A 57,671-nucleotide genomic window follows, 5' to 3' on the forward strand; every position below is an offset into this window, starting at 1 on the left:
AATATTGAAGAGCAGTTAACATTAGCTCAGATGGGGAGTCCATCACCAATAGTATTATCCGGTCGACGTTTATTATCCGGCGTGACATTTCGTATGGCAAATGATCTGTTTATCGATAGTGCGACACTCACCATGAAAGTGAAAGCTTCATCGGGATTAGTGCAAGCCGATCAAACGTTACATTTGATGCTAAATGGTCAACCTATGGGATTTTTGCCTTTAGAAGAAGGTGAGCAAGAACATGAGTATATGTTAGAAATCCCTGAAATGATGTTGACCAATGTAAACAACTTGAGTTTTCGCCTTGCCAGTCGCGATGCTTTAGATGAAAAGCAGTGTATTCCTCCTTTAGCTGATGAGTTAAGTTTGGTGATTTCGCCCGATTCATCATTAAATTATCGAGGTCGTTGGATTAATGGCGGGTATAGCTTGGAACGACTGCCCCTACCGTTCTTTGATCCTGACAGAATGACAGCGACCTCATTACCTATTGTTTTAGCCGATAAACCAGATAATGGGCAGGTAACAGCTGCCGCTATTGCTGCTTCTTGGTTTGGTAGTTTTAGTCATGATATTAAACAAATAGATTTACCTGTATTAATGAATCAACTACCTGATAGCGATGGTGTTTTAATTGGTTATGCCGGACAGACTATTGCAGGTATTACCTTACCATCAGGAAAAAATGGGCAGCTCACAATAGTCGATAACCCTGTTGATCCCGTATTTAAATTATTACTGATTAGCGGTGATGATGAAAAAACATTACGTCAAGCTGCATGGGCATTAAATAGTGGCAAATTACCACCAAATGACCAATTAACGGTTGCTGCTCAACATATTCCGGTACGTCAGGATTATGATGCCCCACGTTGGTTAAATACCAATCATCCCGTAACATTGGGTGAGATAGCTCATGGTCGTGATGATTTTACTCGCCAAGGAATAAATCATGCTCCTAATCAATTTTCGTTTCGTGTCTCACCCGATCTCTTTTGGTGGGATGGAGATGCGCTACCTTTAGATCTGCAATATGTTTTTCCTCATTCAGATAAAATAAATAGCCGTCGCTCTTCGCTAATTGCATCTTTAAACCATCAATTTATTGGTGCGTTATATCCTTCTCGTTCAGAGCCATTAGGAATATTAAGGCAGTGGTTAGGGATGGAGAGTGCACAGCAAAGTAGTACGCTTTATTTAGATCCACGACAAATCTACAGTCAAAATCAATTAGAGTTCTATTTTGATTTACATGAGTATGATGATGCACCCTGTATTTTAACGGATGGCCAAGGATTGATTAGTCGTATTGATCCGCAATCAACCTTACAATTTAAAAATACGTGGCACTATTCCAGAATGCCTAATTTAGCCTATTTTTCAGGTGCATCGTTCCCATTTAGTCGCCGGGCAGATTTTTCTCAAACCACATTATTATTGCCAGAAAACCCCACAACTGAAGAGCTATATACTTTAGTTAATTTAATGGCGAGATCGGGCTATTCAACCGGTACACCTGTTTCTTATATTTCTGTTTTTCTTGGTGCGCAAGCCTTAGAAAAAAATCAGTTAGCACAAAAAGATATCTTGGCGATTGGAGAGTTAGGTAGTAACGGCTTTTTGCCAAGTGCTTTTTCACAAAAAACCTTCTCTTTTATAAATAACCAGCTTGAGATCCAATCTCCCTCATTGATAGATAAAGCTAAAAGTTGGTTAGCCGGTGATCCATTATCACCAAGTAGTGATGCGGCAAATTATCTTGCTCCGTTAAATGATTGGCGGGGAATGATGAGTTTTATCTCTCCTTGGGCTAAAGATCGTGTGGTTGTTTTAGTGACTGCAAAAGGTAATGACTCAATTAAAAACATCATTGGTGATTTGAACCATGCAAATGTCAATGCCGCTATTAAAGGGGATCTGACTTTAATTAGTGGTCAAGATACGGTGATGAGCTTCCATTTAGGAGAACATTTTTCACAGGGAGACCTGCCTCTATTACAGCAATTTCTTTGGTATTGCACCAGACATGTCTATTTGCTTGGCATGTTGGCAGTCGGTTTTTGTGCGCTAACAGGGAGCGTGGTTTATTGCTGGTTACAACGCCGCTCAACGCGTCGCCTGAGTGAAATATCAAAGCGTCATGTTGATAAATAGGGGGAATAAAATGAAAAAACAGACACTTAATATGATTGTTAAAGTGATTTATGCCAGTTGCTTATTAGGCGTTACCCATTCCACGCTTGCTAATGCAACAGATGCGAATATTGTCAGCTCGTTAATAGAGCAAGCAAATTACTGGCATGGAAAAGCGCATGATGAACGTGCTATTGAAGCGCTACAAAAAGTGCTGATCATGGAAAATAATAATCAAGATGCGCTGTATTTAATGGCTTTTTTTACTGCGCAACAAGGAAATGAAAAACAAGCCAGCTATTGGCGTGAAAAACTGGCACGGATTGCACCTCAAGATCCGCGTATTGCGGGATTAAAAAATATTCGCTCATCTCAATTTAGTGAACAACAATTGGGTTACGCGAGAGAATTAGCCCAAAAAGGGCAACATGAAGAGGCAATAAAAGCCTATCAGCGCTTATTTGTCACACATGAACCACCTGATTCGCTATCACTTGAATATTATCAAACTATGGCTGGAATACCGGCAATGTTGCCACAAGCGATTGCTGGGTTAAAACAACGTGCTCAGCGGGTGCCAGATAATAAAGAAACACAAAAAGCATTAGGATTAACATTAACTTATAACGAAGAAACTCGTCGTGAAGGGATTGCTATTTTAAGTAAGATTTCTGGTGATGAAACGGCGAAAAATGGATTAAGACAAGCCTTACTATGGCTTAATGTACGTCCTGATGATGAAGGGCTGTATCAATCTTATCTACAAACTAATCCTAACGATAAAGCCATTGCACAGCACTACCAAGGAGCAATACAAGGTAATGCCCGACAAGCGGGGTATGAAGCGTTAAACACAGGTAACCTAAAGCAAGCAACAACTTACTTTAAACAAGCATTAACGGTCGATAGTCAAGATGCCCAAGCGTTAGCAGGATTAGGTTATGTCGCTCTACGTTCAGGTGATTTGGCAACCGGACAAAAGTTATTAAACCAAGCCTCTCAGTCAGGGGGGGAACAAGGGCAAAAATGGAAACAACAAGCAGAGGATGCGGGTTTTTATTCTCAATTACGAGAAGTGCAACGACAAGCTAAGCAAGGTAATACTCAGCAAGCACTGGATAAATTATCACCTTTAACTTACTCATCGGGTGAAAAAGGATTATCAGCACATTTATTACAAGCGGATTTATTGCGCAAACAAGGTAATTTACCTGCTGCTTATCAGCTATTATCTGAACTATATCAACAGCATAGTCAAAATGAAAAAGTTATTTCCGCATATTACTACTTGCTTATTCAACAAGGAAAAAACAGCCAAGCTGAGCAGTTAGTAGCAAAACAACCCGCATCTTTACGACAAAAATTAACGGCAAATACTGATCCATCAGAAAGATTACGTCGTGATGCGCAAAAGGCGTTAGAAAATGGTCATCGCACTCAGGCAAGACAATTATTAACTCAGGCACAACGTAAAAACCCGCAAAATAATTGGGTATACCTTGATTTAGCCCGTTTAATGATAGCCGAAGGTGATAAAACGCAAGCGGATCAGCTCATTTTACAACTTGAACGTCGTCAAACACGTGATGCCAATTATATTGCAGCGCTCTTTTATGTTGAACAAAAACAGTGGGATAAAGTTTTTACCCTACTGAACAATCAACCTCAACAAACTGAGGCGGAAAAAGCGTTATTAGAGAGAGCGCGTTTTTATCGTCAACTGACACAAGCTGAGCGTTACTATAAAACGGGCAATCTCGTTGCGATGCGCAATACGCTGCGCCCTTTAATCAACCAAGTGGCTGATTATCCAAATGATGTAGGGGAATTAGCTGAAAAACTGGTAAATAGTGGTGCACAAGATGAAGCACTGCACTTGATTGAAAATGATCTGGCTAAAGGGACTAAAGGCTCTGTGGGAAATTATGCAGGGCATATCAATGTGTTTAATGCGTTAGGACGTTATGCACAAGCCTCGAGCTTGATTAATGATCCCGCATTACAGCAACAAACGCCAGCAGCCGAGAAACAACGTTTAGCTATACTGACAAATGTTGCGCAAGCGGATAGTTTACGGGAAAAAGGTGAAATCAAAGCCGCTTATCAAACTCTCGTCACCTCATTAAAGGTAAGTCCTGATGATCCAGACTTATTAATGGCATTAAGTCGTGTGTATTTAGCGCAATCTATGCCAGAGCAGTCAAATAAAATTCTCTCTTACCTTGAAAAACAGCAAGGGAGAGATAGCAAATTACTTCAAGCACAAATTGAAGTTGCTTTGGCGCAAAAAGACGGTCGTAAAGCCAAAACACTGTTACAACAAATACCGACATCTTCACAACCTGCTTATCTATTACAAGCAGCACAAGTAGCGCAATTAAACGGTGAAAATCGTCAGGCATTGGCGTTATTGCGTAGCGCACAATGGCAAACGACAAATAACACAACAGGTACGGTGAATACCGCAGCAGGGCAGTTAATGGCACTAGAGAGTGAAAATAGTGTGATGACTGGCTCTATAAATGAAGATAAACAGATGGTTGCTGTTCAACGCTCCATTCGTCAATTAGAGCAGCAGATATCTCCTTGGGTACAAGGTGGTATTGCTATTCGTCATCGTAATGGTGATAAGGGATTATCAAATTTGACTGAAATATCGGCACCGATTGCTATCTCAAGTGTTCCTGGTGAAGATTGGCGCTGGCAATTTAATATTAATCCCGTTTCAATCACCAGCGGTACGGCTTCTGGAGAGCGCGCTAATCGCTTTGGCTCGGGGCAATTGCAGCATGCTGAACGTTTTGCGAAAAACAGTGATAATCATGATGAAAAAAACAAAATAAACGCAGATGATGCGGGAAGCCAGCGGGCTTCAGGTGTTGAATTAGGATTGATTTTATCTGATCACAATACACGTTTTGATGTTGGAACAACACCTTTGAATAAAGATAGTTCCACTATTGTTGGTGGACTGACTTACTCACCAAAAATTGGCCAAAATGGACAGTTAACATTAACCGCAGAGCGTAGAGCGATTAAAGATAGCTTACTTTCCTATATGGGACGTACCGATCCTATAACGGGAGAAACCTGGGGACAGGTCACGCGTAATGGTGCTAAAGCGCAATATGCATGGGATGATGGCAAAGTCGGTGCTTATATTGGTGGGGGATACTATAACTACCAAGGGAAAAGTGTTGAAAGTAATGAAGAGGTAAAAGTTTGGCTTGGCTCTTATGCAAACTTCTACAAAGATGAGCAACAAGAAGTCAAAGCAGGTGTTCATGTGGACTATATGAACTTTAAAAACAACCAAAATTACTTCTCATTAGGGCATGGGGGGTACTTCAGCCCACAAGATTATGTCGCTGTCTCTTTGCCTGTTGCTTATACCCGTCGTTTTGAAAAAGGAGAGGTATCGCTAAATGGTGCGATAGGGGTACAGAGTTACAAGCAAAAGGGGAGTGATTATTTTCCAACCCATGCTTATATGCAAAATGCGTTAAACAAACGTCATACGAGTGACTCACGTATTAAATCTCGTTATGAAGAGCAAGATGAAACCAATATTACCTATCGTTTAGGGCTCGATGCTAAATATTATTTAAATAAAGAGTCAGAATTAGGGCTCAGCTTATCTCATGATACATCGGGTGATTATGCTGAAGATAATATGTGGTTATATCTAAAATACACCCCAGACTTTTTATCTAAATAATTAAGGAGATAAGTAATGAACCAACATGATAGCGATATATTACAGTTACCTTTTGAAAGCGGTTGGCAAGATCTGACACAACTATTATTTTTTCAAATAGTTAGTGATAACGATATTACGCAGGCCGAAAATAAATTAAGAGATATCGGGAAAGATATCGCTCAACGTTACCCATTACCTGATAGCGAAAATATCCAGTCATTAGAATCACATATCAATCAAGTTTTAACACTGTTTAAGTGGGGCTTTGTGACTATCTCTCCAGCAATGAGTGAGTTGCTATTAGTGCACTGTGCATGGCCACATTTTTCAGCAAATGAAGAGGAAGCTAATTGGCGTGCAGCGAGTGCCAGTGTATTAGAAGGGCTATATGAAGGCTGGCTTACTCATCAAGGGGGAAATGATAAAATGCATGTGCACCGTCAAGCTACAGATGCAAAAGATGCCTTTATTTTTCGTTATGCGAATAGTTCATCAGATAAATAATAAAAACTATGCTTTATTGATAAGCATAGGAGGAAAAAATGAGTGAATTAGTAATTAATAATAATATTGTTAATGACTTATTAATAAAGCAATTTACTAATTATGTATTTATGATGATAGTAACAGATATAAAAGGTAATATTATCTACGCTAATAAAAAATACTGCCAATTTAATCATATTAATTTTGAAAGTATAAAAAATAAAAGATATAACTTGTTTTATTTAGTTGATGAAAATCAAGATGTGTTTTCTAACATTAGTGATAATAAAGAGGTAATAAGATTAGAGGCAAAAAACCCAAATAAAAATAAACAAGAAGTATGGGAAGATATTAATATCGTTCCAATTTTTGATAAAAATAATCTAATTTCTCATTATGCATTTTTAAGTTTAGATATCACGGATAAAGTAAAGTTAAGAAATGATTTATTAAATAAAAGCTATATTGACTCTTTAACTGGAATGGCTAACCGTCTAAGTATTATTGAGAAAATTGAACAGGAGCGATTAAATATTGCGACACCTTCATCTTTTTGTCTTGGGATTATTGATTGTGATAAATTCAAAACGATTAATGATCAATATGGCCATGCTATTGGTGATCATGTTTTATGTGAGATAGCGCAGCGTTTATTAGCCTTAGAACGCCAGCAGGTTTACTGTGGACGACTTGGTGGCGATGAATTTGCGGTACTTTTCCCTGCTGGATTACGTTCTTGCTCTTTATTGTTATTGGAGATCATCGAATCGCTATGGCGAGGAATGGAAAAACCGATAAAAATCAATAAAGAAAAAACAATTGTTCCTTCTATTAGCTTAGGTATTGCTGAATACCCTAAGGATGGCAAGACATTATCTGAACTATTAAAGTCAGCAGATAAACAGCTTTATGCAATAAAAGAGAAAGGAGGAAATAAATACGGTTTTTATTCAGAGTATTAAATAACACTATATTTCAAATAAAAGTCATTATTAATAAATAAAAATCTCCTTATCTGGAGAGGGATACTTATATTTTAAATAGAGAGTTTTTTAGAAAAGAAAATAAAAGAAATTATTTTCAATTAATAACAATGTATTGTTTTTATATAAATAATTATTTGAGGAGTATATTATGATGAAAGCTGTTATTCCTGTCGCTGGATTAGGCACACGTATGTTACCTGCAACTAAATCCATTCCAAAAGAAATGTTACCGATAGTTGATCGTCCTTTAATTCAATATATTGTTGAAGAGTGTGCACAAGCGGGTGTTGAAGAAATTATTTTAGTGACACATTCATCTAAAAATTCAATTGCTGATCATTTTGATACCAGCTTTGAATTAGAGAATATGTTAGAGCAACGAATAAAAAATAAATTATTAAAAGAAGTTCGCTCTATTTGTCCTGAAAATGTAAAAATTATTCAAATTCGCCAAGGGCAAGCATTAGGATTAGGGCATGCCATTTGTTGTGCTCACCCTGTCATTGGTGATAATCCTTTTATTGTGTTACTCCCCGATGTGCTATTAAATTCTCACTACTGTGATCCTTGCCATGATAACTTATCTGCCATGATCAAACGCTTCCAAAAAACAGAGCGTAGCCAAATTATGGTTGAACCTGTCGCACTCACTCAAGTACATCAATATGGGATTGTTGATTGCCAAGGTGTTTTTTGTCCACAAGGTAACTGGGCGCCTATTCGTCGTATTGTGGAAAAACCTAATCCAGAACAAGCACCTTCTAATCTTTCTGTGGTGGGGCGCTATGTTTTCTCTGCAGAAATCTGGCCGTTACTCGATGGGTTGCCTGCGGGGGTTGGCGGCGAAATCCAATTAACGGATGCTATTGATCTCTTATTGAAAAAAGAGGTTGCCGAAGCTTACACCTTAGTTGGTAAATCTCATGATTGTGGTAATAAACTCGGTTATATGAAAGCCTTTGTTGAGTATGGTTTACATAATAGCGAACTGAAAGAAGAGTTCGCTCATTGGATACAAGAGTTGTATGCAAAAGATGTATTATCCCAAACTATGGCCAATAATCGCCCAACACTAAAAGAAGTCGATAACAGTGTGATGACAATTTTTTGAGGCTATTTTGCAATAATCAGTAGTATGCCGACCGAGTTTATTTAGCGGTCGGCAAAAGAAGGAGAAAGAGACAATGTCCATAAGACAGTTATCTCGATTGACTCATCGACTTGGTATTTTGCTAACACTAAGTGTGATGTTAATGATATCCCCAATGACACAAGCGACAGAAACCCAAGCAGGATGGCAACAATTTAAAGCGCGTTACATTACTCCCGAGGGGCGTGTCATTGACAGTGCTAATCAAAATATTTCACACTCAGAAGGTCAAGGATATGGCATGTTAATGGCGGTTATGAGTGACGATCGCCAAACCTTTGCACAATTATGGCACTGGACGGCAATGTCGCTGTATCGTGGTGATCTTGGCTTATTTAAATGGCGTTATGAACCCGAAAATAACCAACATACACCCGATCCTAATAATGCAACAGATGGTGATATTTTAATTGCTTGGGCATTATTAAAGGCTGGGGAAAAATGGCATGATGAAAGCTATCTTTCAGCGTCAGATTCTATTCAGCATGCGATCCTTGAACACACTTTAGTGAAGACAGAAAACTACAGTGTACTCTTACCGGGAATTAATGGCTTTAAAACTCCCGAAGAAATTATTATTAACCCCTCCTATTTTATCTTTCCGGCATGGAAAGATTTCTATCGAGTTAGTCATGATAGCCGCTGGAAAAATTTAATTAACGATAGCCAATCCTTATTAAGAAAAATGCGTTTTGGTAAATATAAATTACCAAGTGATTGGGTAAGTTTATACCCTGATGGTCATCTTGCCCCGAGTGAAAAATGGCCAGCACGATTTAGTTTTGATGCTATTCGCATTCCTCTTTATTTAGCATGGGCACAAGATAAACTCGCATTACAACCTTTTGTGAATTATTGGCAACAATTTGATCGTGATAAGACGCCTGCGTGGATCAGTATTGATGGTAAAGAGCGCGCTGATTATAACTTAACGCCAGGTATGATGGCGGTAAGAGATCTGACAATGAAAACAGTAATTGAAAATGTTGATTTAACTAAGGATACGGATTATTACTCTTCAGCCTTACATTTATTAGCCGCCTTTGCGCAGAATAATCACAATGACTATTAATTAGCCCCGGTGGATATAACCATTAAAATAAAAAGAGGCTAGTTATCAGCCTCTTTTTTGTTCGATATCAGGACGAGTCAATAATCGTGTTGTTACAGATTACTAATCCCGATCACCTTTTATCAGTAAATTTGAAAATTAATTATCTTTGCCACCGGCAACGTTTAATTTGTCATAAATATAGTTCTTATAACTATTAACTAATTTTTCATCCTCACAATCATTTAATTTGCCTTGGCATAAATGACGCATTTGAATATTGGCTTTATAGTAAGGTGATAAAGGTAAACGAGCGCGCTCTAACAACATTCCCCCTAAAAAATTAATATCCGTTAATTCTCCAGTAGAAAGGGTTGCACCTTGCGTTAAATTATCCCTTAAGGTGAATTGGGTAATATGTGCTGGATCACTAAAAGGTGATTGATAATTTTTTAGGTCAATATTAGGTTGATGATCACCAAAATAAAGAAACAGAGTGGGGCGCTCTCTATTTGCGACAAAGTGAGAAAAATCTTCAATAGCCGGATCACTGGCAATAATTTTTTCCATATAGTGGCTAAATTTACCCGGTGCATCAGGGCTTTCTGTCTGACCAGCTAATTGATAATCATCACTATGTGAGCCTTTATAAGGGCCATGCTCATACATAGTTAAAGAAAAGATAAATAATGGCTTATCTGTATGTGTTTTTAAGATTTCTTTTAGATAATTAATCATATCTTGGGTAGGGATAGTCCATAAATTCTCTTCTAAACTCCCCGGATAACCCAATTCTTGTGGCTGGATAATCTCATCTACCCCTAATTTTTCATAAGCATATCCCGCGTGATAGGCGTTACGATTAAAAGGGGTGAGCAGTACGGTGTAATACCCTTGAGATTTGAGTTGGCGGAATAAACTTTCATTGAGTTTATCAACCACAAAATAGAACACAGAGTTTTTACGCGCACCAAAATCATCGGTATTTAGACCGGTTAATACTGAGAATTCAGAAAGCCAAGTTCCTCCACCAAAGGTTTGTACTCGTAATGGGCTTTGGGCACTGACACCTTCATCTTTTTTAAACATAAAAAGATCGGGCAAATCCACGTTTTTATCAAATTGGTAAATGCTTGGGTTTACGGTAGATTCTTGTAGTAATACAACAATATCGGGTTTTACCTCGGTTTGTGTTTCCGGTAAGACCACACGGTTGGCTTGCTCGATAAAGTAGTCTGCACTTTGTGCATAGTAAGGGGGATGATAAGCCGTTTGATAACCCGACATAATTAAATTAGTCACAGTTCCTCGACCACCGGGAAGCGTACCTTCCCACTCCGATTGCCATTTATTGACTGTAAAATGAATAGTTGTAAGGCCAATAATAATGAGTAATAAGCTACTTAGGCGTGTAGCAATAGGTGATTTACGGGAGAAACGCCACGCGGTAACCATATTAATGATTAGCCAAATAGCCATGGCAATAATCGCGACACCGGCTTCCCAATACTGCGTTAAGGTGCCTAAATTTGAGCTATCAAAAGCAAGGTTAAAATCTGAAAATAGCAGTGACTCTTTATAATAGTGGACTTTAAGCTGATTGATAAACTTGATAATGATAAAGAGTGTCCCTGTTGTGATTGCCGAGAATAGCGCGCGGGACGATAAAACAAAACACAGCGTAAAAATAATAAAATAAACACTGACAGACAGTAGTGCGGTATAAATTAGAGAAGCTTTCTCAAAGACAATAAATAATGAAGCAATAAGAACAAGCGCAAGATATATACGCCCTGATAATTTTTTCATATCTCTTCCGAGCATAGTGATTAAAAGTTTATTGATAAAGACAAGCGAAGAATACCTTAATTGGCTGAATGCTCATATCCAGCCAATCATAAAGAGTAACCAGTTAAGTTAGAATAACCCTTTATCTCGTAAGATATGAAGATCTTTTTTACGTCGAGTGAACCCTGTTCGGTCAAAATACTCAAGAATTTGTACGGCAAGTTTGCGACCTACGGCCAGTTCATCACGAAAATCGGCTGCGGTTACACTGCCGTTAGTTTCGTTATATTTTACGATGATAGCGGCAAATTTTTCTATCGAATCATGAGTATAATAGCGATCGGCAATAATGGGGATAATAAGACCTAGTTGAGCAGCTTTGCGTAATAAGCCTCGTATGACTTTTTCATCATTTTTCATTTCATGGGCGAGATCACGAACCCACCAAGGCTCTGATTGTTGAAAATAGTTTTTGGCAATCTGCCATAGTGCCTCTTGCTCTGCTGTGAAGGCTAACCCATGTGTTGGTAGATGTAGCCAGCCTCGAGTTTGCTTAATAGCACCTTCTTGGCGTAACTGATCAATTAAGTGATAAACCAGCTCATCGTGATAAGTGGGAAGAGCCATACGTTTTAAACGGGAACGGCCCACACCCATTTGATCGTTATGTTGCTGGTGATATTCTTCTAGTGTGCGTAATAGTTTTGCTTTAGCCTGTTCGGCATTGGCTTTCGAAATGACGACGCCGGAAATAGAAATAACATCAAAGGTGGTTAATAGCGTATCAAGTGCGGTTTCCGTCAGTTGCTGTGCCCAAGCAAATTGAGTCAATAATAATTCACCTTTGGGTAAATAGAGTGCGAGGTTATCACTCACCGTGTTGGCTTTATCAAGTGCACTTAGCCAAGATAAAAACTCAGCTTGTCGTTTACCCCGACGAGGAGAGTGTAAGCAGAGCACTTTGGCCGCCGCTAAAGTTCGTTGTGCACTAATATCGCGTAAAATTAGTCTATCGTTATCCACCAGCCACAAGGGTTCATCAAGAATAAGCTCTGCTAATAGCGGTGTTTCATCGGTATTATTTAATAGTGCAATACGTCCTGTAATATGGCGTGTACCATGATGAATATGAACCGGTTGCCAATGTTTAATAGATTCATCAGCTGTTAGACTGACTAATATTTTGTGTGAAGGATAAAGTGGTGCTTGTGATAGTAACCAATCACCACGAGAAACCGTTTCTTTACTGACATCACCACTAATATTTATCGCAATGCGCATACCTGCACCAGCTTGTTCTACTGGCTGATTTTGCGCATGTAATGCCCTAATTCTTACCGGTTTGTCTGCACCGGTTAGCCAAAAAGTATCACCTAGCGCAATTTGCCCGGCAAGTGCAGTACCTGTGACCACCAAACCCGCACCTTTAATACTAAATACACGATCAATTGCTAAGCGAAAACGCTTATGCCATTGAGGGTGTTGTTGCTCTTGCTGATGTAGGGTAACTAAATAGTCTCGTAATGGCGCGATACCTACGCCAGTTGAGGCTGAAGTGACAAAGATTTGTGGTGCTGACCAACCTAGATTAAGTAAGTGTGTGGTTATCTGCTGTTTAACTTCATCAATACGTGGTGGCTCTACACGATCTGCTTTGGTGAGGATCACGGTGATGTTAGGACAACCGGCAAGACGTAAGATAGCTGTATGTTCAATAGTTTGTGCCATCACACCGTCATCACAAGCGACAATTAATAAGGCGTGAGAAATTCCCCCAATACCGGCCAACATATTAGAAAGAAACTTTTCATGACCGGGGACATCGACAAAACCAATGACTGATCCATCGGTTTGTGGCCAATAGGCATAACCTAAATCGATGGTCATACCGCGTTTTTTTTCTTCAGGTAAGTGAGTTGTATCTACACCGGTGATCGCTTGTATTAATGTTGTTTTTCCGTGGTCTACGTGACCGGCTGTCGCAAAAATCATAGTGATAGAGCCTGTATTAATGCATTTTCATCCTCAAGACAACGTAGGTCGAGCCATAAGCGACCATCCGTAATACGGCCGATAATAGGTTTTTCTAGGTTACGCCAATGTGCCGCAAGGGCATCTAATTGACTTCCTTTCCCATCTTTGGCAGCAAAGGTAAGGGCTGCACTGGGTAAGCTTTCAATCGGTAACGAGCCACTTCCTATTTGCGAAGCACATGAGGATATTGTGATATGGTAGTTATCGCCATAATATGCCTGAAAATGAGGAAGTAACCGTTGCGCCATATCATGAATTTCGGTTTGTGTACGAGTGAGTAAACGTAATGTCGGGATATCCTTGATCATTTTTTCAGGTTGTTGATAAAGTCTTAAGGTGGCATCTAATGCTGCCAATGTCATTTTATCGACACGTAACGCTCGTTTTAGAGGGTGATGTTGGATGGCTTCTATCCACGCTTTTTTACCTAGAATAATTCCTGCTTGTGGGCCACCTAATAGTTTATCTCCTGAAAAAGTGACTAAATCTATACCCTGTTGCAAATAGTCCTGTGGCATCGGCTCGCTAGGTAAACCCAGTGCAGCCAAATTGGTCATAGAGCCACTGCCTAAGTCTATGGCGGTGGGTAAATTCATCTCTTTACCCAGCGCAGCAAGTTGTGTACCTTCAACTTCAGCGGTAAAGCCTTGAATGCTGTAGTTGCTGGTATGAACTTTCATTAGCAACCCAGTATTTTCGTTAATCGCATTACGGTAATCTTTTAGATGGGTACGGTTAGTGGTTCCCACCTCTTTTAAACGACATCCCGCTTGGCACATCACATCAGGAATACGAAAAGCACCGCCGATTTCAACTAATTCGCCACGAGAAACAACCACTTCTTTATCTGGTGCGACGGTGGCCAGCATTAATAAAACGGCAGCTGCATTATTATTAACAATACAAGCATCTTCGGCGCCAGTTAATTCACATAACAGATCGGCAATAGCTCGATCACGATGTCCTCGAGAAGCACCATCAAGGGAGTATTCTAATGTTGCCGGAGAGCGCATGACTTGGCTTACCGCTTCAATCGCTGACTCTGCCATTAACGCACGACCTAAATTGGTGTGTAATACCGTCCCTGTTAAATTAAAAACCGGTTTTATGGCGGCTTTTCGTTGTAATGCAATACGATTTTTTAATTCTTCCGCCCAATTATCATGCCATTGCGGTAACTGATTATTTTGTCGAATAATGATACGCGCTTCTTCTTGTAGTTTGCGTAAATGTTCAACGATAAAGGTCTGCCCATAACCATCAACTAAAGTTTGAATGTCAGCCTGATGGAGCAAACTGTCTATCGATGACAGTTGACTGTAAAGTGAACGCGTATCATGTGTCATGTTAATACCTAATTATTATTCATTGGGGAATAGAAGGGGGTTAATACTACTGCGTGCAAAACCTTCTTCTTCCATTTTTGCATCAAGAATAAGGGAGGCTAAATCGTCAGCTACAGCATCGACGTTAGCATCTTTTTCTTGGTATAAAATTTTTAAATAACTACCACAATCGCCACAGCTTTCTGCTTTGACTGGCGCATTTTCACTATCAAGAGACCAGTAATTTAATTTGCCCGTTAGTTCACAATTAGTACATTTTATACGTACCACGTGCCATTCGGTTTCACATAAATTACAGTGTAAATAACGCAGTCCTTGAGTGGTGCCAATTTGTACCATACTCGATACAGGCATACTGTTACAAACGGGGCAAAATTGGCGATTTTCGCCATATTCTGTTTTCGCTTTACCGGGAATGTTTGCCGCCAGTTGCGCCCAGTAAAGTGATAATGCCGCCCAAATAAACACTGATTTATCAGCGGAAACTTTTGAGTATTCATCGTTTAATAGTGCTGTTGCCATCTCTTCTAATTCGGTTTCAGAGGCTTTAGAGAGATTTTCTAAGGCAATTTTAGCACTTTCAGGTACAACGGATTGTAATTCCGCAATGATTGAGGCGAGTAATGCATGCCAATGCTTACTACGCTTAAAGGTCTTTTTATCTAACGGCGCTATACCCGTTTGTTGAGAAAGTAACGGGGTTAAATCTAATTCAAGCGGGTTATCATGTAATGCTTTTTCTTGTGCTAAGGCAATTTCGGCAGCAAATTCAAGATAATCAGCGAAAGGATTGTCTTTGGCTAATGCTTGAAAACGTTCAGCACGACGTTGGTAGAGGTTTTTTAAATTAGGGAATAACACCGGTGGAATAAAGCTGATGCTTTTTTCTGATGGCTCTTTACCTAATTGCTCTTTAGGAACGATGCGAATACTCATAACGTTCTATCTTCCTTCATAGTGTATTACCTACAAATATTGGCATCAGAATAATGCAAATTTTTACTTGAAGCCATGACAGCAGGTAAGGATATAGTCAATTTCTTGTTTATTTACGCTTGAAGATGATCGGGTAAATAAAATAAAAACGGAGGCAACAGTCAGCCTCCGTTTGTTCAGCAAATTAGCGTTAGTGCATTATTTCTGTGACTGCTTTTCGGCTTCTTTTTTCTCTTCTTCCAGTACTTCACGATACCAGCGAGGATGGTGTTTTTTCGCCCAACCGCGAGTCACCCAACCTTCAACCATGCTACGAATTGAGCCTTTCACCCAAAACGCTGCATAAGCGTGAACGATAACGGTAATAATTAGTAAGATTGCGGCAAATGAGTGCACCAGCAATGCAATACGAATCACCGGAATGGAGAAATATTCAGCAAAATAAGGACGCCAGATGATGATGCCACTGACCGTCAGCAGGATCAAACTGATAGATAATGCCCAGTAAATGCCTTTCTGACCTAAGTTATAGTGACCAATATCACCCGCTTCTTCATTTTTTAGCACTTTATGAATATTTTTAGCCCAAACTAAGTCATCTTTATCAATAAAGTTGTACTTCAGGTATCTGAAGAACATAAAGATAAACAAAATCGCCATCGCACTCCCCACAAATGGGTGAAGTAAACGTGACAGTTGAGGCGTACCTAAAATGTTCATAAACCAGTTCAGAGATGGGAAGAAGAAACCCAAACCACTGATGGCTGTGAATAGAAATACAATCACAACAACCCAGTGATTAATTCGCTCTGATGCGGTATGGCGAAGAATTTTATCACCTTTCTTCTTCATCATTTTTGCTCCTCCTTATTCACAGAGGTCTGTGTTTTAGAAGATGCTTCCATCTCTTTTTGTGCCGCTTCTTCATCTTCTTCGGTGGTGCGGTTAGGGCCAACACCTAAGTAGTGGAAGATAGCACCTGCAAATGTAGCAGCAAAACCAACCGCCGCTAATGGTTTCCAAATACCTTTCCAGAATTTAACCGTTGAGCTAATTTCTGGGTTTTCTGGTAAACCATGGTACAGGTTGGGTTTATCCGCGTGATGAAGCACGTACATAACGTGTGTGCCACCAACGCCTTGTGGATCGTAGAGTCCAGCGTTGTCATAACCACGAGTTTGTAACTCTGTAACACGTTCATTGGCAAGATTAATCATCGACTCTTTTGAGCCAAAATGGATAGCACCAGTCGGACAGGTTTTAACACAAGCCGGCTCTTGACCCACTTCAACACGGTCTACACACAAGGTGCATTTATAAGCACGGTTATCTTCTTCATTAATACGCGGTACGTTAAAAGGACAACCAGCAATACAGTAACCACATCCGATACAGTGCTCAGATTGGAAGTCCACAATACCGTTAGCATATTGAATGATAGCGCCTTCTGCAGGACATGCTTTTAAACAGCCCGGATCAGCACAATGCATACAACCATCTTTACGGATCAACCATTCCAATTTGCCATTCTCTTCAACTTCAGAGAAACGCATCACTGTCCATGATTTAGCCGTTAAGTCCGTTGGGTTGTCATAAACACCGACGTTAGTACCAATTTTATCGCGGATATCGTTCCATTCAGAACAAGCAACCTGACAGGCTTTACAACCAATACAGGTGGTAACGTCGATAAGTTTTGCCACTTCTTCCTTGTAATCCCGCACTTGTGGTGCGGGAGTAAGGGAATTGGTGGCAGAGCGACGAATAATGTCTTGTGATTGCAGTGACATAATTTATCTCCTTACACCTTTTCCACATTAACAAGGAACGCTTTAAATTCTGGCGTTTGTGTATTTGCATCACCGACGAATGGCGTTAGGGTATTAGCAATAAAGCCTTTAACCGCAACCCCTTCAAAACCCCAGTGGATCGGAATACCAATGGTATCCACTTTGCGACCATCAACATCAAGTGTTCTAATACGTTTGGTCACTACAGCTTTTGCTTTAATGTAACCACGTTTGGAACTGACTTTAACGGTGTCACCTTGAGAAATACCTTTTTCTGCCGCTAACCGTTCACCGATTTCGATAAATTGTTGAGGCTGAATAATGGCATTTAACAGCGCATGTTTTGTCCAGAAGTGGAAATGCTCAGTCAGACGGTAAGTCGTACCTACATATGGGAACTCTTCTGCTTTACCCATCTCTTCCCAGTCATCTTTAAACACACGTGCTGCTGGGTTTGAAACAACATTTGGATGCAGTGGGTTGGTACCTAATGGGGTTTCAATTGGCTCATAGTGTTCAGGGAATGGACCTTCTGCCATCTTGTCGATAGCGAATAAACGCCCCATACCTTCAGGTTGCATAATAAATGGACCAACATCAGAGCCTGGTGCGGCATTGCTATAGTCAGGTACATCAATACCTGTCCATTTGCTACCATCCCATTCGATTAACTTGCGTTTTGGATCCCATGGTTGACCTTGTGGATCTGCTGATGCACGGTTGTAAATAATGCGACGGTTTAAAGGCCATGCCCACGCCCAACCTAATGTGTTACCCAAACCTGATGGGTCTGAGTTATCACGGTTAGCCATTTGGTTGCCGTTTTCTGTCCAGCTACCCGCGAAGATCCAACAGCCACTTGCCGTTGTACCATCATCACGTAACTGAGCAAATGAGCTTAGTTGCTGACCTTTCTTCAAAATGATATTGCCATCAGCGTCTTTTAAGTCGACAAGGGCTTTACCATTGCTCTCTTGAGCCACTTCTTCAGATGTTGGATTATTAGGATCAAAGTAATCCCAAGTCATATTCAACACCTGCTCAGGCATTGCGCCACCTTCTTCTTTATAAAGTTGGCGTAAACGATGGAAAATACCTGAGAGAATTTCACCATCAGGCAGTGCAATTCCTGGGGCATCAGCACCTTTCCAGTGCCATTGTAACCAGCGTCCTGAGTTAACAATAGAGCCGTTCTCTTCAGCAAAACAAGTCGTAGGTAGACGGAAAACTTCAGTTTGGATATCTGCTGTTTTCACATCATTCTCTTCACCGTGGTTTTGCCAGAAACAAGATGTTTCTGTATTTAACGGATCCATGGTGATAAGGAATTTCAGTTTTGATAATGAACGGATCACTTTGTTCTTATTCGGGAATGAAGCTACAGGGTTAAAGCCTTGGCAGATATAGCCATTGACTTCACCTTTATCCATCATTTCGAAATATTGCAGAACGTCGTATGGTTTATCCCATTTAGGTAATAGTGAGAATCCCCAATCGTTATCACGTTGAGCATGATCACCATAAAATGTCTTCATCATACTGACGAAGAATTTAGGATAGTTACCCCAGTAGTTAACCTGCCCTTGGACGGTCGGTTTTGGCGTATTGGCTGCTAAATAGGTTTCTAACGATGTTTGCTTTTCAGAAGGCAAGGTTAGGTAACCCGGTAAGCTTTGTGATAACAGACCAAGATCTGTTAAGCCTTGAATATTAGAGTGACCACGTAGAGCATTAACACCGCCACCTGCCATACCCATATTACCTAACAGTAATTGGATCATCGCCATAGTACGAATGTTTTGTGCACCAACAGTGTGTTGAGTCCAGCCTAATGCATACAGGAAAGAGGCTGTTTTATCTTTCGCTGCTGTTTCAGCAATATATTCACAGACTTTTAAGAAATCTTCTTTTGGTGTACCGCAAATCTGAGTGACCACATCAGGTGTGTAGCGACTAACGTGTTCTTTTAATAGATTCCAGACACAACGAGGATGTTGAAGCGTGGTGTCGCGTTTAGCGAAACCATTTTCATCCATCTCGTAATTCCAAGTGGTTTTATCATATTGACGTTTTTCAGGATCGTAACCACTAAAGAGACCATCATCAAAATGGTAATCTTCGCGCACAATCAAGCTGGCATTGGTATAAGCCTCAACGTACTCTTTTTGATATTTTTTATTTTCGAGCAGATATAAGATAACCCCCGATAAGAAGGTGATATCTGTACCTGAACGAATAGGCGTATAGAAATCCGCAACAGACGCAGTACGTGTGAAGCGAGGATCAATCACAATTAACTTGGCTTTATTATGGATTTTAGCTTCCATTGCCCAGCGGAAACCGACAGGGTGTGCTTCAGCCGCATTACCGCCCATAACGACGATAAGGTTGGCATTTTTCATATCAACCCAGTGGTTGGTCATCGCACCGCGACCAAATGTTGGAGCAAGACTTGCTACCGTTGGTCCGTGTCAGACACGCGCTTGGTTGTCGACAGCCAGCATCCCAAGTGCTCTTGAGAATTTCTGGGTCAAAAAGCCTGTTTCGTTACTTGCTGCGGAGGCACAAAGCATCCCCGTTGATAACCAACGGTTTACTTCAACACCTTCTTTATTGAATTTTTCGAAGTTGGCATCGCGATCTTTTTTCATTAAGCGTGCGATACGATCAAAGGTCTCTTCCCATGAAAGTTTTACCCATTTATCTGAGCCGGGAGCACGATATTCAGGATATTGTAAACGGCCTTTACTATGGATAAAATCAACGAGACCAGCACCTTTAGGACAAAGTGCACCACGGTTTACTGGGTGGTCAGGATCACCTTCAATATGGAATATGGTTTCTTTTGCGTTTTTCGCGCCATCGCCCAGACTATACATTAATAGTCCACAACCGACAGAACAGTACGTACAGGTATTGCGAGTTTCACGGGCACGCAGTAATTTATACTGACGTGAGCCTGCTAACGCAACAGCGGGTGCAAAACCTAAGGCAGCCGCTGTAGTACCTGCCATACCGCCAGCACAGATCTTAAAGAACTGTCTTCTGCTGACCTGCATGGGGTCTCTCCTCATCATACATTGCTTTTACTGACTCTGATTTTCTTCACGAAAACAGGAGCTGATTGTTTTTTTATTCCTATTATCCTTAATAGGATCAGGTTCATTGCCTGATAGGTAGTGTAAAATCGTTTTACCCGTATTGTTATTATGTATTAATAAAATTAGGAATTCATCTTATGGATGAAACAAAATCGACAAACTTGTTAACTAAACGTGTAATTGTTGGCATAGATCAAACAACTGTGCAACACAAAGGCTCCCTTAACCAAGCAGAGCAGGATTATATTGCACTCGAAGTTCCAGTTGCATTAGTGTACAACGGAATATCTCACGTTGTTATGATGGCAAGCCCTAAAAATTTAGAGTTATTTGCTGTCGGATTTTCCTTATCTGAAGGCATTATAGGATCTTCTAACGAAATTCGCAGTATTGAAATCGTTGAAAGTTGCCATGGTGGCACAGAAGTACAAATAGAATTATCAAGTCGGCGCTTTATGCAATTAAAAGAGCGACGTCGTAGTATGGCGGGGCGCACCGGATGCGGTATTTGTGGTACAGAACAATTAGCAGAAATTTTTCGCCCTATAGCGCCATTACCTTTTACACAAACATTTTCACTCTCTTTGCTTGATAACGCACTCGAGCAACTAAAAACCGTACAGGAAATTGGCGAGCTAACAGGATGTACTCATGCCGCAGCTTGGCTATCTCCTGAGGGGCAATTACAAGGCGGTTGCGAAGATGTCGGGCGCCATGTAGCTCTTGATAAGTTGATTGGCTTAAAAACACAACAAAAGTGGACAGAGGGTGCAATATTAGTATCAAGTCGTGCAAGTTATGAAATGGTGCAAAAATCAGCAATGTGTGGTGCCGAAATTTTATTTGCGGTTTCCGCTGCTACCTCACTCGCCGTTGAAGTGGCGAATCAATATAATTTGACGCTGGTGGGTTTTTGTCGCCGTGGAAGAGCAACTGTTTTTACTCATCCACAACGACTCACTGATTAACGTATGTGGTGAAACATCCAAAGGTTGGGTTCCAGATAGACACCATATTGACGTTGAATATCGATATTTAACGGTGCCAGCCCCATAGGAATGGTGTAGTCACCACTGACAGGAAATCGTAATGAAGTCCATTGTTGCCATTTTTCTGTCGGTGCTTCAATTTTCATAGACTGTGGGGCAATTTTGATCGTGGTGGCACCTAAGCGCCAATGTGTACGTATCCAAGGATCAAAGGGCTCATCATTATCGTTTTTCCATTGGCAATATTCAGCAAAAGAGTGCAATGGATAACAATGTTTTAATGTAGGGCGTACAGGTACAGCAACACCGAGGTAACCTTGTTTTTTTGCATGCTCCTTTAAGGTATTAATTAAGCGTTGAGCAATACCTTTCCCCCGATAATGATGATCGATAGTAACCGACAAAGCAGAAATAAGATGGCAAGGTAATTGTTGTTCTTCAGCCTCCATGCCTAGCTGAAAAACACGATCCCAACCTTCATCTGGTAAATCGTTGAGAGAGTTGGTTTGCCAAGGTAACGCAATGGAGTTAATTACACCAATAACCTTTTCTTCTGTTTGCGTTTTTAATACCGCCATAAATTGGTAATGGGAAAAAGGCACATCATATAAGCGTTCCCAATAGCTATCATCAACAGAAGTTCCCATCATAAAAGCAGGCCAATGGTTGGCTATCATGGCTTCTGCTTTATCTAACAAATCGTTGCGATGGTAAAAATCGGTGATAAATATATTCATGATATACATATACCTTTTGTTAAGAAGCAATAGGTGTCCATAGTTCACCTAATTTATAGTCCCACTCTTTTGGTTTAATGGGAATGCGCCCCGCATTGGGGGTAAAGGTCATTTCACTAAACAGTAGTGTGGTTTCTGACATTAAAAAATCGACCCGACAATAGGCAAAACCGTTAGCTAATTTGTTGGCTAATGTGAGCATATTGTCAAATTGTAGCGGTTTTTCAATATATTCTGGGGTATTGGGATCTTCTAAAGTAAAAGGCTGTAATTGCCATTGTGTATCATAAACATTGATATACTCGCATCCCTTTGTATCCGAAATATCAATTTCCGCATAATGAGGCTGACCATGAAAACAGTGGATACGGCATGTGGTTGGGATCATCGGACATTGAGTATCAAAAAGGTCGATATACTCTTCACAGATAATTTGCGCACTAATATTTTTATAATGCCATTCACGAGTAACGTGGTAGAGATTTCTCTTTAAATGAAAATTAAGTTTCTTTTTTGCCATCTCCAAATCAAATTGAGATTTATCAAGGCAAATAATAGTACTGCCACTGTCATGATTACATTTTAATACGAAACGGTTAGGTAGTGTATTAAGTTCGATTTCATTTGGATGGCGATAAGTATTAAGGATTTTGACCAGATATTTTTCGCCTATCTTTTCTTTTACATACTCCCTGACACTGATTTTATCTGCTAAGCGTGTATAGATAGGATCTCTATCAAATAACATACGTGCATTGATTTTTTCATTCAATGACATGGGGTGGCGAAAATTAGGTTGATAACCTAAGTTACGAATAAATTTATTTTTTAGATAAACACGATCTGGCTGTGCGAGCGTGCGTAATTGTTTGAAATAATATTCTAAAATTTTCATATGCAACTGTTTATTTTAAATATTTAAGTAAGATAAATATAAATTTTTATTTATATAATTTTGCCTTAGGAGAAATTAATTTTTTATTAATTTAGCCTTAATGTTTTTATGTATTTATAGAAAACAAAAATACAAAAGAATACAGATATATTCTTTGTTGTATTATCATTTTTTTATATAGAATCAATGGCTTTCTAGATAAGCTTTATAGAATAAAAAAACTATTATAGAAGAGAAAGCAATATTGACATTAAGAGAGAATTAATAAAAAGATGAGAAATTAAATATATATTAATATGTAGACCAATTTGTTATATTTATAGGTCTATCCCAGCGGTTAAAACGCAATCCTTTGCCTGTCCTATTTCCATGTGTATCTAAAATCTCATAATACTCTTCAACTATTTGGCTACGACCGCGTTGCCATTCATTGGTGGTAGCAGCAGGATCGATTAAATAAATATCACCTACAACGGTATATAACTCACCTAAATAACGAACTTTACGTGTGGTGGTGGTGGAATAGTGAGAGAACATCACTTGGTAGGTTTTATAGTGTTCAGGTTGCCCATAAGGGCCATATTTCATCGCAATATAGCGAATTCCTTTAGTACCAACAGGACTCGTACCACCTGGCGTTGGCATATCGGGTGTAATATTAAAAAGAGTATAACGTGAGCCAACCGTTGGTTGCCTTAGCGCTTGGCGATAACTATAGCTATCCATTCCTGAAGCTGTCCATGTTCTATCCACCAGACCATTTCCTGCCCAACAATAGCAAGATAAGGCGAGTAAAGGGAATGAAAGAGGGATAAACAAGGCTCTAGCCAACATAAATACTCCTTTTTATTACTATTATGATGCCAGAAAACTAGGGTGTTATTCCGTAAAATAACGCTATAACAGCGTGCCATTTCTGATGCTTATCCCTTTCCATTCCAAAAGGTTATTAAAAACAGAAAATAATTGATTATATTTTGGACAAAAAAAACGTTTAGATAATAAAGGTGAAAAGGTGATAAATAAGACAGTGTAGAGGTAACCGTTTATGAACCCATTAACGACATTACGTGTTGCAAGCGTACAACTACAACATAAGGCTAATGATAAAGATTATAATTTAGCCAAAATACATCAGTTTATTGAGATGGCTGCCAGTGAAAAAGTGAATCTTCTAGTATTTCCTGAAATGTGTATCACGGGATACTGGCATGTCCCTAAATTACCGGCGCAACAGGTTTATGCATTAAGTGAAAAACTGGCTGATAGCGCATCATTAAAATCCATTAAACAAAAAGCACAACAGTATGCAATGGCTATTGGTGTTGGATTAATTGAACGGGATAACAATAATAATTTGTATAATACTTGGGTTGTTTGTATGCCTGATGGTTCATTACAAAAACATCGTAAATTGCATGCATTTGAACATCCGGTTATTTGTAGCGGAGATCAATACACCGTATTTGATACCCCATGGGGGATTAAAATGGGTATTTTAATTTGCTGGGATAATAATTTAGTTGAGAACGCACGGGCGACGGCGTTATTAGGGGCAGATATTTTATTGGCTCCTCATCAAACTGGCGGAACCCACTCTCGTAGTCCACACAGCATGAAACCTATTCCAATGGCGTTGTGGGAAAATCGTCAGCAAGATCCACAAGCGTTACAAGCTGCTTTTCAAGGTGAACATGGCAAAGGATGGCTAATGCGCTGGTTACCTGCTAGAGCTCACGATAATGGTATGTTTATCATCTTCAGTAATGGGGTTGGGCGTGATGAAGAAGAGGTGAGAACGGGTAATGCGATGGTTATCGATCCTTATGGACGTATTGTAAAAGAAAGCTGTGCGATAGAAGACGATATGGTCGTCACGGATATTGATTTAACGCTTTTGCCTGAATCAACAGGGAGACGCTGGTTAACGGGCAGAAGACCAGAGCTATATCAGATCCTCACCACTCGACAAGGTAATGAACAAGATCCGATTTCCGTTCGTTTTGGTAACAAAGACTAATAGAGATAATTATAAAAAGAGCATAATTATTTATCAGGCAAAAGATTAACACCTAATATTAATTTTACTAATTTATTTTATGTTAGAATAATAAAAGAAACTAATATAGGTTTGATGATAAATAATGGATACACGTTTATTAAATGCTTTTGTGGTGTTAGCTGATACAGGGCACTTTGGTGAAGCTTCCAAACAGCTTTGTATTAGCCAACCCGCATTAACTAAACAGATTAAAACGTTGGAATCACAACTGGATATCGTGTTGTTTGAGCGTGGTCGCCATGGTGCAAAGCTCACGCAAGAAGGACAATATTTACTCAATCAAGCTCAAGTAGTATTACGGGAATCCCATATTTTAGAAAAACAAGCTCGTCAATTAGTTGAGCCACAAAAAGTCTCACTTTATGCGGGATTCGGTCTGTCATCATTAAGTTTTATTACTTCACTATTGGCGAAATTTAATCAAATTGAGCCAAATATTAGTGTCAATATTGATGATATGTCTTCTCATAAAATGGAAGAAAAATTATTAATGGGTGAACTTGATGTGGCTTTTTCTCGTTTACCCGTTATGCCCCCTTTACAAGGGATAGCGTTGACACAAGAGCAACTGATGTTAGCTATTGCAACACAACATATTACGGTGTTGGAGGCAGATTATAACCCATTACATTATTTCGACTCATTAGGGCTTATTCTACTTGCTCCAGAAAAAGGGAAAAAACTGTATCAGCAGATACATGCTTTTTTACAACAGCATAAACTAGCACCGCGTTTATTACAGCAATCTCAAGATATTCAGACCCAATTAGCGCTAGTTGCAGCTGGGTTAGGGATAGCATTAGTGCCTAAAAGCGCGCAATTAATTTGTGATAAACAAAGAGTCACATTGTTACCTCTATCTGGGTTATACACACAATGGAAAATTGGTGTAATTTGGAATAGTAATATTAAAAATAAAGAACGTGATCTTTTTATTAAAATAATTACTGAAAAAATTGATATTAAATAAACAATTAGCTTTCTTTATTTCTTTTAATATAAATATTCTATTTCAATTTTTAGTCTCTATTAAATATTAATTAGTTTTAAAATAAATAGGAATAATCAACTGAGATCACTCTCACAAAAAATAAACATAAGTTTATAAAGGTTTTATTTAAGCTTTATGATAAAAAATAATTTAAAACATTAAGTTAAATGATTTTTGTTTTGTTAAATGTATTTAATGGGAATTAGCGTGCTTTAAAAGATCTATTTACAATAAAATAAGAATGTTTAATATCAAAGGGCAGTCAACTCAAGAAAGGTACTTGCCTTGTTTTAATATTGAGTAAGAAAGAGAGAATTAAAATATCTCTCTCATGGATAATTTATTAGTGATAATAAATTATGATCTTATGTAATAAATAATAAGGAAGTTATTATGAAAAAAATAAACATTTTTACGGGTACTCTATTTGTTTTATCTAGCATAAGTATGGCACAAGCAGAAATCCATTCTAATCAAAGTGGCCCTTTAACCACCATGAGTGTGGGGGCGAGTGATCCCGTGACTCATGGCCCTCATCAATCAGCAGGTGGGGAGCCGGGTGTTGGTATTTCTAATCTATATGGGGGTAAAAAAATTGGTTTTGCGTCATTAACACCAAATAATATGAGTGGTGGGGCGGATAGCCATGGTGTTTATACTGTCCAATCTAATCATCATCATAATAATCTTGGCGTTTTTCATTTTTCACAGGTGACTGATGCCAATGTCTATTTTGGTACTTGGGCAAAAACAGCCTCTGTTACAGATATCACTCATCAGTCTTATTATGTAGGTAAAGAGGTTACTAGTACGCTACCGACAGACAGTGCAACTTATACCGTAACAGGTATCAGTCAATATAGTGGTGATAATTTACTGTCTGGTACTTTTGATGTTGATTTTTCACAAAAGACAATTGGTGGTTCACTGGCTAATAGCCTACGTACTGTCGAGTTAGAACGTGGCAATATTTATACCGCAAATAACCAAGTAACTTTCTCTGCAGATGCAAAAGAAGATACCACATCCGGTATTGTTGAAGGGGCGTTCTTTGGTGAAAATGCTGAAACATTGGCTGGTATTGTCGTCTTCCACACCGATCATACTAAAGATATTGGTTTTGGAGGAAGCAAAAATAGTGCTGAAGTAGATACTGCAACAGATAGCGTAACAGATAGTGCAGAAGCCTCTTAACGTTAGGTTTTAAGTTCGGAGCTTAAAAACAATTTAGTCCTTTTACATACGTGGTATTAGTGGTCATTAAGCTAGTTTTTAGCAACAGATAATCAAATATACGGTTATCTGTTTTTTTTTGCCTTAAAAAACGGATTGTAAGGAATAGATCTATTGTTATTATAAGGATAAACCATGCGTTATTATCAAAGGCTAATAAAGTCATTATTTATTATTAATATCTTATTTCATTCGTCACAGGGGGCGGCAACACAACCTAATCAAGAGCAGCTTAATAAAGAGAAGGTCGCTCAATTAGGTCAACAACTGTATCACCATTTACAGCAACAGCAGTGGTATCAAGCGGAAAAACTATTAGTTAATTATCAGCAATTACCATTACACGAAACTTTATTAGTCTATTATGCTCAAGCACTATTAGCACAGAAGAATGGTAATTTCTTACAAGCTGAATTTTATTATCAGCAGCAACTTAAGCAGCAAGCAGATTTTATTCCGGCACAAACAGGTCTAATTCAGCTCTACTTTTCTCAAGGAGAATATAAAAAAGCACAATACCAGCTAAATCAATTAAGTCGTTTATCGGGATTATCACCTGCCATTAATCAAGCAATTATCTATTATCAGAAACAGCTTAACGATTATTTTAAAGCTAGGCGTTTTTATCAAATCAGTTTTTTTTATGATGATAATATTAATCATGCACCTTATCTTGATGAGCAAATTGTTTCGCAATCAACGCAAGTCATCATGACCAGAAAAGGCGCTCAACCTATAGCATCGATGGGGGTTAGTCATCTTTTTTCTTTCTATCAGCCCACTTTTATTTACGCTAATAATACCCTATCAGGCTATTTTTCAGCACGCTACCGTGATTATTTTGCATATAAACAAGCTAATTTTACACATTTATATACTCAATTAAGTTATCAGTACCAAAAAAAGGATTATCGGTGGACCTTATCTCCTTATTATGAAATAAAATCACCTAAAAAGGCGTTTGAGTATCAATCTATTGGGGTATATACCGGGCTATTTTTCTCTATTAATAAATATCATTCTATTAATTTATCTATAAATTATTATATAAAGAAATATAATAAAGAATTAATAAACTTAAATAATCATAAGCAGCTATATGCTATTAGCTATTACTATACATTAGCAGAGAATGTTCAATTAGTTAATCAATTAAACTATTATAGTAGTCGTAAAAAAAATACTTTATTAAATTATCAGCAATATGATATAAAAACGGGTGTTTATTACTTATTACCAAAAAATTGGCAAGTTTCTCTTTCTTTACAATATCAATTTAAAAGTTTTAATAATTATAATCCATTATTAAATAAGAAAAGAGAAGATAATGGCTTTGTTTTTACAACAACTATTAAAAATAAAGCACCTATTATCTGGGGTTTTTATCCAGCAATAGAATTAAGTTATACCCGTAGATTAAGCAATGTGGATTGGTTATATCAATATCAGCAGCATGAAGTCTTATTTAAATTAGAAAAACAATTTTAATTAATTTAATGCATGACTTCTTTATTAATTAAGTAGGTAACACAATGCATGTAGTGCTTTTTCACAAACGTACGTTAGTCTCCATGATGGTTTCACTCTCCTTATTTTCTCTCAATAGTTATTCCAAGACGAAGGATAATACAACCGATCTTGGACAAATTCAGGTTGCAGATAATTTAGAAAAAGATCAACAAGGTTATGCTCAAGTCTATGAAAAGGATGTGGCTAATATTTATTTAGGTAAAGCCCTTATTGAACGTTATCAAGGGGTATCGCCTGCAGATTTATTTAAAAGCGCGATAGGTGTTTATAGTGGTGAAGCCCGTAATGGAGGAGCATTGGATCCGAATATTCGTGGTATTCAAGGCCAAGGGCGTATCCCCGTTACTGTGGATGGTACTGAGCAGGCGATTACGGTTTATCGTGGTTATAGCGGTGCATCTAATCGTAACTATATTGATTCAAATTTGATAAGCAGTATCTATATAGAAAAAGGTCCTTCACTTAATCCTAATATAAAAACAGGGATTGGCGGAGGGGTTGCCATTAAAACATTAGATATACGTGATATTGTGCCCATTGGTGAGTCTTTTGGTATTAATTTTAAAGGGGATATTAGTAATAATGCCACAGGCTATAAAGATATTTATATCAATATGATTGAAGATTATCGTAATTATCCAAAATTCTATCATAAATATTCTTTTTTAACTGATCCCGCATTAGAAATAACACCTGAAAAAAATAAAGATTTAAAGTTTAATGACTATGCGTTTCGTATTGGAATAGGATTTGAGAATGAAAAATTTAATTTACTCTTTGCATATGCATTACGTGAAAAGGGAAATTATTTAGCAGGTAAAAGAAATAAAGACGATTATCTTAAAACAGATTACATGCATGAGATACATGCTACAGATCATAAATTCAGGTTAACACCTTATGTGCCTTTTATTGCTCATATTTATCGACCTGGTAATGAAGTGCCAAATACATCTAATCGTAACCGCTCTTTTTTAGTAAAAGGAACTCTATTTCCACAACAAGCGCATCGTTTCTCCATTAATTATCGATACACCGATTTATTATTTGGCGATATTATGCCATTACGTTTAAGTTGGGCTCGTTATGAAGAAAATTTAGTTAATCAATGGCCTTTGGCAAATATTACACAACAAGCAGGCATATTAACTTATCAATATAAACCAGAAGATAAAAAAACAGATTTATTACTGCGTTTATGGGGCAATTTAACGACAGGAAATACTAATACTCGAGGAGGAGCACCTCGACAACCTAAGAATAGAGATATAACTAATGATTTTGATCGATATTTATTTATGAAATCAAAATCTGAAAGTGGTATGAGTTATGACACTGATACTCGTTTTTTAGATACAGCTTCTCTATATCAAGATAATAATCGTTATGGTGTTGATTTTTCATCGTTATTTAAATTATCACCTCAGTTTTCTATTTCTTTTTCCGGTCAATATCAATTGGAAAAATTAGATAGTCATGAGCTTGAACTTCCCATGGGTTTTGATTTCGTGACCGAGGGGCGAGCAGGGCAACGTCATGAAGTCAATTTAGCGTTAGCCACAGATTGGAAACCATTACCCTGGTTTGCGATGAATATTGGCGGTAAATATCATTACTATCATCTGACGGATACCTTTTTAAATAATAAACGGAAGAATAGGGTTAAAAATTACGAGAAAACAGCCCCTATCCGCGGTTATCTGATCTCTTATCGACGAGTATTAACGCCAGAAGAGTATTTACTCTATCGCGCGGTTAATAAAATTGATGTCGATACTTTACCTGACGAGTTAAAAAATTACCGAAATTCTGCTGAGCTGAGTAAAAAAATTAGAGACTTTCAACAAGCGGATTTAGTTTACCCTGAAGGTGGCGCTTTGCTAGAGGAAATCAAGGAGCAGATAGTTAGGCCATATCTTCAGAGAATACAGCATGATATGGAGCATGAAGATTTTCTTCGTAATAACCATGGAAAGATGCAAATAAAAAACGCTAAAGCTATCCCGATGAAAAGAGAGTTTAGCCTTTGGTTATTTGATGAAAATGGCGTGCTATCTAAGAGTAAGAATATTTTACTTAATGGTTTTCTTGATATGGAGGAAAAAGTCCCTCATCCAGTGACGGGGGAGTTAGTCTATCGCTTTGAAAAAGATGTTATTAATCCTCAGGCATTTTCTCTATCAGAAGATATTCAAGATCCCTACGCACTGGAGCCTAGCTATCAGCATGGCGCATTTTCCCCTTTAATCTCTGCCACCCTTTATGCCAACGATATGGTGCGTTTTTATGGCCGTTATACTGAGCAATTGCGTTTACCTAACTTATTTGAAGATACCAGTGGTTTTTCAGGCTCTAAAGCTCGCTATTATGGTTTTAAGTTAAAGCCAGAGCGTGCCAAAAGCAGTGAGTTTGGTGTGGTTGTTGATTTTACGCATTGGTTGAATATAGAGCGCCATGCTGATATTAAAATTAATTACTTTAAAACGAACATTGAAAATGTATTTGATAGAGATGCTAATTGGCAAATTAGACAGTTAGAAAAACAAATATTAGAAGGTGTAGAGTTACAAGCCCGGTTTGATAATGGATTTATTTTCTTTGATACCGCATTAGTGTATAGCCATAAAAATAAAGTCTGTGATGAAAATGCTTTTTATGAGCTTGATGCATCAGGATTATCGGGTATTAAAAACTGTATGACAGGGGGATACCCTGGCGGATTTTTGCGCACCTCAATGCAGCCTAAATACTCAGTTAACCTACATTTAGGCACGCGCTGGCTAAATGATAAATTAGAATTAGGTAGTCGCTGGCTCTATTCATCAGAAGTTGAAAATAAAGATGAGAAATGGCTTAAAGAAAATTTACCTAATAGCTATTTTGGCATAAATAATAATCCGATGCGTTGGGCAAAAGTATTTACTATTGATGCTTATGCAACTTATCAATATAGCCCCAATTTATCTTTTGAAATAACAGGAAGTAATTTATTAAATGAATATTACATTGATCCGCTGACCCGTTCTGGTATGCCGGCACCAGGAAGAAGTTTGCGATTAGGTGTAACAGCCCAATTTTAATACAAGGATAAAATAGGAGTTTTATTTATGTTGGCACTTTCTGTCAGACAGCCACTTAATATTTATTATTGGCTCATTGCGATATCATTAGTTTATATCAGTTTATTGAGTTGGGTGCTTAATTCATGGTCTATGACAGAAAGTGCGCACCATATTGATCAGCAACAGCAAAATACATTATCGGTCTATCAGGTGATGTTTTCGCCACCTAAACAATCTACTACCATGATTGAACCGAGAATAAAGATCGAGTCACAACAACCACCTATTGCACTACCAAGAAGTGAGAACGGTGAATTTATTGAAGCGCCCAAACAACCCGCAAAAAAGCGTCAACAACAACCGACCCCAATAACACCTAAAGTGATAAAACAGGTAAAAAAACAGCCAGTAGTAGACAAAACAGTACCTATAAAACCACGTGATTTAACAAATCACAACATAGTTCAAAGTACATCACAACCATCAGCAGAAAACTTAACACAGCATACCGCGAGTTCATTGGCTGGGAGCAGTCGTGCATTAAGTGAAAATGGTATTGGACAGGGAGAGTCTGAAAATCACTATATCAGTTTATTGCGCCGAGAAATTGAGCGTCATAAGCGTTATCCTGCGCAAGCTCGTCGTATGCAAGATGAAGGGCTGGTTGTTGTGCGTTTTTCATTAACCAATGAAGGCTATATTTCATCCGTTGCACTTGAACAGACCTCAGGGGTGGCATCTCTTGATAATGCTGCACTTGCCGCGGTAAAACGGGTAAAACCAATTGGCCCGAAACCTAATAACTTATCTGATCCTTTAACTATCTCGTTAAAATTTCAATTAAATTGAATAAAAAATACCTAAGTCAATATTACACTTAGGTATTTTATGGAAATAAAACATTAGAATAAAACAGTCATATCAGCCAACAAGGTATTAGGCTCAAAAAAATAGAGATGAAAATAGAGATTTTTTTGATCTTCTTGACTAAAAATACAAGATAAATCAATTTGATAAGTATAAAAATAACTTTTATTATCGGAAATAGGATGATTAAGTAATGGGGTTATTTTATAAATAATATTATCTTGATCTGTGGTGAGCTTAAATTCAGCAGAACCAATAATAGTGCCTTGGGTCGCATCGCCCGTTCTTGCCACTATAGCTAATGATTGTTCCTGCGTAATTGCACACTGTAATAACAAGGTGATTTTTTGTGATAAACCCACTTTGCCAATCGGCTCTTCTGATGGTAAGCAAAAATAGGCATCGTGATTTAACAAAATACAATTTTTCCCCACTAACATATCACTATAGCCATATTGAGCTTTGCTTAATTGAGTCATAAACCCATGATTTAAATCGAGTTCATAGCTCTTTTTTGCTGTGGGTAAATGATTTTTAGTGTCAAGAGGTAAGGATGCATAACCATCATAAAAACGAAATATAGGTGCAGATTCGGTTAACCAAGCTCCTGAGTCAGCTTGACAGCTTTTTCCATTGTGACGACTTAAATAAAGATTTACGCCATTAAAGCAGTAGCCAGGAATATTAAGATACGATTTATTATCTCGATTACCTTGACCGATAGTAAAACTATTATTGTTAACATCATCAAGTACCATATATTTTAACCCTCCCCAAGGTGTGTCAGAAATATAGCGAACGGAGGGTAAAATTTGCGTTGGTGACAGATAGGCTTTCTGACTGTCTGGGGTAAAAAATGTGTCGTTTTTTATAACATCATGGCTATCTCCTGCCACGCCATTACAGCCTTCATATTGAAAACTATCTACCTCTTTTTCAGGTGTTAAGTAGTTCTGTTTTAAACGGATCACTGCATCAATATGAGAGTAGGATTCAATACTTTGTAGCATGGATGTTCTATGTAATATATCTTTTCCCATCTCAACGTAAGTCTTGTAATAACTGATTTTTGGATCATGGCTATAGTCATTTCCATAAAGCTCTAAGCTATTCCAACGAGCAAAGGGGGTTGTAAATTCAATTTCAAAACTACGTTTAACCCAAGTTTGATAGAAAGATAAACCAGAAGTATAGATACCCACTAAAAAAGTATTACATTTATTATAATCATCTTTAAAAACTTGGGAGGTCTGCTGATAAATGGCTTTATGAATATTGGCGTTAAATTTATCAATGCTGTTTCTTAATGTTTTTAGATTATTTTTGAAATAATCCTCTTCCAGAGCAAGTTTTTCTTTATTGGTTAATATATCGCAATGGGCGGCGACAAAAAGTGCGCAACAGTGGCAATAAAAAGGCAATCCTGCTGATTGTGCTAAATTTAATACTAATGGTTGTTGAGCAATAATTGTCGAAATCACATCATCAAAACGGTTAAGAACTTGTTCCCGTAAATCTCGTAGTTGTGTTTCTGAATAATGCACATTGGGGTCAAGGTAACGAGCGAGAGAATCTGAAAATAATTGATAAACGTCGCTAATACCTTCTGTGGTGAGTTTAATGATTTTTATATTGTTATCAGTGATTTTAGCATCAATAATACGAGAGACATGGGCAATAATTTGCTCAGCTAACGAGCTATCTTTCATATTTTTATTCATGAGGCCAAAAAGCGCGGAAGTAATTTTTGAAAGTACTCCCCCAACAACAGGTATTAGACCAATGATATGACCCACGACCACTTCACCCACCATAATAGGCGCATTAAGCGGATCTTGTTGATTAAATTCATCCACAACAGTGGGTAATATATTACTGTTGCGATTAATCATATCTAACATCCCATCCTTTAAGTCCTCATATTCAATGCAGGTTAAAGGTTGAGTGCAGGGGAGTGACGAAGGGCTTATTGATATTTTTAACGGATTTAAATGCATAAAAGAGACTCCTTCTCTGACGTAGTATTATTTAATTCCATTTTTCTATTAATTGAGGTGTACCTGATAAGCCGTTATAAACAGTGATAGATAATTCTGTACCACGGATTTCTACGGCTAAATAATCTCCTTTAAATAGCGCACCACTATTATAAACTGGGACATCGCCGAAGATCTCACTGCCACCATAACGGTTATCTTGACCAACATAATGGGTATGCCCAACAAATACCGCTTTTACCCCGTAATGTTCTAGCATATATTTAAAGAAGGTCAGCTCTTCTTGAGATGATTTTTCTGGGAAGTGTTGGTTTCCATCATGGAAGTTTAATATGATGGTTTTATTGCTATTTCGGGCCTGAATTAAATCTTTTTCTAACCAATCAATAGAATCTGTGACATTAATGGTTGAAGCTGACCAGTGATCGAGCACCACATGATAAGTGGGATAGTTTTGTAATTGTACAAAATGAATATCACCATATTCCCAAGAGTAAGCCTTACTACCTGAATATTCGCTACTATCGTATCTAAAATTACCTGAAGTCGCATAATTACGATACTCTTCAATACGGTAGTGCATATCAAAAACCATGCCCCTTGCACAGGCATTCATACTGTAATCGGCATTACTCGGCTCTGCACAGTCCCCTACATTGTTTTGATAGTCGTGATTACCAAGTCCAACATAGGTATTAAATCCTAAAGGTGAAGGGGCAAACAGTGCACGAAAACTCTCACGTTGGGAGCGACGGCCAAATTCTGTTAAGTCACCATTTATAATGCCAAAAGCAAAAGATTTTTCACGGTGTAATGCTTGAATACTGTCTCTAACGCTTTTTACGGTGGTTTCCCAACGGGATTGATCATTATTGGGGTCATTATTATCTAGATCTAGACGCCAAGGTTGTGGATCTGACATGACAATAATATTGTAATCAGTAGATTGTGTTGTTGTCATTGCGATACTCCTTGTTACATTTTTATCGGTTAGCCTCCTTTTTGACCTAAATAGCCATAAACTACAATTGCAAAGTTTATTAGTGGACTGTGCGAAACATTGGAGAAAGTAGTGAAAAAGAGAAAGCGGCGCTCTAGAAATAAAACCTATAGAGTTACCGCTTTTTTATGGTGAGGTAAATTGATTAAATGGCTTTCTTCTGTGATTTATTCGCGATCCACAGTCCGCTCATTTTCATCGAGTAACCAAATAAAATACCGAGAATGAGTGAAGGGATAGCTTGTGTTAAATGACCTTGTGCGGCAAAAATAGTACATGCGCCAATAAAAGTACCCGGAATATAAGCCAGTAATGTGCTTTTAGCTTGCACACACATTACAAAGGCAATTACACCGGTGACGGCGTAGCCAAAAATCGCACTATCATTAAACAGTTGGCTACCATAAATAATCGCTAATGCCCAAATAACACCACTCATAATAGTCGCAATCGTCACGACTAAGCCTTTAAAACCTTCTTTAGGGTAGGCGAAATAAGCCGTGCAACCTAAAAAACCAGCCCAACTTAATAAGTCAAATTGGCTTGCAACAAATGCCCAAATGGCAGAAAGAATGCCTGTTGTCAGCGCAGTAAAATAAAGCGTTCTCACGATAGACTCTTAAAAGTAGTGGGGATATTTACCCTGTTAACTAAAGGTGAAGTTTAGCATTGTCATTAGTTGATTTACTATATTTAGATCATTAAACATCATCATTTAAATAACAAATTTTTTGCTATCTGAAATCTATTTATCTATTGAAAAATAAAAAGATAAAGTAAACGATTGCTTTATTAGATTTATCGTTAAATAAAAAATAACCAAGTATGTTGTTTGATATATATTATTAATAGGTTAATTAAAATCGAGTATATAAATAATATAAGAAATAAAAATAATTAATTTATGACACTCTTTTTGAAAAAAGCATTACCTAACTTTATATCGTATATATGCAATTTTTACCTGCTATAACCGGTAAAGTAATATTTACACGCTATAGCAGGTAAATGGCTAAATGTTAGCTAATCTAACAGCGCGTGCTTTCATTCCATCTAATATTGTATTGCTAATCTCAGAAGGAAAATCCTCGGGTAATTGCTGTTTTACGCGTTGTATGACATCGTCCATTTCTTGATAAAAATAACGAAGAATATCGCTCATTAATGAAGGATCGAAACCGACAGCTTCAGCTGTTTGGTAGAAATGACGAGGAAAAATTTGTTCTATGGCGTATTTTTTGCCTCGGCTTGCTTTTAATCCCATAGCAAGTTTTGCATCTCGTGGATTAAGTCCTCGTCCTCCGAAATTGGGATAGATGGACATAATGTCATAAAGGGGAGTGAGATGGAAACGTCCTTCTTGGTTGATAAAAACAGAAAAATTCTTTGCGTGTCCATCCGTTGCAGCCAAAAGCCAAAATAGCACTTGTGCCTTCATAAAATGAAAACGATCTTGATCGGCATTTGATGAGCCAAGTAAATATTTCATAATATCGATAATGCCAGGCCCTCCTTCATTTTCATATTTTAGCGCAGAAGGTATATTTAAAATTTGGCAAAAATCTTCTTGAGGTAAACGTATTATCCACGATTTATCAGATGAATATTTTCTATCAAAACGTTCTACAGCAAGCGCTTTAACATTTTTTGTTTTAATAATAGAGCAGTGGGGGACGGGAAGATCAAATTCTTTGGCAATTAAGGTACAAAGATACTCATTTTCTACACTATTGGATAAATCCATTGTATAAGAATGACTTTCAATAACACCAATTGGCAGTTTAATAATATGGGTAGTTGGTGTGTTATTATGTGGCACACACCAATGATTATCTTTTAAAAGTAATGCTGTTTTTTCTTGTGCTCCAGCGATGGAAATTCTGAAATCAGTATATTCTTTAAGCATACCGAGTGGAGTATTGGATTTATATCCTAGTAGAATTTTTTCAAGCTCAATATCATTGAGTTTTTGATATTCTATTTTTTTGATATCCGCAGGCGTACTGCCACTAGGAAGTAACCTTAATGCACCAACAGTATCTGCACCGATAGCCGCTAATAGGTCAAAGGGTTGATTTGAGTTCGCATTATAGCGACTCACAATACGATTTCTAATTTCAGTATTATCAGGTAACAGATTATCAAAGAAATTATAGACACAGTCTCCTTGATATTCTTGAAGCTGTAATGGCATCGAAAGAGAGATGGGACGACTTCCTGGTTGATTAACCCAATCTTCAGTATATTGGAATGAATGCGCACCTGAGCTTTTTTTAGTAAAGATGCCCACATAGTATTCATTCATATATACATCAAGACTCGCCATTTACCACTCCTCTTTCCATTCACTTTTGTGTGCTAAATTATTTTTAGCATCTTTAGGATGAATTTCCATCTCTAAATTTAGTGCGGAGAGCAGTTTGAAAAAGGTTTCTAGTTTGGTGGAATTAGGATTAAGTTCAAAATTGGACACGGTATCTTGTCGGATCCCTACTTTTTGGGCGACTTTACTTTGAGACAGTTTTTTTGTTAATCGGACATCTTTTAGATGCACACTGAGTTGATAGGCATTAATTATGATCATCATCTTCTACCGGTTATAGGCGTTAATATCTAATATACCGGTTATAGCGTGTAGATCAAGATTTAATGGTTATAGCGTGTAGAGTTATAATTACCTGCTATAACCGGTAAAGTAATATTTACACGCTATAGCAGGTAAAGTTTGGTCGTTACTTCCCAATACAGAAACTAGAGAAAATTCGCCCTAATAAATCATCTGATGTAAATTCACCAGTAATTTCGCTTAATGCTTGTTGAGCAAGTCTTAACTCTTCTGCTAATAGCTCACCTGACTTGGCATAAACCAATTGCTGATAGCCTTGTTGTAGGTGTTCAGCGGCTGTGTTTAATGCTTGTAAATGACGACGGCGCGCTAAGAAGCCCCCTTCAGTATTGCTGTTAAAGCCCATGGCTTCTTTAAGGTGTGAGCGTAGTAATTCAATGCCCATTCCATCACGGGCAGATAAACGGATCATCGGATAGTCACCTTGCGAGGTGATCTCGGCAGGTTCACCCGTTAAATCTGATTTGTTGCGAATAACGGTGACCGGCAGTGTGCTAGGTAAACGAGCCATAAACTCAGGCCAGATCTCTTCCGGTGTCGTCGCCTCGGTGGTGGTACTATCAACCATAAAGAGGACTCTATCTGCTTGCTCAATCTCTTGCCATGCACGCTCGATACCAATACGTTCTACTTCGTCACTGGCTTCACGTAAACCTGCTGTATCGATAATATGTAATGGCATACCATCAATATGGATATGCTCGCGTAATACATCTCGTGTCGTACCCGCTATATCGGTGACAATGGCCGCTTCTCTTCCCGCTAATGCATTTAATAAGCTTGATTTACCAGCATTAGGGCGCCCGGCAATGACGACTTTCATCCCTTCACGCAATAGGCTGCCTTGGCGCGCTTGCGTACGAACATCGTCTAATTGACTGATAACCGTATTGAGTTTGCCCTCGATCACCCCGTCAGAAAGAAAGTCTATCTCTTCATCAGGGAAATCAATAGCCGCTTCAACATAGATACGTAAATTGGTTAAGGACTCGACCATCTCATTAATATGAGAGGAGAAAGCACCTTGTAAAGAGTTAATCGCAGAGCGTGCTGCTTGCTCTGAACTGGCATCAATTAAATCGGCAATCGCTTCAGCTTGCGCTAAATCGAGTTTATCGTTTAAGAAGGCTCGCTCTGAGAACTCACCGGGCTTAGCAATACGGATACCGGGAATTTGTAGAATACGCTTTAAGAGTAAGTCGAGAATAATTGGGCCACCATGGCCTTGTAGTTCTAAAACATCTTCACCCGTAAAAGAGTTAGGATTAGGGAAGAAAAGGGCGATACCCTGATCAAGCACTGAGTTATCTTCATTGCGAAAAGGAAGATAGTCGGCATAACGTGGCTTAGGTACTTTGCCTAAAATAGTTTGTGCTACAACAGCCGCTTTAGGGCCAGAAACGCGTAGGATACCAACACCGCCTCTTCCAGGAGGTGTGGCCTGAGCGACGATAGTATCAGTGCTATGCATGGTGAACTCGCTTAATCAGAATAATCATTAATCGTATAAAAATAAAAAAACAGAAGGCGGCCTATTAGACCGCCTTCACTATTTTATGTCACTTTTCTTTGAATGTAACCAAAGAAGAGGTTTTTCCTGATGTGACCTTATTTTTTGTCTCTACTATGTAGCCCACGTTTTTCCAGACCGCGGTAGATTAACTGCTGCTGGATAATGGTTACTAGGTTACTGACGATATAGTACAGAACCAGACCTGATGGGAACCACAGGAAGAATACAGTAAATACAACCGGCATAAAGGTCATAATTTTTTGTTGCATCGGATCAGTGACTGCTGTTGGTGACAGTTTCTGAATGATGAACATCGTCACACCCATTAATAATGGCAGGATATAGTACGGATCTTGTGCTGATAAGTCTTGGATCCATAATATAAATGGTGCATGACGTAATTCAACCGAGCCCATTAACATATAGTATAAGGCAAGGAAGATTGGCATCTGGATAATCAGCGGTAAACAACCACCAAGAGGATTAACTTTCTCTTGTTTGTATAACGCCATCATTTCTTGGCTCATACGTTGTTTATCATCACCAATACGCTCACGAAGTGCCGCCAGTTTTGGTTGCAGTAAACGCATTTTCGCCATAGAGGTGTATTGCGCTTTCGTGAGTGGATACATAATACCACGAACGATAAAGGTGATCATGATGATGGAGAAACCCCAGTTACCGATAAAGCTGTGCAGGAATTTCAGCAGCTTAAACAGTGGCTGAGAGATAAACCATAACCAACCATAGTCAACAGATAGGTCTAAATGTGGTGCGATTGCAGACATTTCAGACTGGATCTCAGGCCCGACCCATAATGTTGAAGTGATATCCTGTGTGCTATTTGGTGCAACAGTAATAGGTGCTGATTTATAACCAATCAGTGCGATAGATTTATTATCTAAAGTGATAGAGTAGAAGTTGTTATTCTGACTATCTTTAGCTGGGATCCACGCGGTTGCGAAGTATTGTTGTAACATCGCAATCCAACCATTGTTGGTTGTGATAGAAAGGTTTTTATCTTCGATATCACCAAAGCTATATTTTTTATAGTTGGTTTCATCTGATGAATAAGCCGCACCACGATAGGTATGTAGCGCAAAGTTGCTACTTCCAGTATCACGGTGTTCTGGTAACTTAACAGATTGTTTTAACTGACCATAAAAGTTCATTGTCAGTGTTTTATCTGTTGGGTTCTCAACTTTGTATTCAATACCAATGTCATACTGACCTTTTTTCAGAATAAAGGTTTTGACGAATTTCACGCCTTCTTCATTCACAAAAGTCATAGGTACACGTAATTCATCTTGGTTTTCACCTAAGATAAATTCTTGTTGTGTGGCACTGTAGACAGGGCGAGATTTCTGATCTGGACCATCAGGGCCAATTAAGCCACTTTGAGCCTGATACAGGAATTGAGGTGTAGTTTCCAGTAAACGGAAAGGGGTTTTTGAATTAAGCTCGGCGGGATAGGCTAACAAATCAGCCTCATCGATAGTACCGCCCTGAGTATTGATACGAAGATCAAGTACGTCAGTTTTTACGGTAATCAATTTTGCCTGCTCATTGCTGTTACCAGTCACAGCAAGACTATCACTGCTTGGCATGTCCGCTTGTTGCGAGACCTGAGTAGTAGTGGTGGTGTTTTGTGATACTTTATCACCCTCCCACTGCTGCCAGATCAGGAAAGAAACGAACAGTAAAGCGATGAATAGAAGATTGCGTTGCGAATCCATCGTTAATTTTCTCTGTTATCGTCGTTTTTTCTAGGTGGGACAGGATCATCACCACCTTCGTGTAAAGGGTGGCATTTTAATATGCGTTTCACTGTTAACCAACTACCTTTTATCATTCCAAACCTGCGCAATGCCTCAATACCATAATGAGAGCACGTAGGATTGAAACGACAACGAGGCCCCAACAGAGGACTAATCCCCAGTTGATAGCCCCTAATCAGCAAGATCAGGATTTTTGAGCCAAGCGACAATGACGACGCCATAATTTACCCAACACTTCCGTCAATTGGTGGTTATCAAGTTCAGCTACCCCCTTCCTTACTAATACCACAAAATCCATAGCAGGTAATTGATGCTGATGTAAACGAAAGTATTCACGGGCTAATCGTTTAATCCGATTACGCTCATGAGCACGTTTAACGTTTTTCTTTGCGATAGTTAGACCGATGCGGGGATGCCCCAGCTCATTCTGGCGACCCAAAATTGTAACTTCTGGTGAACTCGCACGCTGTGGCTGCTGGAAAACAAAATTGAAATGCTTGGGAGTTAACAAACGTAACTCCCTTGGAAAAGCGAGCTTAACCACGGAATGGTTAGCTTTTATTATTTCGAAGAAACGGTCAGACGAGCGCGGCCTTTCGCACGACGGCGAGCCAGAACCTGACGACCATTTTTAGTGGCCATACGAGCGCGGAAGCCGTGGTTACGGTTGCGCTTCAGTACAGACGGTTGAAAAGTGCGTTTCATAGCGATTTCTACCTACTTTATATTATTACTGATTCAGCAAATGCGTTGACAGACAGGAGTGCAATAAATAAACAAACCAGTACTTCAATCGCAGCATCAATGATGGAAAGATGCGGGATTGTAATAAAATCACTCAAATGCGTCAATGAAGATGACGTTTTAAGTACCGATTTTTGTCGTCTTTTTTAGCAAACCCGATTATCAATCCTTACTTATGCGCAACGCTCGCTCTTATCGACACCCTAAAAAGGGAAGATAAAGGGCGAATTGTTGGTACAAGCACGCAGGGTGCAAGATTATACGGACTCAGGGTGAAAGCGCAAGGATCTTTGGTGGATCATCATGCAGATAATTGATCATCCTTTATAAGAAGAGCAGAAATTTACCTACAGAAAGTTATCCCCAATTGCTATTTATAGGGTGACTCAAGTACACTAGAACTCCCTTACCTATTTATTTCGGAGAATTATCACAAATAGGTAAGCCTGTGGATAAAAACCATAAAAACTGTGTAAAAGAAAGAGGATCTTCGTTTCATTTTGCGATATGATCCCCCGTCACGATCAGAACAACCAGTCTGCGATCGTGAAGCACGATGTAAAAATCGTGGTCATCAAAGTTGTTCCTTATTAAGAATTGAAGAGGAACGGTGTTGTGTACCTAAGTGTTTAATCACATTTTTCCTGTTTATTTTTTAGTCTTGTTTTTGAGGGGAGTCCGCCGTGTCACTTTCGCTTTGGCAGCATTGTCTTGCCCGATTGCAGGATGAGTTACCTGCCACTGAATTTAGTATGTGGATACGTCCCTTGCAGGCAGAACTAAGCGATAACACGCTGGCACTGTATGCACCTAATCGTTTTGTGTTAGATTGGGTAAGAGAAAAGTACATTAATAATATTAATGCGTTATTAGTCGACTTTTGTGGTTCTGATGTCCCTTCGTTGCGTTTTGAAGTGGGGAATAAACCTGTATCAGCACGTACCACCGAGAGTGTTCCCAAAACCGTGACACATCCCGCGGTTAATTCCACACCGACTAACAGCCAGCCTGTGCGTCCTAGCTGGGATAATCAACCGCAATCCCAGTTACCTGAACTTAATTATCGTTCTAATGTGAATCCTAAACATAAATTTGATAATTTCGTTGAAGGTAAATCGAACCAACTTGCTAGAGCTGCCGCAAGACAAGTTGCTGATAATCCTGGAGGAGCTTATAACCCACTGTTTTTATATGGGGGAACGGGTCTGGGTAAAACGCATCTATTGCATGCGGTGGGCAACAGTATTATGGAACGTAAAGCCAATGCTAAAGTTGTTTATATGCATTCGGAACGTTTCGTGCAAGATATGGTAAAGGCGTTACAAAATAATGCTATTGAAGATTTTAAACGCTACTATCGCTCTGTAGACGCGCTATTAATTGATGATATTCAATTTTTTGCCAATAAAGAGCGTTCACAAGAAGAGTTTTTTCATACCTTTAACGCTTTGTTAGAGGGAAATCAGCAAATTATTTTAACCTCAGACCGTTATCCTAAAGAGATTAACGGGGTAGAGGATCGATTAAAATCGCGCTTTGGTTGGGGATTGACTGTAGCCATTGAACCACCAGAATTAGAAACGCGTGTGGCGATTTTGATGAAAAAAGCGGACGAAAATCAAATCCAGTTACCTGATGAAGTGGCGTTTTTTATTGCTAAACGACTCCGCTCTAACGTCCGTGAACTAGAAGGTGCATTAAACCGAGTAATAGCTAACGCAAATTTTACCGGTCGAGCCATTACCATCGACTTTGTGCGTGAAGCATTACGTGATTTACTCGCATTACAAGAGAAACTCGTTACTATCGATAATATTCAGAAAACTGTAGCAGAATATTATAAAATTAAGGTAGCGGATTTGTTGTCGAAGCGACGATCCCGATCGGTTGCCCGTCCGAGGCAAATGGCAATGGCGCTGGCAAAGGAATTAACAAACCACAGCTTGCCTGAAATCGGGGATGCCTTTGGTGGTCGTGACCATACTACGGTACTGCATGCTTGCCGAAAAATAGAGCAACTGCGTGAAGAAAGTCACGATATCAAAGAAGATTTTTCTAACTTAATCAGAACATTATCATCCTAGCGCTATGAAATTTATCATTGAACGAGAACAGCTGCTAAAGCCGCTGCAACAAGTCAGCGGCCCTTTAGGCGGTCGCCCAACTTTACCTATTTTAGGCAACCTGTTGCTTAAGGTGACGGAGAATACCTTATCGCTAACAGGTACAGACCTTGAGATGGAGATGATGGCAAGAGTGAGTCTTAGCCAATCTCATGAAATCGGTGCAACGACTGTTCCTGCGCGTAAGTTTTTTGATATTTGGCGCGGATTACCTGAGGGAGCAGAAATCAGCGTAGAATTAGACGGTGATCGCTTACTCGTTCGTTCAGGAAGAAGTCGTTTTTCTTTATCGACACTCCCTGCGTCTGATTTCCCGAATTTAGACGATTGGCAAAGTGAGGTTGAATTTACTTTGCCACAAGCCACTCTAAAACGTTTGATTGAATCCACACAGTTTTCAATGGCGCATCAAGATGTGCGTTACTACCTCAACGGTATGTTATTTGAAACGGAAAACACGGAATTGCGCACAGTTGCTACTGATGGTCACCGTTTAGCGGTCTGTGCCATGGATATTGGACAATCTTTACCCGGACATTCTGTTATTGTGCCACGTAAAGGTGTTATTGAACTGATGCGTTTACTTGATGGCAGTGGTGAGAGTTTATTACAGTTACAAATTGGCAGTAATAATTTACGCGCTCATGTAGGCGACTTTATTTTTACCTCGAAACTGGTTGATGGTCGTTTCCCTGACTATCGCCGCGTATTACCGAAAAATCCGACTAAAACAGTTATCGCAGGTTGTGATATCCTCAAACAAGCGTTCTCTCGTGCGGCGATTTTATCGAATGAAAAATTCCGTGGGGTGCGTATTAACCTCACTAATGGACAATTAAAAATTACCGCTAACAACCCTGAACAAGAAGAAGCAGAAGAAATTGTCGATGTTCAGTATCAGGGGGAAGAGATGGAGATCGGTTTTAATGTGAGCTACCTTCTTGATGTGTTAAACACACTCAAGTGTGAAGAGGTAAAATTATTACTGACTGATGCTGTTTCAAGTGTACAGGTTGAGAATGTGGCAAGTGCAGCCGCAGCTTATGTTGTTATGCCGATGCGCTTGTAATCACGATTAATATGATTTTATCCCGTTTATTGATCCGCCATTTTAGAAATATTGAACAGGCTGATTTGCCATTAGCGGATGGTTTTAATTTTCTTGTAGGACCAAACGGGAGTGGGAAAACCAGTATACTTGAAGCGATTTACACATTAGGCCATGGACGGGCATTTCGTAGTGCCCAAGCGAATCGAGTGATCCAGCATGATGAAAATGCGTTTATTTTACATGGGCGTTTAAGTGGCCTTGATGAAGAAAGTCGCGGTTACTCAATTGGTTTAAGTAAAGATCGCGAGGGTAACAGTACGGTACGTATTGATGGTAGCGATGGGCATAAAATTGCAGAGTTAGCGAAGTTATTACCGATGCAATTAATAACCCCTGAGGGGTTCACATTACTTAATGGTGGGCCTAAATATCGTCGTGCTTTTATCGATTGGGGTTGTTTTCATAATGAGCCTCGATTTTTTGCTGCATGGTCAGATTTAAAACGCGTCTTAAAACAGCGTAATGCAGCACTCAGGCAAGCGTCGTCTTATCGACAACTCTTACCTTGGGATAAAGAGCTTATCTTACTGACAGAACAGATAAGCCAATGGCGAGCTGAATATACAGAAGATATCGCCAAAGATATTGAAGAAACGTGCCAATTATTTCTCCCTGAATTTACCTTGAAAGTCAGTTTTCAACGAGGATGGGATAAAGAAACCGATTATGCACAGTTGCTAGAACGTCAATTTGAACGTGACAAAGTGTTATCATATACCTCGTTAGGTGCTCATAAAGCGGATTTACGTATTCGTGCTAACGGCACTCCGGTAGAAGATATGTTGTCACGGGGTCAGCTTAAGTTGTTAATGTGTGCATTAAGGCTGGCACAAGGTGAATATTTCACTCGTAAGAATGGGCAAAGATGCCTGTATCTGCTCGATGATTTTGCTTCTGAATTAGACGCAAATCGGCGCCAGTTGTTAGCCGAGCGTTTAAAGTCTACGCAAGCTCAGGTGTTTGTCAGTGCAATCACCTCTGGGCAAGTTAAAGATATGCTAGATGTAAATAGCAGGCTATTTAGCGTAGAACATGGCAAAATAGAGGTTAAACCATAGGAATAAAGCGAGAAACGTTGATGTCGAATACATATGACTCCTCAAGTATCAAAGTATTAAAAGGGCTGGATGCGGTGCGTAAGCGCCCGGGGATGTATATCGGGGATACAGATGATGGAACCGGTCTGCATCACATGGTCTTCGAGGTGGTCGACAACGCTATCGACGAAGCCCTCGCGGGTTACTGTGATGAGATTATTGTCACTATCCATTCAGATAACTCAGTCTCTGTTCGCGATGATGGCCGTGGTATTCCAACGGGTATTCATGAAGAAGAGGGCGTTTCTGCAGCAGAAGTGATTATGACGGTTCTGCATGCGGGTGGTAAATTCGATGATAACTCCTATAAAGTCTCTGGTGGGCTGCATGGTGTAGGGGTTTCCGTTGTTAATGCGTTGTCTGAAAAACTTGAACTGACTATCCATCGTGATGGTAAAATTCATCAACAAATTTACCGTTCAGGTGTACCTGACGATCGCTTAAAAGTGATTGGTGAAACAGATAAGTCAGGAACCTTTGTTCGTTTCTGGCCAAGTCTTGATACCTTTAAAGGTGAGACTGAATTCCAATATGATATTTTAGCGAAACGTCTGCGTGAGCTCTCCTTCTTAAACTCAGGAGTCTCTATTCGTTTAATTGATAAACGTGATAACCGCGAAGATCATTTCCACTATGAAGGTGGTATCAAAGCATTCGTTGAATACTTAAGCCGTAATAAAACGCCTATTCACCAAAATGTATTCTATTTTTCTACAGAGAAAGATGGCATTGGTGTTGAAGTGGCGATGCTGTGGAATGATGGTTTCCAAGAAAACGTTTATTGCTTTACCAATAATATTCCACAACGTGATGGTGGTACTCACTTAGTTGGTTTCCGTACCGCAATGACCCGTACGCTAAACAACTATATGGATAAAGAAGGCTTTAATAAGAAATCGAAAATCAGTGCAACGGGTGATGATGCTCGTGAAGGCCTGATTGCGGTTATTTCTGTTAAAGTACCTGATCCGAAATTCTCATCACAAACGAAAGATAAACTGGTTTCTTCTGAAGTTAAAACAGCGGTAGAAACGCTGATGAATGAGAAGCTGGTGGAATATCTATTAGAAAATCCGACTGACGCAAAAATTGTTGTCGGTAAAATTATTGATGCCGCTCGTGCCCGTGAAGCTGCGCGTAAAGCACGTGAGATGACGCGTCGTAAAGGCGCACTCGATTTAGGTGGTTTACCGGGTAAATTAGCGGACTGCTCTGAGCGTGATCCTGCTTTTTCTGAACTCTACTTAGTGGAAGGGGACTCTGCGGGTGGCTCGGCAAAACAAGGGCGTAACCGTAAAACGCAAGCGATTTTACCGTTAAAAGGTAAGATCTTAAACGTTGAGAAAGCGCGTTTTGATAAGATGCTGGCATCTCAAGAAGTGGCAACGCTTATCACGGCATTAGGTTGTGGTATTGGCCGTGATGAATATAACCCAGATAAACTGCGTTATCACAGCATTATTATCATGACGGATGCGGACGTCGATGGTTCTCACATTCGTACATTATTACTGACGTTCTTCTATCGCCAAATGCCAGAAATTATCGAACGTGGTCATATCTTTATTGCTCAGCCACCTCTCTATAAAGTGAAAAAAGGGAAACAAGAGCAATACATTAAAGATGATGATGCGATGGATGAATATCTGATGTCTATTGCGCTTGATGGTGCAGCGCTTTACGTCAGTGAACATGCCCCTGCTATGCATGGTGCACAATTAGAAAAACTGGTTGTTGACTACCATGCTGCGCATAAAATTATTCGTCGTATGGAGCGTCTCTATCCACTGAGTATGTTAAATAGCTTGGTCTATCACTCAACGCTGACAGAAGATGATCTCTCTGATAAAGCGAAAGTGGAAGAGTGGATGAGTGGCTTGGTGAACCGTTTAAATAATGCGGAAGAGCAAAGCAGTACTTACAGCTATACCATCACACAAAACGAAGAAAATCGTTTATTTGAGCCAGTATTACGCATTCGTACTTACGGTATCGATACAGACTATAAATTGGATTACGATTTTATTCATAGTAGTGAATATCAACGTATTACTAATTTGGGCGATATTATTGGTAACCTGATTGAAGAAGGGGCCTATATTGAGCGTGGAGAACGTCGTCAGGCGATTTCAAGCTTTGAAGAAGCCCTAGAATGGTTAACCAAAGAATCACGTCGTGGTCTTGCTGTACAGCGTTATAAAGGTCTTGGTGAAATGAACCCAGAACAATTATGGGAAACCACCATGAACCCAGATACGCGTCGTATGATGCAAGTCACTGTGAAAGATGCGATTGCTACCGATGAGTTATTCACAACCTTAATGGGTGATGCTGTTGAACCTCGTCGTGCTTTTATCGAAGAAAATGCACTAAAAGCAGAAAATATCGATATCTAATAACGTTTTCTTGAGTCAAACAAAACCCGCTAATTCAATAGGTTAGCGGGTTTTTTATATCTATAGTATTCGTTGTGTTTTAAGCTAAGATCTTCAGCATACGACGAAGTGGCTCTGCGGCACCCCATAACAACTGATCACCCACTGTAAAGGCAGAAATAAATTCAGGTCCCATATTCAGTTTACGAATACGTCCTACAGGGGTACTTAATGTGCCCGTTACGGCTGCTGGGGTTAATTCGCGCATTGTTAATTCACGATCGTTTGGCACTACTTTTACCCAATCATTATGTTGGGCAAGCAATTGCTCAATTTCGTTAACCGGTAAATCTTTTTTCAGTTTTAAGGTGAATGCTTGGCTATGACAACGTAATGCACCTATACGAACACAAAGACCATCCACAGGAATGATATTTGAACCGGTGTTTAAGATCTTGTTGGTTTCAGCTTGGCCTTTCCACTCTTCACGGCTCTGGCCATTTTCCAATTGTTTATCAATCCAAGGAATTAAGCTACCAGCCAGTGGAACACCAAATTGCTCTGTCGGCATAGTACCACTGCGAGTAAAGTTAGTGACTTTGCGCTCAATATCTAAAATTGCCGAAGCTGGATTTTCTAGCTCTTTAACCACTTGGTTATGTAATGCACCCATTTGTGACAATAATTCACGCATATGACGCGCACCGGCGCCGGATGCGGCTTGGTAAGTGGAGACACTAGCCCACTCAACTAAATCGTTAGCAAAAAGTCCGCCCAAAGACATCAACATTAAGCTTACGGTGCAATTCCCCCCCACAAAGGTTTTAATACCTTTATTGAGGCTATCTTGGATATGTTGACCATTAACGGGATCAAGAATAATCACCGCATCATCATTCATGCGTAGTGCAGATGCCGCATCAATCCAATAACCTTGCCAACCCGCTTGACGTAGTTTGGGATAAATATCATGGGTGTAATCACCCCCTTGGCAACTGATAATGATATCGAGTGAGGCGAGCGTATCAATATCATAAGCATCTTGCAGTGTACTACGATGATTGCCATAAGCAGGTGCTGCTTCACCTAATTGAGAAGTGGTGAAGAAAACAGGGTTTATCCCATCAAAATCACGTTCTTCAACCATTCTTTGCATTAAAACGGAGCCGACCATACCACGCCAGCCCACAAAACCAACATTTTTCATTGTAATTACCCTGTCTTTGTCTGTAGGAATAGTGAGAGACTTCACACTAACCTGACAAAATATAGAGAGAGGTGCAAGTGAATTTATTGATTATTTACCAAAGAATTAGAAGTGTTTCTAATAGTCTGCATAGAGTTAACAAAAGGAAACTACAGAACGAACAAATATCACGAATTTGTTAAAAATAATGCGCCATTAATTAAGTGAACATTAAGCATAAATCATTTATAAAAAAGATTAAGATGATTCCGTTATGACTTATTTCATTTTTTTGATAAATAAATTTATATTCTTGTCTAATAAACAATGATAAAAATAGAAAAATGTAAAATAGTGTAATATATAAGAAAAACGTATTTACTTAGAGATAGCTCCAAGCTTTATACTGAAATCCGTCATTAGTGAGATGACATAAATTCATAAATAAAAAATAACGATGAATGTACTTCATTTTATCTGATTTTTATTTTATCTAGATAAAAGCTTTAGGGGGCGCAAGATGGATTTATCAACCTACTTTCCATTATCAACCTATTATTCATATTTAAAGCGGTTTGTACTGTCTCCTACCACAATGGGAACTATTGCGCCTTCATCACGTTGGTTATGTTATGAAATGCTCAATAAATTAAATTGGCAACAAGATATCCAAATCGCCGAATTAGGTGCGGGTACTGGGGTGATTACGCAACAGATCTTAAAACGTATGTCATCAAACTCGGTATTAGATGTTTTTGAGATAGAGCCAGCATTCGCTAATGAGCTGAATAAGATTAATGATCCCCGTTTAACCATCTATACAGCGTCGGCTGAAAAGTTAGATAGTCATTATAATATGATTATTTCTGGGTTGCCTTTCTTGTCTATTAACAGAAGGTTAGGGTTAAAAATCTTAAAGCGGGTACATAGCGAATTATTAAAAACCCAAGGTTGTTTTGTGTTGTTTCAATATACCACTCGATATGAAAAAACATTATCTCGTTATTTTCATTTAGAGAAAAAACGTGTGATGTTAAATGTACCGCCAGCTTGGGTTTATTATTGCACGCCAAAAATAGTGTAATAACATTACATCTTAAATTGTCATTATTGTGACTCTCTATTTTTACGCAAATATTGTGTATCAATAAAAGTATGTATCTTATTTTTTAATTTAAATAGTAAGATAAAAAAGACGAAAAAATGTATCTATAGTCTGATAAATATCGAAATATCATGCCGCAATGTCATGTAAAGTCGCCTAAGTCATGATTTTGAAAAACTCACCTATCATAATTGGGTGTATAATCGTTGATGTTTTTTGAGATTAACAGATAAATAGCAATTTAGGGACTTAAAATGGCAATCGACCTTGGTCATCTGGTGACAGAAAGTCGCAATCATCACAGTGAACATATTGATACACTTTCAACACTTGAAATGCTAAAAGTCATTAATAATGAAGATAAAAAAGTGCCTTTTGCGGTTGAAGCCACATTACCCCATATTGCACGGCTGGTGGATAAGGTCGTAACAGCATTTTCTCAAGGTGGTCGATTAATTTATTGCGGTGCAGGTACTTCTGGTCGTTTGGGAATTTTAGATGCCAGTGAATGTCCTCCAACCTATGGAACCCCCCATGATATGGTGATTGGCTTAATTGCCGGGGGACACAAAGCCATTTTACAAGCGGTTGAAAATGCAGAAGATAATGTCCAATTGGGGGCAGAGGATTTACACCAGCTTAATTTTAATGCTAAGGATGTGCTAGTTGGGATTGCAGCCAGTGGTCGAACGCCTTATGTGATTGGCGCATTAGAATATGCACGCTCACTAGGTGCGGTGACCGGGGCAATTAGTTGTAATCCTGATAGTCCCATAGCGCAACGTGCCGATATTGCTATTACGCCGATTGTGGGGCCTGAAGTGGTAACTGGCTCATCACGTATGAAAGCAGGCACGGCACAAAAACTGGTATTAAATATGATAACCACAGGTGCCATGATAAAGATGGGTAAAGTATTTGGTAATTTAATGGTAGATGTTGAAGCCACTAATGCCAAATTAATTGAACGCCAAATTCGTATTGTGATGCAAGCAACAGAGTGTGATCGAGCTACTGCTGAACAAGCACTAGCACAATGCCAACGTCATTGTAAAACAGCGATTTTGATGATTTTAGCCGGCGTAAATGCACAACAAGCAACACAGTTGTTGGCGCAAAATAAAGGGTTTATTAGACAAGCTCTAGCTAAATGATAGCGTTACAGATTTGCTTTTAAACGGAATGATAAATGCTATCTTCGCATTGGTGAGTGATCCGTCGCAATGTTAATCAGCGAAAATTCAATATGTCACTACCTTGTCATATTTGGTATGAAATATTGAAAGGGGCCTTTATTTTATGTCCATTTTTATAGAAATAAGCGCAATATGAATTGTCCACTTCCTCTAAAATAAGACAGCTATAATTAGAATTTCTGTCTGCCCCAGCCATTACAGAGGTTATGATAAAAAAGCCCGTTTTACTGAAACTCAAATCGTTAATATTTTAAAACTCGCTGATTCTGGAATGAAAGTGGACGATATTTGCCGCCAAAATGGGATCAGCAACGCTACTTATTATAATTCGAAATCAAAGTATGGTGGCATGGAAGCTAATGATGTTAAACGATTAAAAGAACTTGAAGATGAGAACGCGAAACCGAAAAAGTTCTTTGCCGAAGTTAGTCTTGAAAACCATGCAATGAAGGAGCTTTTCGCAAAAAGGGTTGGTAGTGGCTGAAAAAAGATCCTGTGCTCAATCATTAAAAGAGGCAGGTTTATCAGTCATTAAGGCCTGTAAGCTGACGTCGTTGTCACGAGCCACATTTTATCGTCAGCAAATAGATTGGCGTAAAAAAGACCATTGGTGATAGAAAAAATCCCGAATATTCAATGGGTATAGGATTTTATGCACGACAGTTTATATTGCGGTAAGCGGTTCAGAACCCTCAATATTATTGATGAGGTAACGCGTGAATGCTTGGCGATTGAGGTTGATACATCATTACCGGCTAAACGTGTTATCAGGATGCTTGAACTAATCTCGATTAATTTATTGAATTACTGCGAAACTCACCACGTTGAGCTCTCATATTCAACCCGGCAAGCCACCGAAAAATGGTTTTATCGAACGATTTAATGGCTCATTTCGCCGCGAATTTTTAAATGTGTATTTATTTGAATCATTAATTCAGGTACGAGAAATGGTGTGGTTTTGGTAGCAAGATTATAACCAAAATCGAACTTACGAAAGTTTAAACCACCTCCCACCGAGGTCTATCGTAAACAGTTAGAAAACTCTAAGTTGGAGTGTCTCAATTAAAGGGAGAGTGGACAACCAAAAGTGGACGCCGAAAAACGTTGTCCACTTTATGGCGTATTATGAGTGAAAGATATTATGCTTATGGACAATGTGCTCCAACTCATTTCGCTCTATTGTTCTAACTCCTGTTAATCTAGCCTCATCATATCCATCAGGTGTAAAGTCTGTCGTAGTTATACAAATCATTTCTTTAGCACCTCTTGTATTTGCGAAACTGTGAAGCCTTTGAATAGGGGTGGAACCAATTTTACTCTTTGTATACCTCTTGCACTGCACAATAACCAAGTCACCATTTTTGTTATTACATCTGACATCAACACCACGGTCACCTGCTCGCCCTGAAACGACAACATTGGAGTATCCTTCTAACTCCAGAATTTTAGCTACAAACACTTCGAACTCATAAGGATCTAACTCTAATAAGTTTTGTATATTGCTTGGTATTTTGGGGATAGGTCGTTTAGTGAAGAATTTTCCTCCATCTACAGGCTCTGCATAAAGATTTAAAAGAGAATGGATTGAGTCTTCACCATCCTTCAAAATATCTTCTAAAATTGCTCTAGTTCCATTTTCTACGAATTCTGCAACTTTGAGCAAGAATTGATCAAATGTAAATTTGTCACGATTTAACAGAAGTTCTTCAATCACATATGGGATATAAAGTGAGACCCTTTCTATATATGGTACATTGAAGATTTCATCTGAATATGGACTAGTTGCCCTCGGAAGATATTGACCAGCTGTACTTTCTTGGCAAACTCTACGAAATGCTCTTTCAACTAAATGTCTATTTTTTGGTAGGTTTAATTCATGTAGTCCCAGATTATTTAATTTAGAAAAAAAGCTTCTTTTCCATGCCTGTTCGCTAAAAGATCCAGCTAATTTATCTTGAAGTGAAACAGAGCACCTATATGCTAACTCGTCTAAGTCATAATCGTTTACATAACATCGTCTTTCATCATAAGAAAGCTTTATGAACGTTAGAATCAAATCACTACTAAAAGCATAGTGCGCACTCTGTTGTATTCTCATAGAAGGATCGTTATTAGAAAGATCTATCGTGAGCAATGGTTCAAAGCCATTCTTTCTCGCCAGTAATTTCAACCTATTGAAGTTAGCTATCCATTCATTTGCAGGAACGGGCCTAAAGTAAAGAACTAGGAATTTAGACTCACCTAATACTGTATAAGCATGATTAAATAGTTCACTTATATCATCCCACCACTGCTCATATTCTCTTTTTTCCGGTCTCTCTGGGGAGTTACTTACAATAACTTCTTTAGCTAAACGCAGTTCATCAATTTTTAAATCATAACCTAGCCAAGGGTGGTAAAGTTGTGCTCTTTCAAAGTATGCGCTTCCATCATGCCATGGAGGATCGGTTATCACTAAGTCAATCGTTTCTGGCTTAATTTTTGATAAAAACTCTCTGTAATCAGAGTTTCCAAATTTAATTTTTGAGAAGTTATTTAATGAGTAGCCATATATAGTATTGATCCGATTTTTAAATTGTTTCTCAAATATGTTGAGTATGTTCGTTTCTCTCAACTGTACTTTAGGACAATGCAAATCCTGACTTTTACTTCTGTAATCTTTATATTTCATATTGGGAATTACAGATAAGAAGGTACATTTTAAATACTCTTTAGAAGCCTCACTACAGTCTAAGTTCAATATTTCGTTCCAAAGAATAGTTGATACGATTTGACTTCTTTTCGGAAATAAATTTTTGTAATCCAAAAAATCTTTTCCTAGGTTTATCCTAGAGTTTTCGATGAATCTAAAATCAAAAAAATCTATGTCCATTTTTTCGATTTCATCCATCACACTCTGATCATATTCGTCGAAAAACTTCTCTTTGGCACCACAATTTTTACATTTGAATTTACCCCTAAAAGTTATATTTTCTCCATTCTTTCCAAGTCTTTCATGATGTGTGATAGTTTTATAATTTAGTGGCGTTCTGTCGTAACAAAGAGAATCTATAGTTATTTTTTCACCGCAACTGCACATACTTCTGTAGTAGTATTCAGTTTGTGGTCTAGCTATCTTTATAAGCTGTTCAAAGGTGGATATTAGTTCATTTTTGTCTGGCAAATTAAAAGGTAACTGAACCATTTTGTACGTATATGGCTCATACTCGTTGGCATACACATTCCGATTCATTAGCGAAGCCGCGTATGCAAAGCTTCCTGACCCAGAAAACGGGTCGCATACTGTATCCTCGGCCTCTGTTAGTATATCAATTACACTTTTTGCGTGGTTTATTGCTTTTCTTCCTTGAAATGGAAACAATTGATCTGCATGAGGTGGTTTATGATTAATATCAGATAGTGTTAAAACTAGTCTATCTATTTTTTCTCTGACTGCTTTTTGTTTTTCTTTTGAAAAAAGCCAATACATTTATATTATCCTTGATATGTCTTTTTCTATTTTTTCATCAATACCAGTAACTTCATTTACTAGATAAATTTTAATAAATTCAGCAAACCTATCGAAGTATGTTCCTTCAGATAGTTGAATTAGAGCATCATCTAAAGTGATTTTTCTCTGATTCTTTAATTTAGAAGCACTTTTCCTACAAATTACAATTAAGTCTCCATCTAATGTTTTTCCTGGAGATGTAACAGCTTTCATGGATCTACGTTGTTTAGGTATCGCGATTACATCTTCAAAAACGCAATTTGATTCGATAATTGACCGCTTTATAGTTTTCCAGTGCTTGATATTCTTGTCTAAATAGAAAAAAGCAAAGTAACCATCATCTTTTAATCCTTTTAATATAGATTTAAAAGAATTCATCATTCTTATATCGTAATCATTAGAGTCAATATTTCGACCTACAGCATTTGTTTTTACAATTTCGAATTTCCATAAATCTTTTGTTCTTGTTTCATCAATTATTGACCAATAAAAATCAGAATATTCTAAATAAGGCGCATGATCAGCATATGGCGGATCTGTGATTATAAGATCAACGGTGCTATCTTCAAGAGCAATGTCTATTAATCTATCAGCTGGAACATTAAATGTTTCATGAGTACATTGGGTTTCGGCCAATTCCTTTTCGGACCAATTTAAAAAATCAATAAAAGCTTTATTTCTTTTATTTAAAGCGACTATCGGGTTTCTTGATGTAAGTTCTTTTTTAGGTCGCCAGTAAGGCCATTGTGAACTTGCCTTTTTATCACTTAATCGTAGTAAAGGAAGCATAGAGGATAAAAAAATCTTTAAGAAATTTCTTTCACTCTCAGTAAACTCTGTTTTTCGAATGTATAAGAGACAGTGATTAATAAATGACTTATTTCTATTAGTAAAAAAATCAGAAGCTTTCACACCATTATGAACAGCTATTCTTGTATTTTCTACAAACTCAATGCGTTCAAAGTCTAAAGGGTTAGTTATATTTAGTTCATCATCTTTACATGAGTATATAATATTGTCGCAAATGAGAACCTTTCCTTTTAGATTGTTATTTACGATAGGTTTTATTTTCACCTCACAATTAACTAATCTAAAATTTCCACCTACATAGCTACCTTCAACATTGAAAGACTCCCTTTCAACACATAATCCATCTGTAGTTTTATATATCTCTATAGCATAACTTCTCCACTCTTCAAAAGCTGATGATAATATACCCTTTAAATGAGTAGATGAATCTGTCGTTGAAAGTATGGTACTTACTAATAAGTTGGATATAGGGCTGAGATCGGATCCGATAGTTCTTCTGTTTAACTTCAAGGCTGCGATCAATGATGTCCCTGATCCCATAAATGGATCTACTACTAAATCTCCTGGGTTACTTAATTTTTCAACTAATAACTCGGTTATATTGATTGGTTTTCTTGCCCAATAAGGATGGATTAATCCTGCGGGATAATCAT

At 38.5% G+C, this 57,671-nt stretch carries 42 protein-coding genes and 1 pseudogene (2 of these 43 cut by a window edge); 20 read left to right on the top strand and 23 right to left on the bottom strand.

Annotation, left to right across the window (positions count from 1 at the left end; all coding sequences use genetic code 11):
* The 6 genes from bcsB to PMI_RS15360 all read left to right on the top strand — a co-directional run.
* Nucleotides 1-2,154, top strand: partial view of a cellulose biosynthesis cyclic di-GMP-binding regulatory protein BcsB gene (gene bcsB, locus PMI_RS15335; RefSeq protein ID WP_012368621.1) — the 3' portion only. Its footprint begins 195 nt before the window's first position; the window shows 2,154 of its 2,349 coding nt (coding positions 196-2,349); the start codon falls outside the window, past its left edge; its stop codon occupies nt 2,152-2,154.
* Nucleotides 2,155-2,164: 10 nt separating this feature from the next.
* On the top strand, nt 2,165-5,851 hold the full coding sequence (locus PMI_RS15340) for a cellulose biosynthesis protein BcsC (RefSeq protein WP_012368622.1): 3,687 nt from the start codon (nt 2,165-2,167) through the stop codon (nt 5,849-5,851).
* A gap of 15 nt (nt 5,852-5,866) precedes the next feature.
* Nucleotides 5,867-6,337, top strand: coding sequence for a cellulose biosynthesis protein BcsD (gene bcsD / locus PMI_RS15345; RefSeq protein WP_004246549.1), 471 nt, complete (start codon nt 5,867-5,869; stop codon nt 6,335-6,337).
* Between the two features lie 38 nt (nt 6,338-6,375).
* Entirely contained in the window at nt 6,376-7,281 is a 906-nt protein-coding gene (locus PMI_RS15350) for a sensor domain-containing diguanylate cyclase (RefSeq protein ID WP_012368623.1), read from the top strand.
* Nucleotides 7,282-7,453: 172 nt separating this feature from the next.
* A complete protein-coding gene (gene galU / locus PMI_RS15355) occupies nt 7,454-8,416 on the top strand; it encodes a UTP--glucose-1-phosphate uridylyltransferase GalU (RefSeq protein WP_004249967.1) in 963 nt (320 codons plus the stop codon).
* 73 nt (nt 8,417-8,489) lie between these two features.
* Nucleotides 8,490-9,527, top strand: a complete 1,038-nt coding sequence (locus tag PMI_RS15360) for a family 8 glycosyl hydrolase (RefSeq protein ID WP_012368624.1) — start codon at nt 8,490-8,492, stop codon at nt 9,525-9,527.
* Nucleotides 9,528-9,665: 138 nt separating this feature from the next.
* Here the strand turns inward: PMI_RS15360 and PMI_RS15365 are convergent, their stop codons facing one another.
* From PMI_RS15365 to fdnG, 7 genes are all read right to left on the bottom strand, one after another.
* On the bottom strand, nt 9,666-11,315 hold the full coding sequence (locus tag PMI_RS15365; RefSeq protein ID WP_012368625.1) for an LTA synthase family protein: 1,650 nt from the start codon (nt 11,313-11,315) through the stop codon (nt 9,666-9,668).
* 108 nt (nt 11,316-11,423) lie between these two features.
* On the bottom strand, nt 11,424-13,286 hold the full coding sequence (gene selB / locus PMI_RS15370; protein ID WP_012368626.1) for a selenocysteine-specific translation elongation factor: 1,863 nt from the start codon (nt 13,284-13,286) through the stop codon (nt 11,424-11,426).
* On the bottom strand, nt 13,283-14,674 hold the full coding sequence (gene selA, locus PMI_RS15375) for an L-seryl-tRNA(Sec) selenium transferase (protein ID WP_012368627.1): 1,392 nt from the start codon (nt 14,672-14,674) through the stop codon (nt 13,283-13,285). The genes selB and selA overlap by 4 nt, the downstream gene beginning before the upstream one ends.
* Before the next feature lie 15 nt (nt 14,675-14,689).
* Nucleotides 14,690-15,610, bottom strand: coding sequence for a formate dehydrogenase accessory protein FdhE (fdhE, locus tag PMI_RS15380; RefSeq protein WP_004246539.1), 921 nt, complete (start codon nt 15,608-15,610; stop codon nt 14,690-14,692).
* Nucleotides 15,611-15,808: 198 nt separating this feature from the next.
* Nucleotides 15,809-16,465, bottom strand: coding sequence for a formate dehydrogenase cytochrome b556 subunit (fdoI, locus tag PMI_RS15385; protein ID WP_004246538.1), 657 nt, complete (start codon nt 16,463-16,465; stop codon nt 15,809-15,811).
* Nucleotides 16,462-17,400 (bottom strand): formate dehydrogenase subunit beta, encoded by a 939-nt coding sequence (gene fdxH, locus PMI_RS15390; RefSeq protein ID WP_004246537.1) that lies wholly within the window; start codon nt 17,398-17,400, stop codon nt 16,462-16,464. Before fdxH ends, fdoI begins: the two co-directional genes overlap by 4 nt.
* An 11-nt stretch (nt 17,401-17,411) precedes the next feature.
* Nucleotides 17,412-20,459, bottom strand: a complete 3,048-nt coding sequence (gene fdnG, locus PMI_RS15395; protein WP_086935855.1) for a formate dehydrogenase-N subunit alpha — start codon at nt 20,457-20,459, stop codon at nt 17,412-17,414.
* 179 nt (nt 20,460-20,638) lie between these two features.
* Here fdnG and fdhD point away from each other — a divergent pair, with 179 nt between their 5' ends.
* On the top strand, nt 20,639-21,469 hold the full coding sequence (gene fdhD / locus PMI_RS15405; RefSeq protein WP_004246534.1) for a formate dehydrogenase accessory sulfurtransferase FdhD: 831 nt from the start codon (nt 20,639-20,641) through the stop codon (nt 21,467-21,469).
* Here fdhD and PMI_RS15410 read toward each other — a convergent pair.
* From PMI_RS15410 to umoA, 3 genes are all read right to left on the bottom strand, one after another.
* Nucleotides 21,466-22,227: a GNAT family N-acetyltransferase gene (locus PMI_RS15410; RefSeq protein WP_004249959.1), complete on the bottom strand. Its 762-nt coding sequence runs from the start codon at nt 22,225-22,227 to the stop codon at nt 21,466-21,468. The genes fdhD and PMI_RS15410 overlap by 4 nt on opposite strands.
* A 19-nt stretch (nt 22,228-22,246) precedes the next feature.
* Nucleotides 22,247-23,122, bottom strand: a complete 876-nt coding sequence (locus tag PMI_RS15415) for an ATP-grasp fold amidoligase family protein (RefSeq protein ID WP_004246527.1) — start codon at nt 23,120-23,122, stop codon at nt 22,247-22,249.
* A 291-nt stretch (nt 23,123-23,413) separates the two neighbouring features.
* Nucleotides 23,414-23,956, bottom strand: coding sequence for a flagellar biogenesis regulator UmoA (gene umoA, locus PMI_RS15420; RefSeq protein ID WP_004246526.1), 543 nt, complete (start codon nt 23,954-23,956; stop codon nt 23,414-23,416).
* 214 nt (nt 23,957-24,170) lie between these two features.
* On the opposite strand from umoA, the gene PMI_RS15425 reads away from it, so the two are divergent.
* From PMI_RS15425 to PMI_RS15450, 6 genes are all read left to right on the top strand, one after another.
* Nucleotides 24,171-25,142 (top strand): nitrilase family protein, encoded by a 972-nt coding sequence (locus PMI_RS15425; protein ID WP_004246525.1) that lies wholly within the window; start codon nt 24,171-24,173, stop codon nt 25,140-25,142.
* Nucleotides 25,143-25,266: 124 nt separating this feature from the next.
* Nucleotides 25,267-26,154 (top strand): LysR family transcriptional regulator, encoded by an 888-nt coding sequence (locus tag PMI_RS15430; RefSeq protein WP_012368630.1) that lies wholly within the window; start codon nt 25,267-25,269, stop codon nt 26,152-26,154.
* A 414-nt stretch (nt 26,155-26,568) separates the two neighbouring features.
* On the top strand, nt 26,569-27,369 hold the full coding sequence (locus tag PMI_RS15435; RefSeq protein WP_012368631.1) for a Slam-dependent surface lipoprotein: 801 nt from the start codon (nt 26,569-26,571) through the stop codon (nt 27,367-27,369).
* Nucleotides 27,370-27,543: 174 nt separating this feature from the next.
* Complete coding sequence (locus PMI_RS15440; RefSeq protein ID WP_012368632.1) at nt 27,544-28,896, top strand: surface lipoprotein assembly modifier; 1,353 nt, start codon at nt 27,544-27,546, stop codon at nt 28,894-28,896.
* 44 nt (nt 28,897-28,940) lie between these two features.
* On the top strand, nt 28,941-32,018 hold the full coding sequence (locus tag PMI_RS15445; protein ID WP_012368633.1) for a TonB-dependent receptor domain-containing protein: 3,078 nt from the start codon (nt 28,941-28,943) through the stop codon (nt 32,016-32,018).
* A gap of 27 nt (nt 32,019-32,045) precedes the next feature.
* The gene (locus PMI_RS15450) at nt 32,046-32,849 is read left to right on the top strand and encodes a TonB family protein (RefSeq protein WP_012368634.1); all 804 of its coding nucleotides are present in this window, start codon (nt 32,046-32,048) and stop codon (nt 32,847-32,849) included.
* Nucleotides 32,850-32,902: 53 nt separating this feature from the next.
* Here PMI_RS15450 and PMI_RS15455 read toward each other — a convergent pair whose 3' ends face one another.
* From PMI_RS15455 to rpmH, 10 genes are all read right to left on the bottom strand, one after another.
* The gene (locus PMI_RS15455; RefSeq protein WP_012368635.1) at nt 32,903-34,864 is read right to left on the bottom strand and encodes an insecticidal delta-endotoxin domain-containing protein; all 1,962 of its coding nucleotides are present in this window, start codon (nt 34,862-34,864) and stop codon (nt 32,903-32,905) included.
* Between the two features lie 31 nt (nt 34,865-34,895).
* Nucleotides 34,896-35,825, bottom strand: a complete 930-nt coding sequence (locus tag PMI_RS15460; protein ID WP_004246518.1) for a metallophosphoesterase — start codon at nt 35,823-35,825, stop codon at nt 34,896-34,898.
* 184 nt (nt 35,826-36,009) lie between these two features.
* Complete coding sequence (locus PMI_RS15465) at nt 36,010-36,474, bottom strand: DUF1097 domain-containing protein (RefSeq protein ID WP_012368636.1); 465 nt, start codon at nt 36,472-36,474, stop codon at nt 36,010-36,012.
* Between the two features lie 402 nt (nt 36,475-36,876).
* A complete protein-coding gene (locus PMI_RS15470) occupies nt 36,877-38,190 on the bottom strand; it encodes a type II toxin-antitoxin system HipA family toxin (RefSeq protein WP_012368637.1) in 1,314 nt (437 codons plus the stop codon).
* The gene (locus tag PMI_RS15475) at nt 38,191-38,448 is read right to left on the bottom strand and encodes a helix-turn-helix domain-containing protein (protein ID WP_004249771.1); all 258 of its coding nucleotides are present in this window, start codon (nt 38,446-38,448) and stop codon (nt 38,191-38,193) included.
* 148 nt (nt 38,449-38,596) lie between these two features.
* Entirely contained in the window at nt 38,597-39,961 is a 1,365-nt protein-coding gene (gene mnmE, locus PMI_RS15480; protein WP_012368638.1) for a tRNA uridine-5-carboxymethylaminomethyl(34) synthesis GTPase MnmE, read from the bottom strand.
* A gap of 137 nt (nt 39,962-40,098) precedes the next feature.
* Nucleotides 40,099-41,739, bottom strand: a complete 1,641-nt coding sequence (yidC, locus tag PMI_RS15485) for a membrane protein insertase YidC (protein WP_004246512.1) — start codon at nt 41,737-41,739, stop codon at nt 40,099-40,101.
* 2 nt (nt 41,740-41,741) lie between these two features.
* A complete protein-coding gene (gene yidD, locus PMI_RS19110; protein ID WP_012368639.1) occupies nt 41,742-42,002 on the bottom strand; it encodes a membrane protein insertion efficiency factor YidD in 261 nt (86 codons plus the stop codon).
* Nucleotides 41,966-42,325: a ribonuclease P protein component gene (gene rnpA / locus PMI_RS15490; protein ID WP_004246510.1), complete on the bottom strand. Its 360-nt coding sequence runs from the start codon at nt 42,323-42,325 to the stop codon at nt 41,966-41,968. The genes yidD and rnpA overlap by 37 nt, the downstream gene beginning before the upstream one ends.
* 17 nt (nt 42,326-42,342) lie before the next feature.
* A complete protein-coding gene (gene rpmH, locus PMI_RS15495; protein WP_004246509.1) occupies nt 42,343-42,486 on the bottom strand; it encodes a 50S ribosomal protein L34 in 144 nt (47 codons plus the stop codon).
* A 722-nt stretch (nt 42,487-43,208) separates the two neighbouring features.
* Here rpmH and dnaA point away from each other — a divergent pair.
* Genes dnaA through gyrB form a run of 4 tightly spaced genes read left to right on the top strand, consistent with a single transcriptional unit; the run spans nt 43,209 to nt 49,252 of the window.
* The gene (gene dnaA / locus PMI_RS15500) at nt 43,209-44,609 is read left to right on the top strand and encodes a chromosomal replication initiator protein DnaA (protein WP_004246507.1); all 1,401 of its coding nucleotides are present in this window, start codon (nt 43,209-43,211) and stop codon (nt 44,607-44,609) included.
* Nucleotides 44,610-44,613: 4 nt separating this feature from the next.
* Entirely contained in the window at nt 44,614-45,717 is a 1,104-nt protein-coding gene (gene dnaN / locus PMI_RS15505) for a DNA polymerase III subunit beta (protein WP_004246506.1), read from the top strand.
* A gap of 11 nt (nt 45,718-45,728) precedes the next feature.
* The gene (recF, locus tag PMI_RS15510; protein ID WP_004246505.1) at nt 45,729-46,817 is read left to right on the top strand and encodes a DNA replication/repair protein RecF; all 1,089 of its coding nucleotides are present in this window, start codon (nt 45,729-45,731) and stop codon (nt 46,815-46,817) included.
* 20 nt (nt 46,818-46,837) lie between these two features.
* Nucleotides 46,838-49,252, top strand: a complete 2,415-nt coding sequence (gyrB, locus tag PMI_RS15515) for a DNA topoisomerase (ATP-hydrolyzing) subunit B (protein ID WP_004246504.1) — start codon at nt 46,838-46,840, stop codon at nt 49,250-49,252.
* 79 nt (nt 49,253-49,331) lie between these two features.
* On the opposite strand, the gene asd is transcribed toward gyrB, so the two are convergent.
* Entirely contained in the window at nt 49,332-50,438 is a 1,107-nt protein-coding gene (gene asd, locus PMI_RS15520; protein WP_004249769.1) for an aspartate-semialdehyde dehydrogenase, read from the bottom strand.
* 499 nt (nt 50,439-50,937) lie between these two features.
* Between asd and PMI_RS15525 the strand changes: the two genes are divergently transcribed.
* The 3 genes and pseudogenes from PMI_RS15525 to PMI_RS19115 all read left to right on the top strand — a co-directional run bounded on the left by PMI_RS15525 (nt 50,938) and on the right by PMI_RS19115 (nt 53,784).
* Complete coding sequence (locus tag PMI_RS15525; RefSeq protein ID WP_012368640.1) at nt 50,938-51,501, top strand: class I SAM-dependent methyltransferase; 564 nt, start codon at nt 50,938-50,940, stop codon at nt 51,499-51,501.
* Between the two features lie 275 nt (nt 51,502-51,776).
* Nucleotides 51,777-52,676 carry an N-acetylmuramic acid 6-phosphate etherase gene (murQ, locus tag PMI_RS15530; protein ID WP_012368641.1) on the top strand — a complete coding sequence of 300 codons (900 nt, stop codon included), beginning with the start codon at nt 51,777-51,779 and terminating at the stop codon, nt 52,674-52,676.
* A gap of 217 nt (nt 52,677-52,893) precedes the next feature.
* Nucleotides 52,894-53,784: pseudogene (locus PMI_RS19115) on the top strand (integrase core domain-containing protein).
* A gap of 57 nt (nt 53,785-53,841) precedes the next feature.
* On the opposite strand, the gene PMI_RS15540 reads toward PMI_RS19115, so the two are convergent.
* Both PMI_RS15540 and PMI_RS15545 read right to left on the bottom strand, forming a co-directional pair.
* Complete coding sequence (locus PMI_RS15540; RefSeq protein WP_012368643.1) at nt 53,842-56,187, bottom strand: restriction endonuclease; 2,346 nt, start codon at nt 56,185-56,187, stop codon at nt 53,842-53,844.
* Nucleotides 56,188-57,671, bottom strand: the 3' portion of a protein-coding gene (locus PMI_RS15545) for a DNA methyltransferase (protein ID WP_012368644.1). The gene runs 52 nt beyond the window's last position; the window shows 1,484 of its 1,536 coding nt (coding positions 53-1,536); its start codon lies beyond the right edge, outside the window — the gene reads right to left on this strand; the stop codon is at nt 56,188-56,190.

It is taken from the genome of Proteus mirabilis HI4320 (genome assembly GCF_000069965.1).
Taxonomy (GTDB): domain Bacteria; phylum Pseudomonadota; class Gammaproteobacteria; order Enterobacterales; family Enterobacteriaceae; genus Proteus; species Proteus mirabilis.

Coding starts and splice junctions, on each gene's coding strand:
- PMI_RS15340 (WP_012368622.1), top strand. CDS start 2,165: ATGAAAAAACAGACACTTAATATGATTGTTAAAGTGATTTATGCCAGT.
- bcsD (WP_004246549.1), top strand. CDS start 5,867: ATGAACCAACATGATAGCGATATATTACAGTTACCTTTTGAAAGCGGT.
- PMI_RS15350 (WP_012368623.1), top strand. CDS start 6,376: ATGAGTGAATTAGTAATTAATAATAATATTGTTAATGACTTATTAATA.
- galU (WP_004249967.1), top strand. CDS start 7,454: ATGATGAAAGCTGTTATTCCTGTCGCTGGATTAGGCACACGTATGTTA.
- PMI_RS15360 (WP_012368624.1), top strand. CDS start 8,490: ATGTCCATAAGACAGTTATCTCGATTGACTCATCGACTTGGTATTTTG.
- PMI_RS15365 (WP_012368625.1), bottom strand. CDS start 11,315: ATGAAAAAATTATCAGGGCGTATATATCTTGCGCTTGTTCTTATTGCT.
- selB (WP_012368626.1), bottom strand. CDS start 13,286: ATGATTTTTGCGACAGCCGGTCACGTAGACCACGGAAAAACAACATTA.
- selA (WP_012368627.1), bottom strand. CDS start 14,674: ATGACACATGATACGCGTTCACTTTACAGTCAACTGTCATCGATAGAC.
- fdhE (WP_004246539.1), bottom strand. CDS start 15,610: ATGAGTATTCGCATCGTTCCTAAAGAGCAATTAGGTAAAGAGCCATCA.
- fdoI (WP_004246538.1), bottom strand. CDS start 16,465: ATGATGAAGAAGAAAGGTGATAAAATTCTTCGCCATACCGCATCAGAG.
- fdxH (WP_004246537.1), bottom strand. CDS start 17,400: ATGTCACTGCAATCACAAGACATTATTCGTCGCTCTGCCACCAATTCC.
- fdhD (WP_004246534.1), top strand. CDS start 20,639: ATGGATGAAACAAAATCGACAAACTTGTTAACTAAACGTGTAATTGTT.
- PMI_RS15410 (WP_004249959.1), bottom strand. CDS start 22,227: ATGAATATATTTATCACCGATTTTTACCATCGCAACGATTTGTTAGAT.
- PMI_RS15415 (WP_004246527.1), bottom strand. CDS start 23,122: ATGAAAATTTTAGAATATTATTTCAAACAATTACGCACGCTCGCACAG.
- umoA (WP_004246526.1), bottom strand. CDS start 23,956: ATGTTGGCTAGAGCCTTGTTTATCCCTCTTTCATTCCCTTTACTCGCC.
- PMI_RS15425 (WP_004246525.1), top strand. CDS start 24,171: ATGAACCCATTAACGACATTACGTGTTGCAAGCGTACAACTACAACAT.
- PMI_RS15430 (WP_012368630.1), top strand. CDS start 25,267: ATGGATACACGTTTATTAAATGCTTTTGTGGTGTTAGCTGATACAGGG.
- PMI_RS15435 (WP_012368631.1), top strand. CDS start 26,569: ATGAAAAAAATAAACATTTTTACGGGTACTCTATTTGTTTTATCTAGC.
- PMI_RS15440 (WP_012368632.1), top strand. CDS start 27,544: ATGCGTTATTATCAAAGGCTAATAAAGTCATTATTTATTATTAATATC.
- PMI_RS15445 (WP_012368633.1), top strand. CDS start 28,941: ATGCATGTAGTGCTTTTTCACAAACGTACGTTAGTCTCCATGATGGTT.
- PMI_RS15450 (WP_012368634.1), top strand. CDS start 32,046: ATGTTGGCACTTTCTGTCAGACAGCCACTTAATATTTATTATTGGCTC.
- PMI_RS15455 (WP_012368635.1), bottom strand. CDS start 34,864: ATGCATTTAAATCCGTTAAAAATATCAATAAGCCCTTCGTCACTCCCC.
- PMI_RS15460 (WP_004246518.1), bottom strand. CDS start 35,825: ATGACAACAACACAATCTACTGATTACAATATTATTGTCATGTCAGAT.
- PMI_RS15470 (WP_012368637.1), bottom strand. CDS start 38,190: ATGGCGAGTCTTGATGTATATATGAATGAATACTATGTGGGCATCTTT.
- PMI_RS15475 (WP_004249771.1), bottom strand. CDS start 38,448: ATGATCATAATTAATGCCTATCAACTCAGTGTGCATCTAAAAGATGTC.
- mnmE (WP_012368638.1), bottom strand. CDS start 39,961: ATGCATAGCACTGATACTATCGTCGCTCAGGCCACACCTCCTGGAAGA.
- yidC (WP_004246512.1), bottom strand. CDS start 41,739: ATGGATTCGCAACGCAATCTTCTATTCATCGCTTTACTGTTCGTTTCT.
- yidD (WP_012368639.1), bottom strand. CDS start 42,002: ATGGCGTCGTCATTGTCGCTTGGCTCAAAAATCCTGATCTTGCTGATT.
- rpmH (WP_004246509.1), bottom strand. CDS start 42,486: ATGAAACGCACTTTTCAACCGTCTGTACTGAAGCGCAACCGTAACCAC.
- dnaN (WP_004246506.1), top strand. CDS start 44,614: ATGAAATTTATCATTGAACGAGAACAGCTGCTAAAGCCGCTGCAACAA.
- recF (WP_004246505.1), top strand. CDS start 45,729: ATGATTTTATCCCGTTTATTGATCCGCCATTTTAGAAATATTGAACAG.
- gyrB (WP_004246504.1), top strand. CDS start 46,838: ATGTCGAATACATATGACTCCTCAAGTATCAAAGTATTAAAAGGGCTG.
- asd (WP_004249769.1), bottom strand. CDS start 50,438: ATGAAAAATGTTGGTTTTGTGGGCTGGCGTGGTATGGTCGGCTCCGTT.
- PMI_RS15525 (WP_012368640.1), top strand. CDS start 50,938: ATGGATTTATCAACCTACTTTCCATTATCAACCTATTATTCATATTTA.
- murQ (WP_012368641.1), top strand. CDS start 51,777: ATGGCAATCGACCTTGGTCATCTGGTGACAGAAAGTCGCAATCATCAC.
- PMI_RS15540 (WP_012368643.1), bottom strand. CDS start 56,187: ATGTATTGGCTTTTTTCAAAAGAAAAACAAAAAGCAGTCAGAGAAAAA.